The sequence below is a fragment of the Ruegeria hyattellae genome (genome assembly GCF_041537925.1).
Taxonomy (GTDB): domain Bacteria; phylum Pseudomonadota; class Alphaproteobacteria; order Rhodobacterales; family Rhodobacteraceae; genus Ruegeria_C.
The window spans coordinates 227,714-279,527 of the sequence record NZ_JBGOSH010000006.1 but is presented as its reverse complement, the minus strand read 5'-3'; the positions used below and the strand labels follow the sequence as shown (position 1 = coordinate 279,527).

General features: G+C 62.1%; 51 protein-coding genes (1 of these 51 only partly in view). 13 read left to right on the top strand and 38 right to left on the bottom strand.

Features of this window, described 5'->3' with window-relative positions; genetic code table 11:
- The 16 genes from AB1E33_RS16810 to ruvC form a co-directional block, all read right to left on the bottom strand.
- Positions 1–141: formate--tetrahydrofolate ligase (locus tag AB1E33_RS16810; RefSeq protein ID WP_372578439.1), on the bottom strand; the 141-nt coding region annotated here is incomplete at its 3' end.
- Between the two features lie 177 nt (positions 142–318).
- Positions 319–894 carry an MOSC domain-containing protein gene (locus AB1E33_RS16805; RefSeq protein ID WP_372578430.1) on the bottom strand — a complete coding sequence of 192 codons (576 nt, stop codon included), beginning with the start codon at positions 892–894 and terminating at the stop codon, positions 319–321.
- Between the two features lie 75 nt (positions 895–969).
- Positions 970–1,659 carry a hypothetical protein gene (locus tag AB1E33_RS16800; RefSeq protein ID WP_372578429.1) on the bottom strand — a complete coding sequence of 230 codons (690 nt, stop codon included), beginning with the start codon at positions 1,657–1,659 and terminating at the stop codon, positions 970–972.
- A gap of 161 nt (positions 1,660–1,820) precedes the next feature.
- Entirely contained in the window at positions 1,821–3,737 is a 1,917-nt protein-coding gene (ftsH, locus tag AB1E33_RS16795; protein ID WP_372578428.1) for an ATP-dependent zinc metalloprotease FtsH, read from the bottom strand.
- A 78-nt stretch (positions 3,738–3,815) separates the two neighbouring features.
- A complete protein-coding gene (gene tilS, locus AB1E33_RS16790; RefSeq protein ID WP_372578427.1) occupies positions 3,816–5,069 on the bottom strand; it encodes a tRNA lysidine(34) synthetase TilS in 1,254 nt (417 codons plus the stop codon).
- Positions 5,066–5,911, bottom strand: a complete 846-nt coding sequence (gene ybgF / locus AB1E33_RS16785) for a tol-pal system protein YbgF (RefSeq protein ID WP_372578426.1) — start codon at positions 5,909–5,911, stop codon at positions 5,066–5,068. The genes tilS and ybgF overlap by 4 nt, the downstream gene beginning before the upstream one ends.
- Before the next feature lie 4 nt (positions 5,912–5,915).
- Complete coding sequence (pal, locus tag AB1E33_RS16780; protein WP_372578425.1) at positions 5,916–6,431, bottom strand: peptidoglycan-associated lipoprotein Pal; 516 nt, start codon at positions 6,429–6,431, stop codon at positions 5,916–5,918.
- Positions 6,432–6,507: 76 nt separating this feature from the next.
- Positions 6,508–7,827 (bottom strand): Tol-Pal system beta propeller repeat protein TolB, encoded by a 1,320-nt coding sequence (gene tolB, locus AB1E33_RS16775; RefSeq protein WP_372578424.1) that lies wholly within the window; start codon positions 7,825–7,827, stop codon positions 6,508–6,510.
- Positions 7,824–8,945 (bottom strand): cell envelope integrity protein TolA, encoded by a 1,122-nt coding sequence (gene tolA / locus AB1E33_RS16770; protein ID WP_372578423.1) that lies wholly within the window; start codon positions 8,943–8,945, stop codon positions 7,824–7,826. The genes tolB and tolA overlap by 4 nt, the downstream gene beginning before the upstream one ends.
- A 9-nt stretch (positions 8,946–8,954) precedes the next feature.
- Complete coding sequence (tolR, locus tag AB1E33_RS16765; protein ID WP_372578422.1) at positions 8,955–9,437, bottom strand: protein TolR; 483 nt, start codon at positions 9,435–9,437, stop codon at positions 8,955–8,957.
- 3 nt (positions 9,438–9,440) lie between these two features.
- Complete coding sequence (tolQ, locus tag AB1E33_RS16760; RefSeq protein ID WP_372578421.1) at positions 9,441–10,136, bottom strand: protein TolQ; 696 nt, start codon at positions 10,134–10,136, stop codon at positions 9,441–9,443.
- A 110-nt stretch (positions 10,137–10,246) separates the two neighbouring features.
- Positions 10,247–10,630, bottom strand: a complete 384-nt coding sequence (gene ybgC, locus AB1E33_RS16755; RefSeq protein WP_372578420.1) for a tol-pal system-associated acyl-CoA thioesterase — start codon at positions 10,628–10,630, stop codon at positions 10,247–10,249.
- The gene (locus tag AB1E33_RS16750) at positions 10,627–11,250 is read right to left on the bottom strand and encodes a hypothetical protein (protein ID WP_372578419.1); all 624 of its coding nucleotides are present in this window, start codon (positions 11,248–11,250) and stop codon (positions 10,627–10,629) included. Before AB1E33_RS16750 ends, ybgC begins: the two co-directional genes overlap by 4 nt.
- A gap of 63 nt (positions 11,251–11,313) precedes the next feature.
- Entirely contained in the window at positions 11,314–12,333 is a 1,020-nt protein-coding gene (gene ruvB / locus AB1E33_RS16745; RefSeq protein ID WP_372578418.1) for a Holliday junction branch migration DNA helicase RuvB, read from the bottom strand.
- A gap of 3 nt (positions 12,334–12,336) precedes the next feature.
- Positions 12,337–13,011 carry a Holliday junction branch migration protein RuvA gene (gene ruvA / locus AB1E33_RS16740; RefSeq protein ID WP_372578417.1) on the bottom strand — a complete coding sequence of 225 codons (675 nt, stop codon included), beginning with the start codon at positions 13,009–13,011 and terminating at the stop codon, positions 12,337–12,339.
- On the bottom strand, positions 13,008–13,505 hold the full coding sequence (gene ruvC, locus AB1E33_RS16735) for a crossover junction endodeoxyribonuclease RuvC (RefSeq protein WP_372578416.1): 498 nt from the start codon (positions 13,503–13,505) through the stop codon (positions 13,008–13,010). The genes ruvA and ruvC overlap by 4 nt, the downstream gene beginning before the upstream one ends.
- A gap of 324 nt (positions 13,506–13,829) precedes the next feature.
- Between ruvC and AB1E33_RS16730 the strand changes: the two genes are divergently transcribed.
- Entirely contained in the window at positions 13,830–14,048 is a 219-nt protein-coding gene (locus AB1E33_RS16730) for a DUF1127 domain-containing protein (protein ID WP_372578415.1), read from the top strand.
- A gap of 96 nt (positions 14,049–14,144) precedes the next feature.
- Here AB1E33_RS16730 and AB1E33_RS16725 read toward each other — a convergent pair whose 3' ends face one another.
- From AB1E33_RS16725 to AB1E33_RS16710, 4 genes are all read right to left on the bottom strand, one after another.
- Positions 14,145–14,489, bottom strand: coding sequence for a hypothetical protein (locus AB1E33_RS16725; RefSeq protein ID WP_372578414.1), 345 nt, complete (start codon positions 14,487–14,489; stop codon positions 14,145–14,147).
- A 104-nt stretch (positions 14,490–14,593) separates the two neighbouring features.
- Entirely contained in the window at positions 14,594–15,466 is an 873-nt protein-coding gene (locus AB1E33_RS16720) for a 50S ribosomal protein L11 methyltransferase (protein WP_372578413.1), read from the bottom strand.
- A 70-nt stretch (positions 15,467–15,536) separates the two neighbouring features.
- Positions 15,537–16,769, bottom strand: a complete 1,233-nt coding sequence (locus AB1E33_RS16715; RefSeq protein WP_372578412.1) for an MFS transporter — start codon at positions 16,767–16,769, stop codon at positions 15,537–15,539.
- 105 nt (positions 16,770–16,874) lie between these two features.
- Positions 16,875–19,070, bottom strand: coding sequence for a primosomal protein N' (locus AB1E33_RS16710; RefSeq protein WP_372578411.1), 2,196 nt, complete (start codon positions 19,068–19,070; stop codon positions 16,875–16,877).
- A gap of 128 nt (positions 19,071–19,198) precedes the next feature.
- On the opposite strand from AB1E33_RS16710, the gene fsa reads away from it, so the two are divergent.
- From fsa to AB1E33_RS16690, 4 genes are all read left to right on the top strand, one after another.
- Positions 19,199–19,852 carry a fructose-6-phosphate aldolase gene (gene fsa / locus AB1E33_RS16705; RefSeq protein ID WP_372578410.1) on the top strand — a complete coding sequence of 218 codons (654 nt, stop codon included), beginning with the start codon at positions 19,199–19,201 and terminating at the stop codon, positions 19,850–19,852.
- A 187-nt stretch (positions 19,853–20,039) separates the two neighbouring features.
- Positions 20,040–20,783, top strand: coding sequence for a DUF484 family protein (locus AB1E33_RS16700; RefSeq protein ID WP_372578409.1), 744 nt, complete (start codon positions 20,040–20,042; stop codon positions 20,781–20,783).
- Positions 20,780–21,700 carry a tyrosine recombinase XerC gene (locus AB1E33_RS16695; RefSeq protein WP_372578408.1) on the top strand — a complete coding sequence of 307 codons (921 nt, stop codon included), beginning with the start codon at positions 20,780–20,782 and terminating at the stop codon, positions 21,698–21,700. The genes AB1E33_RS16700 and AB1E33_RS16695 overlap by 4 nt, the downstream gene beginning before the upstream one ends.
- Positions 21,701–21,769: 69 nt before the next feature.
- A complete protein-coding gene (locus AB1E33_RS16690; protein ID WP_372578407.1) occupies positions 21,770–22,471 on the top strand; it encodes a CDP-alcohol phosphatidyltransferase family protein in 702 nt (233 codons plus the stop codon).
- On the opposite strand, the gene AB1E33_RS16685 is transcribed toward AB1E33_RS16690, so the two are convergent.
- From AB1E33_RS16685 to AB1E33_RS16635, 11 genes are all read right to left on the bottom strand, one after another.
- Complete coding sequence (locus AB1E33_RS16685) at positions 22,443–23,072, bottom strand: class I SAM-dependent methyltransferase (protein ID WP_372578406.1); 630 nt, start codon at positions 23,070–23,072, stop codon at positions 22,443–22,445. The two genes, AB1E33_RS16690 and AB1E33_RS16685, sit on opposite strands and share 29 nt — an antisense overlap.
- Positions 23,069–23,527: a hypothetical protein gene (locus tag AB1E33_RS16680; protein WP_372578405.1), complete on the bottom strand. Its 459-nt coding sequence runs from the start codon at positions 23,525–23,527 to the stop codon at positions 23,069–23,071. Before AB1E33_RS16680 ends, AB1E33_RS16685 begins: the two co-directional genes overlap by 4 nt.
- A gap of 69 nt (positions 23,528–23,596) precedes the next feature.
- Complete coding sequence (locus AB1E33_RS16675) at positions 23,597–24,052, bottom strand: methylated-DNA--[protein]-cysteine S-methyltransferase (RefSeq protein ID WP_372578404.1); 456 nt, start codon at positions 24,050–24,052, stop codon at positions 23,597–23,599.
- Positions 24,053–24,143: 91 nt separating this feature from the next.
- Complete coding sequence (gene ileS / locus AB1E33_RS16670) at positions 24,144–27,059, bottom strand: isoleucine--tRNA ligase (RefSeq protein ID WP_372578403.1); 2,916 nt, start codon at positions 27,057–27,059, stop codon at positions 24,144–24,146.
- 180 nt (positions 27,060–27,239) lie between these two features.
- The gene (locus AB1E33_RS16665; protein ID WP_372578402.1) at positions 27,240–27,725 is read right to left on the bottom strand and encodes a DUF2269 family protein; all 486 of its coding nucleotides are present in this window, start codon (positions 27,723–27,725) and stop codon (positions 27,240–27,242) included.
- Positions 27,722–29,017, bottom strand: coding sequence for an SDR family oxidoreductase (locus AB1E33_RS16660; RefSeq protein WP_372578401.1), 1,296 nt, complete (start codon positions 29,015–29,017; stop codon positions 27,722–27,724). The genes AB1E33_RS16665 and AB1E33_RS16660 overlap by 4 nt, the downstream gene beginning before the upstream one ends.
- A 97-nt stretch (positions 29,018–29,114) precedes the next feature.
- Positions 29,115–30,101 (bottom strand): YcjF family protein, encoded by a 987-nt coding sequence (locus tag AB1E33_RS16655; protein WP_372578400.1) that lies wholly within the window; start codon positions 30,099–30,101, stop codon positions 29,115–29,117.
- Complete coding sequence (locus AB1E33_RS16650; RefSeq protein WP_372578399.1) at positions 30,098–30,550, bottom strand: GNAT family N-acetyltransferase; 453 nt, start codon at positions 30,548–30,550, stop codon at positions 30,098–30,100. Before AB1E33_RS16650 ends, AB1E33_RS16655 begins: the two co-directional genes overlap by 4 nt.
- Positions 30,547–31,962: a YcjX family GTP-binding protein gene (locus tag AB1E33_RS16645; RefSeq protein ID WP_372578398.1), complete on the bottom strand. Its 1,416-nt coding sequence runs from the start codon at positions 31,960–31,962 to the stop codon at positions 30,547–30,549. The genes AB1E33_RS16650 and AB1E33_RS16645 overlap by 4 nt, the downstream gene beginning before the upstream one ends.
- 130 nt (positions 31,963–32,092) lie before the next feature.
- On the bottom strand, positions 32,093–33,565 hold the full coding sequence (locus tag AB1E33_RS16640) for a flavin-containing monooxygenase (protein ID WP_372578397.1): 1,473 nt from the start codon (positions 33,563–33,565) through the stop codon (positions 32,093–32,095).
- Positions 33,566–33,652: 87 nt separating this feature from the next.
- On the bottom strand, positions 33,653–33,847 hold the full coding sequence (locus AB1E33_RS16635) for a hypothetical protein (RefSeq protein WP_372578396.1): 195 nt from the start codon (positions 33,845–33,847) through the stop codon (positions 33,653–33,655).
- A gap of 205 nt (positions 33,848–34,052) precedes the next feature.
- Here AB1E33_RS16635 and truA point away from each other — a divergent pair, with 205 nt between their 5' ends.
- Complete coding sequence (gene truA / locus AB1E33_RS16630) at positions 34,053–34,820, top strand: tRNA pseudouridine(38-40) synthase TruA (RefSeq protein ID WP_372578395.1); 768 nt, start codon at positions 34,053–34,055, stop codon at positions 34,818–34,820.
- A 6-nt stretch (positions 34,821–34,826) separates the two neighbouring features.
- Here truA and AB1E33_RS16625 read toward each other — a convergent pair whose 3' ends face one another.
- The 3 genes from AB1E33_RS16625 to AB1E33_RS16615 are packed head-to-tail and all read right to left on the bottom strand — an operon-like array spanning position 34,827 to position 37,631.
- Positions 34,827–35,714 carry a nickel/cobalt transporter gene (locus AB1E33_RS16625; protein WP_372578394.1) on the bottom strand — a complete coding sequence of 296 codons (888 nt, stop codon included), beginning with the start codon at positions 35,712–35,714 and terminating at the stop codon, positions 34,827–34,829.
- Entirely contained in the window at positions 35,699–36,349 is a 651-nt protein-coding gene (locus AB1E33_RS16620; protein WP_372578393.1) for a DUF1007 family protein, read from the bottom strand. The genes AB1E33_RS16625 and AB1E33_RS16620 overlap by 16 nt, the downstream gene beginning before the upstream one ends.
- A 46-nt stretch (positions 36,350–36,395) precedes the next feature.
- On the bottom strand, positions 36,396–37,631 hold the full coding sequence (locus AB1E33_RS16615; protein ID WP_372578392.1) for an acyl-CoA dehydrogenase family protein: 1,236 nt from the start codon (positions 37,629–37,631) through the stop codon (positions 36,396–36,398).
- Between the two features lie 120 nt (positions 37,632–37,751).
- Between AB1E33_RS16615 and AB1E33_RS16610 the strand changes: the two genes are divergently transcribed.
- Positions 37,752–38,687: a 2-hydroxyacid dehydrogenase gene (locus AB1E33_RS16610; RefSeq protein WP_372578391.1), complete on the top strand. Its 936-nt coding sequence runs from the start codon at positions 37,752–37,754 to the stop codon at positions 38,685–38,687.
- 125 nt (positions 38,688–38,812) lie between these two features.
- Here AB1E33_RS16610 and gcvH read toward each other — a convergent pair whose 3' ends face one another.
- The 3 genes from gcvH to AB1E33_RS16595 all read right to left on the bottom strand — a co-directional run bounded on the left by gcvH (position 38,813) and on the right by AB1E33_RS16595 (position 40,457).
- On the bottom strand, positions 38,813–39,172 hold the full coding sequence (gene gcvH, locus AB1E33_RS16605) for a glycine cleavage system protein GcvH (protein WP_372578390.1): 360 nt from the start codon (positions 39,170–39,172) through the stop codon (positions 38,813–38,815).
- A gap of 106 nt (positions 39,173–39,278) precedes the next feature.
- Entirely contained in the window at positions 39,279–39,635 is a 357-nt protein-coding gene (locus tag AB1E33_RS16600) for a hypothetical protein (RefSeq protein WP_372578389.1), read from the bottom strand.
- A 147-nt stretch (positions 39,636–39,782) separates the two neighbouring features.
- Positions 39,783–40,457 (bottom strand): NYN domain-containing protein, encoded by a 675-nt coding sequence (locus AB1E33_RS16595; protein WP_372578388.1) that lies wholly within the window; start codon positions 40,455–40,457, stop codon positions 39,783–39,785.
- Positions 40,458–40,719: 262 nt separating this feature from the next.
- Between AB1E33_RS16595 and AB1E33_RS16590 the strand changes: the two genes are divergently transcribed.
- Together AB1E33_RS16590 and AB1E33_RS16585 are read left to right on the top strand one after the other, a co-directional pair.
- The gene (locus AB1E33_RS16590) at positions 40,720–41,070 is read left to right on the top strand and encodes a hypothetical protein (RefSeq protein ID WP_372578387.1); all 351 of its coding nucleotides are present in this window, start codon (positions 40,720–40,722) and stop codon (positions 41,068–41,070) included.
- Between the two features lie 75 nt (positions 41,071–41,145).
- Positions 41,146–42,126, top strand: a complete 981-nt coding sequence (locus AB1E33_RS16585) for a type I glyceraldehyde-3-phosphate dehydrogenase (RefSeq protein ID WP_372578386.1) — start codon at positions 41,146–41,148, stop codon at positions 42,124–42,126.
- A gap of 6 nt (positions 42,127–42,132) precedes the next feature.
- On the opposite strand, the gene AB1E33_RS16580 is transcribed toward AB1E33_RS16585, so the two are convergent.
- On the bottom strand, positions 42,133–44,115 hold the full coding sequence (locus AB1E33_RS16580; protein ID WP_372578385.1) for a DEAD/DEAH box helicase: 1,983 nt from the start codon (positions 44,113–44,115) through the stop codon (positions 42,133–42,135).
- Positions 44,116–44,502: 387 nt separating this feature from the next.
- On the opposite strand from AB1E33_RS16580, the gene AB1E33_RS16575 reads away from it, so the two are divergent.
- The 4 genes from AB1E33_RS16575 to AB1E33_RS16560 all read left to right on the top strand — a co-directional run.
- Positions 44,503–45,087, top strand: a complete 585-nt coding sequence (locus AB1E33_RS16575) for a VOC family protein (RefSeq protein ID WP_372578384.1) — start codon at positions 44,503–44,505, stop codon at positions 45,085–45,087.
- Positions 45,088–45,272: 185 nt separating this feature from the next.
- Positions 45,273–47,078, top strand: a complete 1,806-nt coding sequence (locus AB1E33_RS16570; RefSeq protein WP_372578383.1) for an autotransporter assembly complex protein TamA — start codon at positions 45,273–45,275, stop codon at positions 47,076–47,078.
- Positions 47,075–51,502 (top strand): translocation/assembly module TamB domain-containing protein, encoded by a 4,428-nt coding sequence (locus tag AB1E33_RS16565; RefSeq protein ID WP_372578382.1) that lies wholly within the window; start codon positions 47,075–47,077, stop codon positions 51,500–51,502. Before AB1E33_RS16570 ends, AB1E33_RS16565 begins: the two co-directional genes overlap by 4 nt.
- A gap of 60 nt (positions 51,503–51,562) precedes the next feature.
- On the top strand, positions 51,563–51,814 hold the 5' portion of the coding sequence (locus tag AB1E33_RS16560) for a hypothetical protein (RefSeq protein ID WP_372578381.1). It continues 93 nt past the right edge of the window; only the first 252 of its 345 coding nucleotides appear in the window; the start codon lies at positions 51,563–51,565; the stop codon falls past the right edge of the window.

Here is a 51,814-nt window from a genome sequence, read left to right as displayed (position 1 = left end):
GATGAAATCCTGGCTCACCTTCGCCTTGTCATGGCCATAAGGCAGCAGATCATCGCTGGAAATTCCAAGCCTCTCGCCAATCTCCAGAATGGGTTTCTTCGTTGCCTCACGGGCAATCTCAATATCGGACTTGTAGCTCATTGACGACGATCCCTGCTAGAATGCAATGCATGCCGACGCATACGCTGACGGCCCTGCGACACTCCTAACGTTACGTCGCTTCGACAAAGATAGGAATTCCGACACTTTCTTGTCGCGAAGCGGCGTAGCTTGAAATGAGCTGTTTCAAATCGGAAACCGGGCGGGTTTTTCGGACCTTCAGGGCGCCCAGCCAAGTTGATCGGGCTGAAAATGTACCAGCCGATCCCCTAGCGCCAGACCGCCGGGTCGTTCGACCCAGGCAGTGATCCCGCGCCGATCCTGTGCGGCCGGTTTGAAACCGGCCCCGTGACCCGGCGACACGGTTTCGATCTCTTTTCCGGGCAGGATGCAGGGGCGATTCTCCATGTCCACGGTCAGCACCAGGCCCGATGGCCCCTGCAGCCGCGAGGACGGCGGGATATGGGTGAAATCGGGAATGCCACGGATCACCACATTGGCCCCCAGCAACGCCGGATCGAGCTGCGCCAGCCCCATGCCCTGCGCGATGGCGTCGATTTCTTCGTCGGACAGGATCGTCAATTGCCGGACATTGCGGATCTCGGTGCCCTCGGGATAGAGGTTGCGCACACGCGAGCAGGACGCCCGGTTGGTGCCGCCATGTCGTTCATCCGACAGCCCAGCAAAGCCGAGATTGAGGTGATCGACTGGCTGCGCCCGCAAAGAGCCGCCCGCTGCGACATGGCCCAGCCAGATCACTTCGCCCGCATAGCCACTTTCTTTCAGAACCGGCATCCCGAATCTCCGCTTTTTGTGCTAACGCGGGTTCAGTTTGAAGCCTCGTCCGGGTTTGGCAACAAAAAGCGCGCCTCAGGGGGTTGGGCCAAACTCCGTCCGGCCGCGCGCCCAGAGGCAAACAGCAAGAATAGCCAGCAGGACAAAACCCAGCTCCATCCATTCTTCGGCCATACCCAACCCTGTGTCGAGCGTATGACTCAGATCAATGCCCAGCGGCGCCAGTTTACGGCCTGCGCCGTCGACGGTCTTGGACACAATTGCCAGCGACAAAGCCCCGCCCGCCGCCAAAGCCCAGGTCGATCCCTGCCGCAGAGCGCGCAGCCAATCGCCCAGATTTTCTCGCAGCATGCGGATCACGACGCTCAGGATCAGCGCGATCACCATTAGCCCGATCAGCTTTTCGCCAAGTGGCGCGTCACCAGTATAAAGACGCGCTTTCAGGATGCCCTCACTAAGATAGGCCTTGTCCATATCCAGTTCGCGCGCAGCAAAAAGCAAAAACAACAGGATAAAATGCCAGCCGCGCCCCAGCGCAATGCCCGGCGCGACCCAGATCAGTGACAGCGCAGCATAACCCCACAACAGAGCCGAAGCCGTTTCGATCGGCCCACCTTCACTGGTCACCGATTTCAGCCCATGGGAAAGCCCGATGTCGAATGACAAGAATGCAGCGACGATCAGACCGGCAATCCAGAACGGCAGCAAGGTGCCACCGCCCCGTACGGGCTGAGAAAAGCTGCTGTGATCATTCAGTGTCGCCATAGTACGGGCGTCCTTCCGGATTGGGTGGGGGTTAGCAAAGTCGTCACAATCTAGGGACGGCCCATAAGCCGTGCAATGGCACGTTGACAAGAAGTTCACAAAGGTAACGAAAAAGCGACGCAGCACCAGCCGCGTCGCAAATTCTGCACCGGATGAATGGCTCAGGTTGTCGGTTCCGGCTCCATGCCCCCTTCGGGCGGTGTGGATTTGGGTTTGGTTTTTGGGATCGCAGTCACGCTGGGTGCGCTGCCCTGATCCGGTGTGTCGCCCTCGTCATCCTCCGAAGTGGGCGGTTCGCCCCGCATGACGCGCGCGATTTCTTCGCCGGTCAGGGTTTCATATTCCAGTAGCCCCTGCGCCAGACGCTCCCATTCCTCGCTCTTTTCGGTGAGGATCTTATAGGCGCGCTCATAGCCTTCCTGGGTCAGGCGTTTGACCTCTTCCTCGATCAGTTCCTTGGTATGGGCCGAGACCGAGAACCCGGCGGTGTTGCCGCTATAGCCCTCATGCGCTTCGGCATAATCGATATTGCCGACCTTGTCGGACATGCCCCAGCGCATCACCATCGCGCGAGACAATTGGCTGGCCTGCTGGATGTCACCGGCCGGACCATTCGAGACATTGTCCTCGCCATATTTGATGATTTCAGCGGCTTTGCCCGCCATGGTCATCGCCAGCTTCTGCTCACATTCCGATTTGTGCCAGTTCAGACGGTCGATCTCAGGTAACGACACGACCATGCCCAGCGCGCCGCCGCGCGGGATGATTGTCGCCTTGTAGACCGGGTCGCATTCCGGCAGCGCCAAGCCTACCACGGCATGTCCGGCCTCGTGATAAGCGGTCTTTTCCTTCTGATCGGCGGTCAGAACCATCGAGCGGCGCTCGGCCCCCATCATCACCTTGTCCTTGGCTTCCTCGAAATCTTCCATGGTGACGAAGCGGCGGCCAACGCGCGCCGCCATCAACGCGGCTTCGTTCACGAGGTTGGCCAGATCAGCGCCCGAAAACCCCGGAGAGCCGCGCGCGATGATGCGCAGGTCGACATCGGGACCCAGAGGCGTCTTGCGCGCGTGCACGTGCAGGATCTTCTCGCGGCCTTTGATGTCGGGATTGCTGACGGTCACGTTGCGGTCGAACCGGCCCGGACGCAGCAGCGCGGGGTCCAGAACGTCCTTGCGGTTGGTCGCCGCCAGAATGATCACACCTTCATTAGCCTCGAACCCGTCCATCTCGACCAGCAGCTGGTTGAGGGTTTGTTCGCGTTCATCGTTGCCACCACCGTAACCAGCGCCACGATGGCGTCCCACGGCGTCGATCTCGTCGATGAAAACGATGCAAGGAGCATTTTTCTTGGCCTGTTCGAACATGTCACGGACACGGCTCGCGCCGACACCCACGAACATCTCAACGAAATCCGAACCCGAAATGGTGAAGAACGGTACACCCGCCTCGCCTGCGATGGCACGGGCCAACAGCGTCTTACCTGTGCCCGGAGGGCCAACCAGCAGCGCGCCCTTGGGGATTTTGCCGCCCAAGCGCGAGAATTTCTGCGGGTTGCGCAGGAATTCCACGATCTCTTCCAATTCTTCCTTGGCCTCGTCGATGCCCGCAACATCGTCAAAGGTCACGCGGCCATGTTTCTCGGTCAGCATCTTGGCCTTGGATTTGCCAAAGCCCATCGCGCCACCTTTGCCGCCGCCCTGCATCCGATTCATGAAATAGACCCAGACCCCGATAAGCAGCAGGAAGGGCAAAAGCGTGATCAGGAACGACTGGAACGTCGATTGTTGCTGCTTTTCAGCACGAACCGGGATGTTCTTGTCGATCAGAAGCTTCGTGACCTCGGCATCGCCCGGCTTGATCGTGACGTAATCTTTGTTGTCGCTGGTCCGGTAGCGAATCTGTTCCCCATCCAGCGTCACCCGCGTCACCTCGCCGTCATCAACGGCGGAAACGAATTCGGAATAGGTCCGTTCCTGACTCTGAAGCGTGCCGCCAGAGCCGCTAAACAGGTTAAAAAGCGCAAGAATCAGCAAGAACAGTACGACCCAGAAGGCGATGTTGCGTGCGTTACCCAAGGAATGTCTCCTAAACTATCGGCCGTAAACCAAGGATCGGCCGGCTAGGCTACTAAAATAGAGATGATTGGGGCAGGTTCAATGCGATAAAAACGCGTTAAACAAAGCTTCTTCATCCAGTATCAGACTGAGTGCCCAGCCATTGTCGAGCCCCGCCAGCGGGGCCGAGACCAGACTATCACCAATCCAGACCGATGGCGAGGCGATCAGCGCCTCGTGCGGGCGACCGGTGGCGCGCCAATCGGGGCACTGCGCCAGCCCCGCCTCACCTAACGGACAGAGCACGGTTTGCGCCGTAACTGGGCCGAACACGCGCCAGCGCCCATCCCAAAGGGCGTCGGCTGGGACGGTATTGCTCTCAACAGCGCTGAACTCGCGGCAAATACGGATGCTGCCCTGCTGCACCAGAATGCGACAACCCGACAGGGTCGCGCCCATTCCAGCGGCGATCGCGCCCATTGCTTCTTCCACGGCGGCACGGCGGGGCGGGTATTCCTCTCCGCTGACCCAACAGACCGCGCCGATCAATAGGCGGCGGCGGATTTCTTCCGGCAACTCGGTAAGAACCTCGGCATCAGCAATGACATCGCCCATATCGGTTTCAAGCGCGATCTGCGCGGCGAACTGCGCATAACGCTCCAGCGCCTCGCGCGCCTGTGCCATATTGCGAGCCACATCGGTGAGCACAGTACCGGTGATGCCCAGCGGTGCCAGCGCGTCCAGCGCATGCCGCGCCTTCACCCGCTCGAAGCGGGTATCTTCGTTCGAGGGGTCGTCGACCCAATCTACATTCTGCCGCCGCAGATAGCAGCGCAGATCGTTACGGCTGACGCCCAGCAACGGTCGCAGCAGCGTAGCGCCACCCAGATCGCGCGCGGCGGGCATACCGGCCAGCCCTGACACGCCCGAGGACCGCGCCAGCCGCATAAGAACGGTTTCGGCCTGATCGTCGGCTGTGTGGCCAGTCAGCAGAACCGGAATGTCCTGCGCCCGCGTCCAGTCGGTCAACAAGCTGTAGCGCGCGCGTCGGGCCTGATCCTGCAAGTTGCCCTGCCCGTCCCAGCCCTGCCAGTTCAGGATGCTGTGCTCCACCCCAAGTGACGCCGCGAGTTTGGCAGCCTGTGTGGCCTCGGCCGCCGCCTCGGGGCGCAACCCATGATCAACGGTCACCGCCAGAACAGTGCAGCCAGATTCCGCAAGCGCGCGGCTGGCTAAATGCAGCAGGGCCACGGAATCACCACCACCCGACACCGCAACCCCGATCCGATCGGGCAGCGGTTTCGGCAGCCCTGCCAGCAGGGTCGCCAGAAGATCGTCGTTAAAATGAATCAATTGCAACCCAAAGCTGTCATTTCGCTATGGGCTGCCGATACCGCATCTGCGCCGGGAAATCGAGTCCCAACCTCGCCAAGTGTCAAACAAGCCTGACTATTTTGTCCCAGCCTGCCCAGCGCAGCGCCAAGTTGATAGAGCGCATCGGGCGCCGTGGCCCCTGAGGAGTCATTGGTGAAACTCGCCAGATAGGCGCGCGCGGCCTCCCGGGTATCGCCTAGACCATCCAGCGCGCGGCCGCGGCTCAGTTGCGCCTGCGCCGCCAGAGGGCTGCCGGGATAATTGGTGTTGAATGCTGTATAAAGCTCGGCCGCGCGGACATAGTCCTGCGCCTCGAGTGCTTTGGTTGCGGCATCGAAATCCGCCTGCTCGCCCACGGCCAGTTCAGTGCCACCGGTTCCGGGTTCCGCAGGTGCCGGGTCTGGCGTGGCAACCAGCGGAGTTGCCACGTCACCGCCCAGCGTCGGAGTGTCAGGCAAACTGGCAATGTCACATTCACTCTCCAGTTCGCAGAGCCGGAATTGCAGGTCGCCAATGCGGTTGGTGCCGTCCTTGACGATGCCATCGACCCGTTGGTTGAGCTGTTCGGTCAGGCGCGTGAGGCGCTGCAACTCGGACTCGATCGCATCGACCCGTTCCAGCACGGTGGACCCGCTGGTTTGCGCCTGCGGCGCACCAGTGGTGGAAAATTCGCGCTTGAGGCGCTGGATCTCGACATTCAGCACCGTCAGTTCCTGACGGATATCCGCCAAGGTCTGCTGATCCTGTGCCAGCGCGCCCGTGCCACCCAGGCCAGAGCCCACCAACATCGCTGCCGCAAAGGCAAATACGCCAAACCGCATCTCGTTATCCTGTCACATTGGCAACCAGAACCGTGACCGCACGCCGGTTCTTGGCATAGCAGGCTTCCTGGCTACAAATCTCGATTGGGCGCTCCTTGCCATAGCTCACCGTGGTGATCCGGTTGCCCGCAACCCCGCGCGAGATCAGGTATTCACGCGCCGCATTGGCCCGTCGCGCGCCTAGTGCAAGGTTGTATTCCCGCGTGCCCTGCTCATCTGCGTGACCCTCGATTCTGGCGGCATAGTCGGTGTTTTGCAAAAGCCAATCGGCCTGGCCCTGCAAGGTCGCCTTGGCTGTATCGGTCAACGTGGATTCGTTCACTGTGAACAAAACCCGGTCGCCAACGGCCTGTTGGAAATAGGCCGGCGAGCGCGGATCGCTGGGCGATCCTGGTTCGACGCTACCATTGGCGCCACCCGCGCCCCCGTCGCCGCCACTTGCCGCAAATGGAGAGGTATTGGTGCAGGCCGCTACGGCCAGCACGAGGCCCAACGCGGCCAGTTTGCTCGATACTTTCATTCCCTCAGCCTCACTTTGTTTTTTTGTTGTTCATCTTTTACCACAGCCGTCGCCGCATGTGAACGCGCAGGGGTCATCACTTCTGCAACGGCGACCAAGCCGGGTCGCTGGCCCCGTCCGGGGTACGCACCGGCCGCAGATTGCGGCCCGAGATATCGACGGAATAAAGCGTCGCACGCCCCTGTGCGCCCTGGGTTTCGCGGGTGAACATTATGACACGCCCGTTCGGCGCCCAGGTCGGCCCTTCGTCCAAGAACGAGGCTGTCAGCAGGCGTTCCTCGCTGCCATCGGTGCGCATGACACCGATATGAAACCGGCCCTGGCTTTGCTTGGTAAAGGCGATCAGATCGCCGCGTGGCGACCAGACCGGCGTGCCATAGCGCCCTTTGCCAGAACTGATCTTGCGCGGCTCGCCACCGGTGACGGGCATTAGATAAAGCTGCGGAGTGCCCGACCGATCGCTTTCAAAAACGATTTGGCTGCCATCGGGCGAGAAGCTGGGCGCGGTTTCGATCGAGGGCGCGTTGGTCAGCTGGCGGCTTTGGCCACTGTTGATATCCATCAGATAGAGGTCGGTATTACCGCCGCGCGCCAGCGAGTAGACCACGTTGCGACCATCCGGCGAAAAGCGCGGCGCAAAGCTCATGGTGCCCTCCTGGGTCGGCAGCACATTGCGCTGCACCGCACCCACGTCCAGCACATAAATGCGCGGCACGCCGCTTTCATAGCTGGTATAGAGTACCCGGTCGCCTGCGGGTGAAAAGCGCGGTGCCAATACGATCGAGGAACTGTCTGTCAGGTACTGAACATTCGCGCCGTCATAATCCATGATCGCCAGCCGCTTGCGACGCTCGTTCTTGGGCCCGCTTTCTGATACGAAGACCACGCGGCTGTCGAAGTAACCGCCCTCGCCGGTGATCCGGCTATAGACCTGATCGGCCACCTTATGCGCCATGCGCCGCCAGCCATCCACGGTGCCGGTAAATTGCAGCCCGTTGCCAAGCTCGGTGTCCGAGAACACATCCCAGACGCGGAACCGCACCGTGAGCGTGTTTCCCGAAACGCTTACTCCGCCGGTGACCAGCGCCTGTGCGTTGATGGCTTTCCAGTCAGCATATTGGATCGGGGCATCAAAGCTGGACACCTGGCTGATATAGGCGTTTGCGGGGATCTCGCGGAACAACCCGGTTCCAGTCAAGTCCGCTGCCACCACACGAGATAGCTGGGTGGCGTATTGCGCCGCCGCAGGCGTGTCGGGCACGAAATCCGGGGCCGCGAAGGGCAATGGCTCGATCACGCCCTCGGTGATCTCTATCCGGAGCGGTTTGTTCTGCGCCACCGCCGGAACGGCCAACAAGGCCGCCCCCAGGAATATGCTGGTCAGAAGTTTCATCATTTGATCCGCATCCTCTCGGGATTGAATGTCATCTCAATATCACGCCATTGGCTGAATTTCTCGACGGGCAGATTAAACCCCCGTGCCCCACAGCGAATGATTGCCCGCCGTGCGGCTTCAAAGGCCTGTCTGGCCGCGGCTTGCGATCCGCCGGAACTGTCCAGCATCCGGATCGAGCCATTGCTAGGCGTTCCGTCCTGGTTCATCGTCACTCCAACGGTCACGGTGATGCCCAGCGCATCGGTCGAGAGCGAGCCAACGTTCCAGCAATTGGACACCGCAACACGCAGCGCCTCTTTCTCACCGCTGGTCAGTGGCGGGCCGGTGGGCGCAGGGGCGGCGGGTTCTGGCGTTGTATCTTCGCCCCCGGACAGTGCCTCTGTCAGCGCGTCATTCACGGCCGTCTCGCGGTTGGGATCTTCCTGAGGCTCGGGTTCTGCCGGTTCCGCCACTTCAACCGGCTTGCGCAGATTATCAGGCCGAGCAGGCGGGCGTGGCGAGCGTTGCGGTGCAATATCAGCGGATTCCTCGGCTTCGGTCACGATCCGGTCGGTCGCTTCCTCCTGTGCGGTGGCTTCCTGTTCCTCGCGCGGCTCATCGGCGCCTTCTTCGGCAACGACAGGAGGCGTGTCCACCTCATCCGGCGTTGCATCCGGCGGCGGCGGGGCAACTGGCTGCGGCGCGACCCGGTCGGCGGGGCGCGAGGGCGCGACCTCACCCGGTGGGGCGGGCAGAACGGCGACCTCGGGCTCAGGCGTGTCCAGTGTGGGCGTTTCTTCGATCACTTCGGGCTCTGGGGTCTCGACAACCGCTTCGGGCACCGGTTCCGGCTCGGGTTCGGGAACCACCTCAGGCGGGGTCTGCTCCGGCTCGGGCGTTTCCGGCTCGGGCAGTGCTGCCACCTCCTCCTCCGCTTCGGGCGTCTGGGGGGTCTCGGTTTGCGTGGTGATTTCAGGCGCCTCGTTGGGGGCGGTCATGGCGGCAAATTGTTCACCGCTTATGATCGCAACCTCCTGCACCTCAAAGGGCAGCGGTTCCGAGCGGAAGGCACCCCCAAAGAGCGCCACGCCGATTAGCGCGACATGTGCCACTGCCGAGATCTTGGTGCCGGTCTGCAAACCGCTGCCTCACTCTCCGCTCTCATCCAATGTCGGCCCACCGGTATCGGTCACAAGCCCCACATTCGAAAATCCCCCAGCATTCAGCGCGCCCATTACCTGCATCACCTGCTCATAGGCGATAGACCCGTCGGCGCGCAGGAAGACCTGATCGCTGCTGCGTTCCGCCGCGATGGCGCGCAGCCGCGAGATTAGCTCGGCGCGCGGGACATCGGTGGTCTGGATCTGCACCGCGCCCTCGGCGGTGATGGTAACGGTCAGCGGCTCCTCACTGTCGGAGGGCAACGCGCTGGCCGCGGTTTTGGGCAATTCTACCGGCACACCAACAGTCAGCAACGGCGCAGCCACCATGAAAATGATCAGCAGCACCAGCATCACGTCGACAAAAGGCGTGACGTTGATCTCGGACATCGGCTGCGCACGTCCGCCGCGACGGCGCCCGCGACGACGACCATTGCCGCCCCCACCACTCTGCTGGACCGACGCACCCATGGCTCAGCTATCCAACTGGCGCGACAGGATGGTGGCGAACTCGTCGGCAAACGCCTCATAGCCGCCAACGATCCGGTCACTATCCGCGCTCAGCTTATTGTAGAAGATCACCGCCGGGATCGCGGCCAGCAGGCCCAGACCGGTGGCCAGCAGCGCCTCGGCAATGCCGGGTGCCACAACGGCGAGGTTGGTGTTCTGCTGCTCGGCGATCTCGATAAAGGCGTTCATGATGCCCCAGACCGTGCCGAACAGGCCGATGAACGGTGCGGTGGAACCGACCGTTGCCAGGATCGACAGGCCCTTTTGCAACCCTTCGGCCTCTTTTGCGATGGCCACATCCATCGATCGGTCGATCCGCGCCTGCGCGCCGGCGATCATCCCGCCATCGTTGCGATGTGATCGTCGCCATTCGATCATGCCGGCGGCAAATATCTTTTCCGAACTGCCATCGGGCTGCGGTCCGATCTTTTCGAACAGCCCGTCCAACGGTTCGCCCGACCAGAAGGACCGGTCGAACGTGCCCGCCTCGCGGCGCGCCGTGCGATAGGTGATGAGTTTCTGAAAGATGATCGACCACGACCAGAACGAGGCCACGATCAGCATCAGCATGACAAGTTTGACGGTAAAAGTGGCACGGGCAAAAAGCCCCCACAGTGAGAAATCAATCTCCTGCGCCAGAACCAGCGTTTCTGTTTCCATGAACCTGCTCTTTTTTGCCTGCGTGCCGGTTTTTTTCGGCCTTTGTTTCGCAGAACGCTATCGCAGATCGGGGCTGATTGCCAACAGAACCAGCCCAATGCGCAGTATTGTTACAACAATGCGCGAATCTCTGCCGGAAGGCGGACGGGTTTTCCATCATCATTCATGCAGACGGCGGTGACCGTGGCGCGGAAAACCTCGGTATCGCCGCGCCTGACCCGTTGCGACATGGTCAGCCGCACGCCCGAAAGATTGCTCATCTCGGTTTCGACGATCAACTCGTCGTCGAAACGGGCGGCGGCCAGATACTCGGCTTCGATCTTGCGCACGACCCAGACAATGCCTGCATCACGCATGGCGTTCTGGTCATTGCCCAGATTGCGCACCCAGTCCGAGCGCGCGCGCTCTATATAGCGCAGGTAATTGGCGTGATAGACGATCCCGCCCATGTCGGTGTCTTCGTAATAGACGCGGATCGGGAAAGTATGGGTCACTGTGGCGGCTCCATCCGGGCAAAGAGCCTCAGCGCATGCGCGGCATCCTGCGCCGATCCCGGCAGGACCGGATCATAAGCGGCACGGATCAGGTTGGCGATTTCAGGCCGCAGGATGGTGGTGTCTGCGGCGACGGCCAGAGGCGATTGCCTGCGGAAGGCCGTGTCGGACCAGAGCAAGATCGTCTGCACCACCTGACTGAGTGCCAATGTCTCGGCAGGCACTTTCGACAACTCCGTATCCATGCGCAGAAAGACAAAGGCTGCACGGATCGCGCCATCCTCTTCGAACCGGAAAACCCGATACTGGTTGGCATCGGCGCCTTTCAGGCGACTAACCAACGGCTCCAGATCGGGGATCAGCCGGTCCAGATCGGGCACCTCGAGCAATTCGGCCCAGTCGCGGAAGAAAAAGACCATGCAATTGGCGCCAAGCTCGGGGTCGGTTTCGGCCATCTTGTGCCCGGCCAGCGTCACCACGGCCTCGAACGCACCTTTGACCACCGACAGCGTCTGATCTTCGACCCCAAAGACAATCGGTACGATGGGCCTCCCCCAGCGGGCAAAGGCAAACTCACCACCGCTGCGGGTAAATAGCGCTTCGATCTCGTCAGGTGTCACACCCGGCCCCTTCTGATTGCGGAACAGTTGCCGCCGGAGGAATAGAATTTCCCACCCGCGGCTTCAACCAAAGAGATCGCTTTGCCGCTTGGGCATCGGCAGGCCCAGATGTGTCCAGGCTTTCTGCGCCAGCATCCGTCCGCGCGGCGTGCGCTGGATCAGGCCCTGTTGCAGCAGGTAAGGCTCGATCACCTCTTCCAGCGAATCCCGACTCTCGCTGAGCGCCGCCGACAGGGTCTCAATACCAACAGGCCCACCCGCGTAGTTGTCGGCAATCAGCTTGAGATAGCGCCGGTCGGCCCCGTCGAGGCCCAGATTGTCGACGCCGAGCCGGGTCAGCGAACTATCGGCCAGATCGAGCGTAATGTGCCCGTCGCCTTCGACCACCGCGAAATCGACCACCCGGCGCAGCAGGCGGCCCGCAATCCGGGGCGTGCCGCGAGAACGCCGCGCGATCTCGCGCGCGCCTGCGTCATCGGCGGGTGCGCCCAGCTTGCGAGCGTTGCGAGTGACGATCTCGTGCAGTTCATCGACGGTGTAGAATTGCAGCCGCGTGGGGATGCCGAACCGGTCGCGTAACGGCGTGGTCAGAAGCCCCATGCGCGTTGTGGCCCCCACCAGGGTAAAGGGCTGCAACTCAATCCGCACGGTACGCGCGGCGGGGCCCTCACCGATCACCAAATCGAGCTCGAAATCTTCCATCGCGGGATAGAGCACCTCTTCCACTGCCGGGTTCAGGCGGTGGATCTCATCGATGAAAAGCACATCGCGCGCTTCGAGATTGGTGAGGATCGCTGCCAGATCACCGGCCTTGGCAAGAACCGGCCCCGAGGTCATGCGGAAACTGACGCCCAACTCGCGTGCCATGATCTGCGCCAGCGTGGTTTTGCCCAGGCCGGGCGGGCCGTGAAACAGCGTGTGATCCATCGCTTCGCCGCGCTGTCGGGCCGACTGGATGAAGACCCGCAGATTGGCCCGCGCCTCGGCCTGACCGATGAACTCGTTCAGGCCCTGCGGGCGCAGGGCGCGATCATTGTCTTCGGGCAAGGGCTCTGGGCGTATGGTGGGGTCGGCGTCGATCATCACCTAGCCTTTCGGTGCCAGAAGCTGCAGCGCCGCCCGGATCAGGTCTGACGTTTCAGCCTCGGGGCTAGAGCCCGCCGCTTCGGCCACTGCTGCTGCCGCGTCGCCCGGACCATAGCCCAGATTGGCCAGCGCCGAGAGCGCGTCAGCCTGCGCCGTTGCATTGCGCTTGGGCGGTTTTGCCCCCGCGGGCTTGAGCGCGGGCTCCGCGGGTTCAACCACCTCCAGCGCCGGACCGTCCGTGGCCTCGGCAATGGTACCGCCCATCGCCATGACACCCGGTGCCTTGTCCTTCAAATCCAGCACCACACGCTGCGCGGTTTTGGGGCCAACGCCTTTGGCCGCCTTGACCGAGGCCCAGTCGCCCAGCGCAATCGCCCGGCTGACACCATCGGGACCCAGCGTGCCCAGAATGGCCAATGAGACCTTGGCCCCGATACCCTGCACCGAACACAGCAGCCGGTGCCATTCCTTTTCCACCAGCGACATGAATCCATAAAGCTGCATCAGATCTTCGCGCACGACCATATCGGTATAGAGCGAGACCGCCTCACCCACACCCGGCAGCGCGGCCAGTGTACGATCGGAGCAATAGACGATATAGCCGACGCCGCGCACGTCGATCAGAATGTGATCGGGCGCGCGGTAATCCAGCCGTCCGGTGAGCTTGCCGATCATGTCCCCACCTCACGCAGTTGCAACGCGGGCCTGCCGCCGTAATGGGCATGACACATGGCGATGGCCAGCGCGTCCGCGGCATCCGGCCCGGCAGGTTCGCATCCCGGCAATTGCAGCTTGACCATATAAAGGACCTGCTCCTTTTCGGCATGCCCTGCACCCACCACCGTCTTTTTCACCCGGTTTGGCGCATATTCCCCGATAGACAGTCCTGCCTGCGCCAGCGACAGCAGCGCAACACCACGCGCCTGGCCCAGTTTCAGCGTGCCGGCGCCGTCCTTGTTCACGAAGGTCTGCTCGATCGCGGCATGATCGGGCGCATAAAGCGAGATCACGTCGACCAGCTGTTCATGCAGCGACAAAAGCCGCGCGCCCAGATCTTCACCCGAGGATTTGCATACGCCGTTTGCGATATGGCCCAACCGGCTGCCATGCGATTCGATGACGCCCCATCCCATGGTTCTCAACCCCGGATCAATGCCCAGTATGCGCATGTTTTGTCCCGGCCCGCCCTGCTCTTATGACTTTTTTGACGCAGTAGCACGAAACGCGAACATTTTCCAAGCGAATTGCTCTGGCACCTAAAAACGACAGCACCTGTTCCAGCCACGACACAGGGGTTGAAAACGACACGCTGTGGCGCAGAAAACGACATGTTTATTAAGGAGAATTCACCAATGTTTCAGCGGTTTTTCAATGTGTTACTGGTATGCAGAATTTGCATATGACACATGCAAAAAATGTCTCTTGCGGCGCAAAAAGGGGCACCCTAGATGCGCCTTGTAAGGAAACTGTAACACGCACAAAAGGATCAGGATATGGCTGCACTGGACACCACCCGCACCACCTTTGGCTCATACGGCCTTGTTGGCCGTATCGGCGCAACGTTCAACGCTTGGGTAAGCGCAATGGTCGAATGGAACGACGCCCGCGTCACCCGCAACGCTCTGGCGGTTCTGACCGACCGCGAGCTGGACGATATCGGCATGTGCCGCGGCGACATCGACGCAGTCGCACATAGCGGGCGCGCCTTCTGAGCGCATTGCATCCCTTCTCCCCGGTTGGGATGAACACAGAAAACGCCGCGTGATACACATCACGCGGCGTTTTTTTGTACCAAATACGCTAGCAGGTCAGCGCAGAACCGGTCCGATCTGTTCCGAGATCACCTGGCTGAGCGGGTCGATCTGCATCACCCAGGCCCCAGCCTTCTCGACAGCGGTTCCGTTCCTCAGACGATCAAGGCGATCATCATAAGTCGTAGCCCCGAGATTTGCGAGGATGAACCCTTTGAACAGAAAAAATGCCCCGATAAACAGAAACAGACTGCGCGGTGAAATCGCGAACCGCATACGCCGAGGTTTCACAACAACCAGACCATCCGGGCGCATGCGCGCTGTATACCCGCGCGCCATCGCCTGATGTTTCTTGTTCAGACGCGCGACGCGCCTATCAAACTCCATGTGGCAATCGACCATCGAAGCCTCCATCACTCTTCCCCCACCAAAGTGATGATCAAGCTACGGCTGAATTGTGACGAAACAAGGGCACTTCGTTCAAATGCCTTTATAACCCGGTCAAATCATGGCTTTTTCTGGACAAGGAGCGTTGTCCATTCACCAATCTCATCTCTGCGCATCAGATTGGTTCCGTTCTGGGAATAAACCCGAACCACGTCAGGCGCCTGTTCGTTGAGAATTCCAGAGAGAATCGCATAGCCGCCGGGGCGCAGATGGGTGGAAATCTCCGGTGCAAGCGCGATCAGCGGGCCTTTCAGGATATTGGCGAATATCAGGTCATAAGGCGCGTTCGAAGTTAGCTCGCCATGATCGAACCCCGCGGCCTCGACGCAGCGGACCCTACCCTCCATGCCGTTGGCCCGCAGGTTGGCTTCGGCCACATCGACCGCGACCTGATCAATATCGCTGGCCAGCATCGTGCCGTCCCAGACCCGCGCCGCAGCCATCGCCAGCACGGCGGTGCCGCAGCCGATATCAGCGACCTTGCCTGCCTCGAATCCCTCACCGATCAGCCCGTCAAGCGCCCGCAGACAGCCCAGCGTGGTGCCGTGATGGCCGGTACCAAACGCCATCGCTGCTTCGATCAGCAGCGGGATCGCGCCCTCGGGCACCTTGTCGGCATCATGCGAGCCATAGACAAAGAAATGCCCCGCTTCGACGGGTGCCAGTTCGCGGCGCACATGGGCCACCCAGTCGGTTTCGGGCAGCTCCGAGACAACAAAAGGCTTCGCTCCAAAGGCCGTCGCCAATAGAGCCAGCCCAGCCTGATCCGGCGTTTCGATGAAATAGCCCCCGACCTCCCACAGGCCCGAACCATCCTCGACCTCGAAGACTCCAACACCGGTGGGCTCGGGCTGTAGGCGCTCCAGCGCCTCGCCCAGCGCATCGGCGGCGGGTTTCCCCTCGAGGGTGGTCAGGGCGGTGAATGTGGGCATAGGGCTCTCCTGATCTTCGCCTCAGCGCCTAGGCTTGCGTACGGGCGAGGTCAAGTGGTCTGGGTGGCTCTTATTCGGCGGCGGCGGGCACCGGACGCGAGAACACGGTTTCGTTGCCAGGTTCTGGATCGCGCGGGATCAGCAGCGACAGCGTCAGCGACACCATCGCCATCATCGCGGCCAGTACAAAGACTGCGCCTGGCGACACCACCCAGAGCAACCCCAGCAGCGCGGGCAGGAACACAGCCGCGATATGGTTGATCGTGAAGGCGACGGCGGCGGTGGGCGCGATATCGGCGGGATCGGCAATCTTCTGGAAATAGGTCTTGAGCGCGAAGGCCAGCGCAAAAAGGATATGGTCGATCACATAGAGCGTCGCCGCCAGCACCACGCCCCATCCGAACCAGTAGATCCCACTATAGGCGGCAAACACGATGGCCAGCCCGGCATATTCGAAGATCAGCGTGCGGCGCTCTCCGAACCGGGCAACGGCACGGCCCAGCATGGGCGCAACGCTCATGTTGATCAGCAGGTTGATCATATAGAGACCGGTCAGTTCATGGACATCGAAGCCGAACCGCTCGACCATCATGAAGCCAGCGAAAACGATGAATATCTGCCGCCGCGCACCGGCCATGAACTGCAAGGCATAATACAGCCAATAGCGGCGGCGCAGGATAATCTTCTTGGTCTGTGGCGTGGGGGCGTCAAATTGCGGGAAGGCGAACAGTGCAAAGAGGGCCAGCGCCACCGTGACACCGCCGGTCAGCATAAAGACCAGATCATAAGACAGGTCGAACCGTTCCCAGGTCAGCACGATCAGTCCGTAGACCACCAGAGTCGAGGCAGATCCGGCGGCCACCAGCCAGCCCAACATCTGCGGGGCGCGGTCTTTCGGCAGCCATTGCAATTGCAGCGACTGGTTAACAGTTTCGTAGTAGTGAAAGCCGATCGAGCTGAAGAAGGTCACGAACAGCAACCCGCCCAGCGACGGGAACCAGGCGGTTACCGCCGTGGCCACGCCCAGCATGATCAGCGAGATCATTGCCAGCACCTGCTCGCGGACAAAGATGATCACCGCGATCACGCCGACGGCCAGAAACCCCGGAATTTCGCGCACGGTATGAAGCAAACCAATGTCTGCGCCATCAAAATTGGCCACCTCGATGACGAAATTGTTCAGCAGCGCGCTCCAACCGTTGAAGGCGATAGGCATGGTCAGCGCCATAAGAAACAGCAGCGCAATGGGGCGCCGCCAGAACGGCAAATCGCGCGCTTGATCAAGGGGCAAGGGTCTGAACATGATGCGTGCTTACGCCCATTCCGAGAGTTTGACGAGCGCAAAGGCGCGCAGCCGCTCTGCAAAGACGCACAAGCCGGTATCCCGTATAATCAGCGGGCCCATGGGTCAGTAAAAGCTCTGCGGGTCAACATCTACACTGAGGCGCAAATCGCCCTTCAGGCGCAGCGGCGCGATCCAGCGTGATATCGCCTCTTGCAGCGCAGCCCCCTTGGGCGCCTTGACCAGCAACCGGACGCGGTGACGCCCCCGGATGCGCGCAATGGGCGCCGGGGCCGGGCCAAAGACCTGCGCTCCGATCTGACGGATTGCCATATCGTTGCGGGCCATCGCATTGCCAAGGTCAAACACCTGTCCTGCATCGGTGCCAGACAGGACGATCCCCGCCATGCGGCCAAAGGGGGGCACGCCCGCCGCCTGTCGCTCAGCCGCTTCGGCTTTCCAGAACCCGGTCTCATCACCGGACAAAATCGCGCGGATCACCGGATGTTCGGGCTGAAAACTCTGCAACAGGGCGGTGCCGGGCCGCTCGGCACGCCCGGCGCGCCCGGCCACCTGCCGCATCAGTTGGAAGGTCCGTTCCGCCGCGCGCAGATCGGAGCCCTGAAGCCCCAGATCGGCGTCGATCACGCCTACCAGCGTCAGATTGGGAAAGTTATGCCCCTTGGCGACCAATTGCGTGCCGATGACGATATCCGCGTCCCCCTCGGCGATCTCCTCGATCTTGGCCTTCAACGCACGGGCCGATCCGAACATGTCCGAGCTTAAAACCGCGATCTTTGCATCGGGAAAGGTGGCCTCGGCCTCTTCTGCAAGCCGCTCGATTCCGGGCCCCACCGGGGCCAGCCGGTCTTCGGCCTTGCACGAAGGGCAGATTTCGGGGATCGGCTTTGTCTCGCCGCATTGATGGCACATCAGCCGTTTCAGGAACCGGTGCTCGACCATGCGCGCGTCGCAGTGATCGCAGCCGATCTGCTGGCCGCAAGCCCGGCAGAGCGTCACTGGCGCATAGCCGCGCCGGTTGATGAAAAGCAGCGATTGTTCGCCCTTGCCCAACCGGTCCGTCACCGTCTGGCGCAAGCTGGGCGATATCCAGCTTGCCGCCGGCATCTTCTCGGTCCGCATGTCGATGGCGCGCATCTCGGGCAACACGGCTGCCCCGAACCGCGCTGTCAGCTCCAAACGGTCATATTTGCCCGCTTCGGCATTGGCCCAGCTTTCCAGCGAGGGCGTGGCACTGGCCAGCACCACCCGCGCCCCACAGATCGCGGCGCGCAGCACCGCCATATCGCGCGCATTATAAAGCACGCCATCTTCCTGTTTGTACGAGGTATCATGTTCCTCATCGACGATGATCAGCCCGAGGTTTCGGAACGGCAGGAACAGCGCCGAACGCGCACCAACCACAAGCTGCGCTTCGCCCTGCCCAACCATCCGCCAGATACGGCGGCGCTCGGTCATCGTCGCGCCGGAATGCCATTCGGCAGGGCGCGCGCCGAACCGCGCCTCGACCCGGGTCAGGAACTCGGCGGTTAGCGCGATCTCGGGCAGCAGGACCAGCGCTTGTCGGCCCATTCGCAGGGCTTCGGCCACTGCCTCCAGATAGACCTCGGTCTTGCCCGAGCCGGTCACGCCCTTCAGCAGCGTGGTCCCGTAGCGCCCCGACCTGATGGCGGCGCGCAAGGCGTCTGCCCCCACCTGCTGATCCTCGGTCAGGACCTTACCGGGCAGATCGGGATCGAGATGGGGAAAGGGCAGGTCACGGGGGCTGTCCTCTTCCCGCACTGCGCCCTGCTTGGCGAGCCCTTTGACCACCGACGGGGTCACGCCTGCCATCTCGGCCAGTTCCTTGAGCGTGAAGGCCAGCCCGCCATAGTCGCGCAGCGCCTCCAGCACCCGCGTTCGCGCCTTGGTCATGCGGTCGGGGGTGGTGTCGCCCAGACGGTAGATCTTGCGCATCGAGGGTGGTTCACCCAGCCCTGGCGCGCGGGTGGCAAGCCGGAGCATAGCTGACATCGGGGTCAGCGTGTAATCGGCGGCGCGGCCCAGAAAGCTCTGCATTTCCGCCCGCATCGGCGCCACATCCAGCACCCGGATCACCGAGCGGATCTTCGATCGGTCGTAATCGCCGCGCCCCGGCCCCCAGACCACACCCAGAACCTTGCGCGGCCCCAGTGGCACCTCGACAAACGCGCCTTGAAAACATCCCCCCTCGGGGGCCTTGTAATCCAGCAGCCGGTCCAGCGGCTGCGCGGTCAGAACCGCAACCAGATCACCTTCGTCAAAATAGCCGGGATCGTCCAAGAAATGGCCTCATCGGGGCAGAAAACATGTTTGCGCTAACGAAAGTCCTGATTCAGGGGGTTTCCGCACGGGTCCCTATGAGGTAAAGCCAAGCCGATCCCGCGCCAACCCATCAAAGGACCGCCGCCATGAAATTCTTTGTAGACACTGCCGAAATCGATGCAATTGCCGAACTGAACGATCTGGGCATGGTCGATGGAGTGACCACCAACCCGTCGCTGATCCTGAAATCGGGTCGCGACATTCTGGAAGTGACCAAGGAAATCTGCGACCTGATCGGCGGGCCGGTCTCGGCCGAGGTTGTCGCCACCGAAGCCGACGACATGATCGCCGAAGGCCGCAAGCTGGCCAAGATCGCGCCCAATATCGCAGTGAAAGTACCGCTGACCTGGGCCGGTCTGAAAACCTGCAAAACGCTTACCGACGAAGGCCACATGGTCAATGTGACGCTTTGTTTTTCGGCCAATCAGGCGCTGATCGCGGCAAAGGCGGGCGCGACCTTCATCTCGCCCTTCATCGGTCGGCTGGACGACATCAACATGGACGGCATGGACCTGATCGCCGATATTCGCGAGATCTATGACAATTACGGGTTCGAAACCCAGATCCTCGCCGCTTCGATCCGGACCGTGAACCACGTCACCGAAAGCGCCCGCATCGGGGCCGACGTGATCACCGCGCCTCCGGGCGTGATCAAGAAGCTGGCCGACCACCCGCTGACAGAAAAAGGGCTTGAGGCCTTCCTGGCGGACTGGGCCAAGACCGGTCAGAAGATCCTCTGAATCGCGGTAAGCGCAAAAGCGAGGGAGCGCCCCGGCGCTCCTTTTTTTGTGCCCATGTGCCGGGCTGTGGCACAAAAACGTCGATCAAAACGCACAACCACCAGATTTAGTGGTTTTCTGCGGATTTTGGGCGCGCAAATCGAAATTCCTGTGTTATATGTTTTTCCAAGATAAAAACGAGGCACAAATGAGCAGTAGCCCGAAAGTAAACGAAGACTCCAAGATCAGTGCCAGCCCCGAGCTGGAGGAATCCTTGCGCGACGCGATCCTCGCCAAGCCGGACGCCATCCTCGACGACACGGACGTGATGCGCGCGCTGGTCGCCGCGAACGAACGCGCGATGGGTGGTAATATCGTCGACCTGCGTGGCATCGCAATGGAGCGACTCGAGACACGGCTGGACCGGCTTGAGGACACCCACCGATCGGTCATTGCGGCGGCTTACGAGAATCTCGCCGGCACCAATCAGGTCCACCGCGCCATTCTGCGGATGCTGGACCCGATGACGTTTGAGACCTTCCTGGCCGATCTGGGCGGCGAAGTGGCGGACATCCTGCGGGTCGATACGATCACGCTGGTGCTGGAAACCGCGCAGGACAAGGACGACCCCGCCGTCAAGCGGCTGGGCGAAGTACTGACCGTTGCCGAGCCGGGCTTCATCGACCGTTATCTGCCAACCGCCCGCGATGGCAGCGCCCGTCAGGTGACGCTGCGCCAGATGCAGCAGGGCTCGGCGCAGGTCTATGGGCATTCCGCCGGACGGATCCGGTCCGAGGCCTGCCTGCGGCTTGATTTCGGCTCGGGCCGGTTGCCGGGCATGCTGGCCATGGGCGCCGAAGACGCCCATCAGTTCACACCGCAGCAGGGCACCGATCTGCTGGCGTTTTTCGCAGGCGTATTCGAAAGGGCGATGCGCCACTGGCTGTCGTGAGCCTGATCTCGCCCGCCTGCCGCGACGCGCTTCAGCACTGGCTGGACGCGCAAAAGGCGCTGGCGGGCAGTGCCGAAAACACCATCACCGCCTATAACAGCGATGTCGCCGATTTCCTGTCCTTCATGACCCTGCACAAGGGCGAGCCACAGGGGCTTGGCGCGCTGGAACGGATCACCGTATCGGACATGCGCGCCTGGATGGCGCAGGCGCGCAAAGACGGGATTACCGCGCGGTCGCTGGCCCGCAAGCTTTCGGCGGTCAAGACCTTTTATCGCTGGCTGGCCGAACGCGAAGGGTTCGAACCTACCGCCGTTTTGTCCGCACGCGCGCCTAAGTTCCAAAAGAAACTGCCACGACCACTGGCCGAGGACGCCGCCCGCGCCATGATCGAAACGGTCGAGCTGCAATCAACCACCAACTGGGTCGCCGCGCGCGATGTAGCGGTTGTCACCCTGCTTTACGGCTGCGGCCTGCGTATCTCCGAGGCGCTGGGCCTGAAAGGGGCGGACGCACCGCTGCCAGCCACGCTGCGGATTACCGGCAAAGGCGGCAAGGAACGGGTTGTGCCGGTGATCGACGCCGCCCGCGACGCGGTCGCAACCTATTTACGCCTGTCCCCCAACCCTTTGGAGGCAGACGCCCCGCTGTTTCGCGGCGTGCGCGGCGGCGCGCTCAATCCCGGCGCGATCCAAGGCGCGATGGCCCGCGCCCGCGCGCAGCTTGGCCTGCCCGCCTCGGCCACCCCTCATGCGATGCGACACAGCTTTGCCACCCATCTGCTGGCGGCGGGTGGCGACCTGCGCTCGATCCAGGAACTGCTTGGCCATGCCTCGCTTTCCACCACGCAGGCCTACACGGCGGTCGACACTGCGCGGCTGATGGAAGTTTATGAACGCACCCACCCAAAAGCATGAGCCCGAATCACACCGAAATTCCCCGATCAGGGGTTTGCAGTTCCGCACGAATTCCGTCATGACAGCCCAATGACATCCAGAAAGCGCGCAATCGGCGTTCATCTTTTCACGGCCACCGGAGCTGTTTTCGCGATGCTGTCCATGTTAGCGGCAGTGGACTCGAAATGGGATCTGATGTTCCTCTGGCTCGTTGTGGCCTTCATCGTTGACGGAATCGATGGTCCGCTGGCGCGGCATTATCACGTTAAGAAGAACGCACCCGAATTCGACGGCGTTCTGCTGGACTTGATCATCGATTATCTCACTTACGTGTTCATCCCGGCCTTTGCGTTGTTCAAATCCGGGTTGATGAATGGCTGGACCGGCTGGTTCGCCATCATCGTCATCACCTTCACCAGCGCGCTTTATTTTGCAGACACGCGGATGAAGACAAAGGACAATTCCTTTTCCGGATTTCCCGGCTGCTGGAACATGGTCGTTCTGGTGATCTTTGCGCTCGAGCCGAATTTCTGGGTCAGCCTCTGCCTGGTCAGCGCGCTGGCGGTGGCCATGTTCCTGCCGCTCAAGTTCATTCACCCGGTGCGGACCGAACGCTGGCGCCCGCTTAGCTTGTCGATGGCATTGGCCTGGACATTCTTTGCCGGCTGGGCGGCCTGGGTCGATTTCCACCCCGAAAGCTGGGCGCATTGGGGGCTTGTGGTAACCAGCCTCTACCTGATCTTCGCGGGCATCGCGCAGCAGATCATTCCCGCAGAAACACCAGCCACGTAAAGATCACGCCGCTGCGCCGGTTCTCCGGCTGCACTGCTTCGACCCAGCTGCGCCGCTCCAGCCTGAGGTTATGCGCCTCTGCCTCAGCGATGGTCTTGTCCACTTCCGCCGGAAAGGCCGGGCGCGCGGGGTCCGACGGCCCCTCGCGCAGGGACAGGATCAGTCGCCCACCCGGCCCGGTGAGTCCCGCAAGCGCCGTCATCGATGCCGCCCGTTGCGCGGGCGGCACATGGTGCCACACCGCGTTAACCAGAACGAGGTCGAACCCGAAGCCCTGAGCACTGGCCCGTGTCAGATCCGGCAACCCGTCATCAAGCCATGAGATATCAGCAGAGCCGTGCAGGTCCCGCGCCGCCTGCCGCAAGCTGTCGACCGGTTCCGCCGCCCAGACCTGATGTCCCTGCCCGGCAAACCATGCCGCGTCGCGACCGGTTCCCGCGCCCACATCCAGAACCCGCGCCGGACCGGTGGGCAGAAATCTCGCAACCGGCTGCAGGATGGTGGCCGTATTCAGCGCCTCAAGCCGTTGGGTCAGGGTATCCGTGGCCGCATCATAGGCTGCCAGAATCTCGGCGACCGAAGCGTCGCCCCCGGGTTTCACAGAACGTCCTGTATCTCGAATTCGGTCCCATTGAATCCAAAGCTCTCGCCCGCTTCCAGCCCGGCCATGGCCTTGTAGATCGGGCTGGCGGTCGAGACACCCATATAGATAGTGCCATTCACCTCGAACCGGGTGGTGGAGACGCAGACGATGAAGTTGCGATCCTTGAACGAGACGATGGCACCGGGACCGACAGTACCGGTCGGGCTGAAATCGGTGTTCTCGATCACGTCGATCTTGGCGTGATGGGTCTGTACCGGCGTATCGAAAGCGGCGGCCAGATCGGCATTCTCGCGCGAGGCCGCCAGGTCGTCCTTGTCATGCGCCTCACGTTCGTCCAGCCGCGAATCCGCCATGAACGCCTCGTAATGAGCGATGGCGTCGGCCAGTTCGGCCTCTTCGAGCGACATCAGCTTTGCCACAACGGCCTGTTTCAAGGCGGCTCGATCCGTCATTTTAGTCATTCCTTTTCAATTCTGCTGCGCAGGGTGCCAGAGGACCCGCCGCCAACGCATTGATCTGTCTCAAATAAGCAATCCGGCCGCCCCTTCGTGGCGCAACAGCGCTACCTTTGTCTCGACGCCCCCCTTGCCGGAGAAGCCGGTCAGCCCCTTTGCCCCCATCACGCGGTGGCAGGGTATGATCACCGGGATCGGGTTGCCGCCGCAGGCCTGCCCAATGGCCTGTGCGGGCACGCCAAGATCGCTGGCGATCTCGCCGTAGGTCCGGGTATAGCCAAAGGGAATGTCCCGCATCGCAGCACATACGGATTGCTGAAGGGCGGAACCGTCGACACGCAGCGGCAGATCGAACGCTTCCAACTCGCCCCTGTCATAGGCGCGCATCTGCGATACGGCCTCCTGCAGCACAGGGGTTTCGTCGCCTCTGGCAACTCCGTCCCAGACCACCGAAGTAATTTCCCCGGCCTCCTCCTCGATACCCAATGTACCAAACTGCGTTTCGACTGCGATCATATTCATGATCGCAGCCTGACAGACCCGGACGGTTGGCCGCAAGCGTAATCCTGTTGCAGGGTGGGGAAAGCCGCCTGCAGGCGCCTAGAACCCGAGCTTACCCCGGCAGCGCCTCGTTGCAGCGCCCGCAAACACCGGTATGGGCATGGCGGCCCACATCCGGCAGGATCTTCCAGCAGCGCTGGCACTTGGCGCCGTCGGCCTTTTCGAAGACCACGCCAACGCCCTCGATCTCGGGCACACGGAAGGCCTCGGCCGGGGCAGGATCGCCGGTGACGGTCAGACCCGAAGTGATGCACATGTCGTCCACGTCGAATGTCGCCAGTAGCGCGCGGGTTTCGGCGTCTTCCACGTGCACGATCGGCGCGGCCTCAAGGCTGGAGCCGATCACCTTGTCCTGACGCTGCACCTCCAGCGCGGCGGTCACCGCGCGGCGAACGCGGCGGATTTTGGCCATGCCGGCCTCAAGCTCCGGGGTGCGCCAGTCGGCGGGCGTGTCGGGGAAGTCGACCAGATGGACCGAACTGTCCTCGCCCGGAAAGCGTTCCAGCCAGACCTCTTCCATTGTGAAGACCAGTACCGGCGCCAGCCAGGCGGTCAGGCGGTGGAACAGGATGTCCAGCACGGTGCGAGCGGCGCGGCGGCGCAGGCTGTCGCCGTCGCAATAGAGCGCGTCTTTCCGTACGTCGAAGTAAAACGACGACAGGTCCACCGTGGCGAAGGTGAAAACTGCGCTGAACACACCCTGAAAATCAAACGCCGCATAGCCCTTGCGTACCTGCTCATCCAAATCGGCCAGACGGCTAAGCACCCAGCGTTCCAGACGCGGCATGTCGGCTGGATCGACCCGATCTGCCTCAGAGAAATCCGCCAGCGAGCCCAGCATGAACCGCATCGTATTGCGCAACCGGCGATAGCTGTCAGCGGTCCCTTTCAGGATTTCCGGCCCGATCCGCTGGTCGGCGGTATAGTCTGTCTGGGCCACCCACAAGCGCAGGATGTCGGCTCCGTATTGCTTGATGACTTCTTCCGGCACGATGGTGTTGCCCAGCGATTTGGACATCTTGTTGCCCTTGGCGTCCAGCGTGAAGCCATGGGTGACCACGTTGCGGTACGGCGCACGGCCCTTTGTGCCACAAGCCTGCAGCATTGAGGAATGGAACCAACCGCGGTGCTGGTCTGTACCTTCCATATAGACGTCAGCGATGCCATCCTCGGTCCCGTCGTCGCGGTCACGCAGAACAAAGGCATGGGTTGAGCCGCTGTCGAACCACACGTCCAGCACGTCGAACACCTGATCGTAATCGTCTGGATTGGCGATGCCGTCCAGCACCTGCGCCTTGAAGCCGTCGGTGTACCAGATATCTGCGCCGTCCTTCTCGAACGCCGCCTTGACGCGGGCGTTCAGCTCTTCGTTGCGGAGCAGGTAATCAGCGTCGATCGGCAGAGCGCCCTTCTTGGTGAAGCAGGTCAGCGGCACACCCCAGGCGCGCTGGCGGGACAGAACCCAATCCGGGCGCGCCTCGATCATCGAGTGCAGACGGTTGCGGCCGGTCTGCGGCGTCCATTTCACCAACTCGTCGATCGAGCGCAGGGCGCGGGTGCGGATTGTGTCACCCATCTCGCCCATACCATCGTCCAGCTTGCGGTCGACGGAAGCAAACCACTGCGGTGTGTTGCGATAGATGATCGGCGCTTTCGAGCGCCATGAATGCGGATAGCTGTGCTTGATCTTGCCACGCGCCAGCAGCCCGCCGACCTCGACCAGCTTGTCGATCACCGCCTTGTTGGCATCGCCCTCGCCGCCCTTGCGGGACAGAATGTAGGTGCCGCCAAAGAACGGCAGATCGGCGCGGAAAGAGCCATCGTCCATCACGTTATAGGTGATGACCTGCTCCAGCATGCCCAGATCGCGGTAGAGCTCGAATTCCTCCATACCATGCGACGGTGCGCAGTGGACAAAGCCGGTGCCTTCGGTGTCGGTCACAAACTCTGCGGCACGGAAATCGCGGATATCATCCCATTCGCCATTGCCACCTTCGGCCCCGGCCAGCGGGTGTTCCAGGCCAGCGCCTTCCAGTTCATCCGCGGTCACGTCACGGACACGAGTCCACTGGTCATCGTTCAGGCGTGCACGGCCCAGCACGTCGGCGGCCAGATTGTCGGCCAGCAGGTATTTGTCACCAACACTGGCCCAGCATTCGTCCGGCGCACCGGTGATCTCGTACAGACCGTAAGAGATGTCCTTGCCGTAAACGACCGCCTTGTTCGAAGGCATCGTCCACGGCGTCGTGGTCCAGATCACCACATAGGCGTCATCCAAATCACCTGCATTGACGACCTTGAACTTCACCCAGATGGTGAAGCTTTCCTTGTCGTGATACTCAACCTCGGCCTCGGCAAGCGCGGTTTTCTCGATGGGCGACCACATCACCGGTTTGGAGCCCTGATAGAGCGTGCCGTTCATCAGGAACTTCATGAACTCATCGGCGATCACGGCCTCGGCGTGATAATCCATGGTGATATAGGGATCGACCCAGTTGCCGGTGATGCCCAGACGCTTGAATTCTTCGCGCTGGATATCGATCCAGCCCTCGGCGAACTTGCGGCATTCCTGACGGAAATCGACGACGTTCACCTCGTCCTTGTTCTTGCCCTTCTTGCGGTACTGTTCCTCGATCTTCCATTCGATCGGCAGGCCGTGGCAGTCCCAGCCGGGCACATAGCGCGCGTCATGGCCCATCATCTGGTGCGAACGCACGATCATGTCCTTGATGGTCTTGTTCAGCGCGTGACCGATATGCAGGTGACCGTTGGCGTAGGGGGGGCCATCGTGCAGGGTAAAGGGCGTGCGGCCCTCTTTTTCGCGCAGGCGATCATAGACACCGATTGTCTCCCAGCGTTCCAGCCATGTGGGCTCGCGCTTGGGCAGGCCCGCGCGCATCGGGAAATCGGTCTTGGGCAGGTTCAGCGTATCTTTGTAGTCGGGCGTGTGGGTCGTGTCGGCGCACATAGGTGGCGTCCTTGTCGATGGCATATGGATCGGATGTTCGGTCGGTGCGAGGTCTCAAACACCTTTGCCCGGCGTCTCGGAAGATCAGAGCGCCGGGGTTGTAATTCGAATAATGATGGCCTTCAGGCAGGACATGGCCGCCTTATATGGCGGGTTCCGACCGGGGTAAAGCGGTCACGTTCACTTCCAGAGCGGGATGTCGGGCCGGGCCAGCATCAGCCATATGATTGCAAGCACCGCAAGGAACGCCGGAACGCCGCAAAGAAACCAGATGCGATAGAGCCGGTCAAAAGCCGTTGGCAAAGGCGCGTCCTGCGCTGCGGCGGCACCTGCGAGGTCGCGCAGGCGTAGCTGGATCCAGACAACGGGCAGCCAGAACGCTCCGGTGAACACATAAAGACCGATCGAGAGCAGAAGCCAGCCTTCGGTCAGGTCCCATCCCAGTTGCCGCGCCAGCAATACGCCGGTCACCGGCTGCGCGATCACGGCGGTAGTGGTGAAGATCAGGTCCGCGATCACCACCCACCCCGCCACCTGGGCGATCACTGTAGGGATGCGGCTGCGCACCGCCATGAGCATGAAAAAGGCGATCCCGGCCCCGGTTCCAAGCAGGACGCAGGTCCCGATCACATGCAACCAGCGCAAAATCAGATCGGGCTCGATCATCGGTCCTCCAACAGAACATAAAGCACGACAGACAGCATCGCGGCAGGCAGGATTTTTATCAGAGGGCCAAGCGGGTCTGCCCAAAGTTCCGGCACGACAAATGTTGCGACCAAAAGATAGGCGCCCGAGACCAAGACCTGTCCGAGACAGGTCCGTGCCGCCCAGCGCCGCAGCAAAAGCCCCGCGCCCAGAGCTAGATCGATAAAGGACCATAGCAGAACCGACGCGACTGCAAGCGATGAGCCCCAGCCGGCCTGACGCAAAACATCGGCAGCTGCATCGGCGTGCAACAGGCCGATCAGCCCCGAGAGGCACCAGAACACGCAAAGAACAGTCAGAATCAACGGCATCAGCAACGAAAGTCGCGCCGCCTGACGCTCGGCCCGGGTGCAGTCTTGGCTGGCATAGACCTTGGGCAGTGACCGGATGCGACCACCGGTTGCCGCATAGGGGCCCGGATCCCCGGTAACCCCGTCGCTTAACACGGCCAATGCCGTTCCCCGCAGCGGCGAGCGCCAGCCCAGATGCCCCAGCAGATCCGCGCCGCGAGACAGCCCATTGGTCAGCCAACCGGGTGATTCGATCACGTATCGGGCGCCCCCAAAGCCCAACCACTCACGTGTCAGCGCCACGACCTCGGCAAGATCGCGCGGAGCTTCTTCGACCAGATCGTAGCACCCCGGCCGCAAACGCCCGTCGGTTGCCTCACCGATCACCCGGCATAGGTCCGGCAGGCCGACGCACTGGATTGGCGCCCGCCCAAGCGCGAGGGGTTGCAGGATCGGCACAGCAGCCAACATCCGCAGCAGGGCGGTTCCGCCAAAAGCGCTCTGCCCGATCACAAGACCGGGCCGCAACAGGTGCAGCGATACGCCCGAGCGGCGCAGCGCTGCATCCCCGCGCGCCTTGCTTTGCATGAACACGGTTGATGCATCTTTGTCTGCTCCCACAGCCGAAACCTGGATCACAGCGATGTTCCGCGCGGCGCAGGCGAAACCCAAAGCCGCAATGGCAAGGTGGTGCACGGTTTCCAGATCATCCCCGCCGCCATCTTGCAACGCGCCAGCGCAATTCACGACGACATCGACATCCGACAGCAGATCGGACCAAAGGCCCGCGTCAGTCAGCGCCCTCAGTTCGGCAACCCTGACCGGAATGCCTGGCAGGACCCGCGCCGCCACGCGCGGGTTGCGGACAAGACCGGTGACCCGAAAGCCTTTCTGTTTCAGAGCTCTGACAACGGCACTGCCAATGAAACCGTAGGCCCCCAGTACCAGAACATGAGCTGTCAATTCGTCACCTCGGATCAGACAAATCGTTGCGCCACCCTACAGCCGCGCGGGCCAATGGGAACCTGAAGAAGCCCTGCCGCGACATCGGGGCGCAAGATCAGGTCCGGGAAAAGACGCTGCTGAGCGCGCGCTTCACGATACCGCGGACCGAGGGTTTGTGGCGGTCGGAGAAGGGCAGCGGTCGGCAAACCTCCATAGCGGCCACACCAACGCGGGCGCTGAGGGCACCATTGACCAGCCCCTCGCCGAAGCGGCGCGACAGTTTGCTGAGCAGCGAACCGCCCAGCAACGGCTCGAGCAGGTCATCGCCCACGGCCACCGCGCCGGTGGCCACCAGATGGGTAAAGACCGCACGAGTCAGCCGCCAGCTGCCCAGAAGCCCGGCGCGCGCGCCATAGATCTCGGCAATGCGGCGGATCATGCGCAACGATGCCGCCAGCGCGGTGATGACATCGGCAAGCGCCAGCGGCACCAGCGCGGTGACAGTCGCCACCTGACGGGCGGCGTTTTCGACCTCGCGGCTGGCGGCGGCGTCAAGAGGGGCCAGCACCTCATCCTCGATCAGGTGCATCATCGCATCCGCATCGAATTGATCCGCCTTACGCTCGCCCAGGCGCTGTAGGCCCCAGGTTGTGTCCTCGCGCCCTTTGTAGAGCCGCTCGATCTGGTCAGTGACCGCGCGCGCCTGGCTCAGGTCATGTTCGGCCAGGGCCTGCACCGCCGCGTGGCGCAGCCCGTCGACACGGCGCAACCGGCCCAGTGCGGCCAATTCGCGGATCACCAGGGTCGCGCCGACAAGGACAAAGGCCCCCAGCAGGCCGGAGACCGCCCAGCCCAGCACCGGCACCCGCGCCAGCAATCCGTTCACGAAATCCCACGTCGCGATCGAGACCATCGCGCCGACCACGGCCAGAAGCAGGCCCCAGAACCAGCGCGACAGGCGTGAGGTCGGTCGCGCTGCCACCTGCGCCGCCAGCTGCATGGCGCGTCCGGCCCCGGCATCGGGAACGGGCGGCGCATCGGTGACGCTGGGCGCGGGGGTGCCCTCCTCTTCGAGGTCGATCAGAACCGGGCCTTTTGTCATGTCGGCGATACCTCTCTGGACCAGGTGAACTTGATATCGGGCAGGTTTTCATCATTGCCGCTTCCATCGCTGCGGGCGACTTCGACAAACCCCTTGCGCAAATAGAACCGTGCCGCACCGGGATTGGCCTGAAACACATACAACTCAAGCCGGTCGCTTTGCGCCTTGGCCTGCGACAGCAGACGCGTGCCGATACCCTGCCCGCGCAGGCCGCGCGACAGGTAAAGTGAATGGATCTGCGCGCGATCGCGGGCAAGAAACCCTTCGACCTGGCCGTCCAGTTCGGCCACCGTCACCCAGTTGCGGTCGATCATCGTGCCGCAGAAACCGATGGTTTCCGCCGCACTGCGCAGTTCGGGCATCCAGTCATTGTCGCGCGTGAAACCGTGCAGGATATCGCCAATTCGCCCGGCATCGGTGGGTCGCGCCTTTCGCAACAGCACATTCACAGCCGGTCTCCGATCAGGAACTGCACCGCCCGGTCCAACCGGATAGAGGGCGGCCCCTCGTTCGGTCTGAGCGTCAGGCGCGCAGGCGCAAAACTCATCACCTCATAGTCGCCAGACAACCACTCACTGGCCCCATCCCGTGCCGGTCCCAGCAGATGCGAGGGGTCTTCGGGCAGGTCACCGGGGTAAAAGGCGGCCTGTTTGCCGCTCTCCAGTAACCGGCCCCGCACGCAAGGAAGTCCACGGCCTTGGTGGTCGCGCATCTCTTCGGTCGTCACCCGCAGCGAGGCCAGGGACAGCGCCGCCGTCTCGCTGCCCGCGAAACGGGCGCGGTCACGCGCGTCCCGGGTCATCGCCTCGATAATCGCGGTCAGGCGACTGTGCTGGCTGTGATGCAGATGGTCTGCCTTGGTGGCCGCAAACAGGATCTTTTCGACCCGTTTGCCAAGTAACAGGCGCGACAGCCAGGCGTTGCGGCCGGGTCGGAAGGCCGAGAGGATATCCCCCATCCCGCGCCTCAGATCCTCGACCGCGCGCGGGCCGCGATGGATCGCACCCAGCGCGTCAACCAGCACGACCTGCCGGTCGATCCGGGCGAAATGGTTGCGGAAAAACGGTTTGACCACTTGCGATTTATAGGCCTCGAACCGCCGCTCCATCTCGCGATGCAGCGACTTGCGCAGCGCAGGCCCGTCGACCGGCAATGGTGCGAAGGTCAGCACCGGTGAGCCTTCAAGGTCGCCGGGCAACAGAAACCGGCCCGGAGTACAGTCGTAATGGCCCTGATCGCGTGCGGCCATAAGGTAGTCGGAAAAAACACGTGCCAGAGCCTGCGCGGTGGGTTCGTCATGCTCTGCGTCTGTTTCAATTCCCTGCAGATGCGCAAGGAAACCCGCCGCGCAATCGCGCGTTCTGATACGGTTCAGAACCTCCTGAGACCAGTCGGCGTAAGATTTCTCTAGCAGTGCCAGATCCAGCAGCCACTCACCGGGATAATCGACAATGTCGACATGTACGGTGCGTGGTCCCGACAGCCCCGACAATAACCCCGATGGCCGCACTCTGAGCGACAGCCGCAGTTCCGACACTGCCCGCGTGCTGTCGGGCCAACGCGGCGCGTCCGAGGTCAGCGCGGCCAGATGGGTCTCATAATCGAAACGGGGCACGGTATCATCAGGTTGTGGCTGCAGATAGGCGGCCTCGATCCGCCCCTCCTGCGCCGCGGCAAGCCCAGTCATCCGCGCCCGGTCCAGCAGGTTGGCCACCAGCGAGGTAATGAACACCGTTTTGCCTGAACGCGCCAAACCGGTCACGCCCAGCCGGATCACCGGTTCGAACAGCGCTTCCGAGACCGCATCCCCGGCATTTTCGACGCCGCGCACCAAAGTGTCGGCAATTGAAGATAGAACCAAACCGCTGCCTCTGACTGTTCGAGGTCAAGATAGGTGGCAATCGCGAACTTTGCGAGGCTCGGTTTCGTACAAAGTGACAGGCAAGGGCCGGGTCAATGCCCCAACCATCGGATCAATCCTTGTCGGCACCTCAGTCACCCTGCGGGTCTGAGAAGACAAAGTCCTGTGGGACGAGTCGTTTGGTCCGGCGGTGGTATTCCCTGCCGGACCCGGGCCAGTTATTGGTGATGCGCCCGCCATCCTTGTACCAGCTTGTCTCGATCTCGTCCCAGACCGACTGCGTCAGACGGGTCTGCATTTCCGCGTCGAAACGGGTTGCGACGTCTTCGCGGACCTCTGCGGTTTTGGTCGAGGCTTGCTGAACGAGCTGCACAATATAGCCAATCTGCGCCTCCATCATGTAGATGACAGATGAATGCCCGGTATTTGTGTTGGGACCGTAGAGCATATGCAGGTTCGGAAACCCCGGCACCGCAATGCCCAGATAGGCCCGCGCGCCGTCTTTCCAGACATCACGCAGCGATTTGTCATCGCGTCCGGTCACGTCGATGGACTGGATGAACGGATTGGTCTGAAAGCCGGTGCCGTAGATGATGAAATCATGCGCGCGTGACATTCCGCTCTTGTCGGTGATCCCATTGGCCGAGATATAGCCGATGCCTTCGGTCACCACCTCGACATTGTCGCGGGCCAGCGCCGGAAACAACGTATCCGAGATCAGGATACGTTTGGCCCCGAGCGGATAGTCGGGTGTTAGCTTTGCCCGCAGTTCGGGATCAGAGACCGCCTTGTAGAGATTGCGCCGAAACAGGCTCCGGCCCAACATCTGATGCGGTCTGGACCCGGCGATAATCGGAAAGACCACATATTCAGTGCGCAGCCATTGGCCCAAGCGATACAGCCGGGCGAGCGGCGGCACATAGCGCGAGACCCACTTTTCAAACGCCGTATAGGGCCGGTTGCCCTTTGGCATAACCCAGTTCGGCGTGCGCTGATAGACGGTCGCCATTGCGGCCTGTTCGGCCACATGCGGAATGAATTGCAAGGCGCTGGCCGCATTCCCCACGACGGCAACGTTTTTGCCCTTCAGGTCAGCACCGTCCGGCCAGCTCGTCGAGTGGAACTGCTGCCCTTTGAAATCATCCTGCCCATTTATCTTCGGGATGCTGGGATGATGCAACTGTCCCAGAGCGCAGATGAAGTGCCGGCATTCGATCCGGTCGCCTTTGTCGGTGATGACGGTCCAGCGGCCCTTCGCTTCGTCGAATCTGGCGGTTTTGGCTTCCTGACCAAAGCGGATATGCGGGTAAAGGCCGAAATCTCCGGCGCATTTCTTCTGATAGTCGAAGATTTGGCTCTGCTTCGACCATTTGTGCTGCCAGTCCGGATTGGGTGCGAAGGAATAACTGTAGAAGAACGACGGCACGTCGCATTCGGCGCCGGGATAGGTATTGTCGCGCCAGGTGCCACCCACCTCATCCGCTTTTTCGAGGATGAGAAAGCTGTTCAGACCCGCCTCTTTCAGCTTGTGACCAAGCCCTATGCCGCCAAACCCGGCCCCGACGATTACGATGTCGACGCTTTCCATATCTGCTTTCCTCATTTCATCGCACCTTACTTGCGCATGCTTGTTGGCCCGGAGGGTCCTGATCCTCGTGAAGTGCAAACCCCTCTCATCGCCCCGCGCTTTTTAGTCAGAAAAACGGCGTGTGACATCTGCATCTTCTTCGGAATTTTCTCTTGCATCTGTCTCTTTAAACATGGGCACAGAGACTCCCGATAATGCCGTGGCGTCAATATGACGAGACCCCACTGAAAACCCGCGCGATCCGGCCTCGGTTCGATCATCGCTCAGCAATTGCCGGGTTTCCGCGATCTCCGCCATGAACGATTCGCGCCCAGGGTCGGAAGCTTGTGAGGGCTCGAATACTCGACCGGATCACGGCCTCGGACAAGCAATATGCCATCAAGGGTCTTCGAGGTGAACCGGCCCAAATATGCCAGATCACCCGGATTGGGTCGCCTCCGACTGCAGAACGGCGCGCCTTGCCCGCTGGACATCATTGCCTCGGTTGGGTACCTGCGCGGCCATGCCACGTTATGCGTTGAAAGTCGAGTACCAGGGCGCGCCCTTTGCCGGGTGGCAGCGCCAGAAGGATCAGCCTTCGGTGCAGGGTGCGATCGAGGCGGCTTTGGCCCGTCTGGAACCGGGGGTGCATACGATTGCCGCAGCGGGCCGCACCGATGCAGGCGTGCATGCCCTGGGTCAGGTGGCGCATTGCGATCTGGTCAAGGAGTGGGACCCGTTCCGGCTCTCCGAGGCGCTGAACCATCATCTGAAGCCCGACCCCGTGGCCATTGTCGCAGCGGTACAGGTAGACGGTGACTGGCACGCGCGGTTCTCGGCCATCGAACGGTGCTATCTGTTTCGCATCCTGATGCGCCGTGCGCCCGCCACCCATGAGGCGGGACAGGTCTGGCGGGTCAACCAACAGCTTGATGTGGCGGCCATGCAGCGGGCGGCGGACCTCTTGCTGGGTCGGCATGATTTCACCACTTTCCGCTCTTCGATCTGTCAGGCGGCAAGCCCGGTCAAGACACTGGATGAATTGCGCATCGAGCCGGTCACGGGCTTCTCTGGCCCCGAGATGCATTTCCACGTCCGCGCCCGCAGCTTCCTGCACAATCAGGTGCGCAGCTTTGTCGGCACGCTGGAGCGTGTTGGTGCGGGGGCCTGTACACCAGAGGATGTGCGCAACGCGCTGGAGGCCCGCGACCGTGCCGCTTGCGGTCCGGTCTGTCCACCGCAGGGACTTTATCTGGCGCAGGTCCGTTATCCCGAGCCGGTCTTCGACTGACCAACCTCAGAGCGCGCGCATCATCAGACCACCCGCCACCATAGCCACCACCAGCCCTGCCATCAGTTCGACCAGCGGCAACACCCGCGCCGCCTGCTGGAACGCATTGGCAGATCCGGCAATGCCGCCGCGCATGCCCGTGGCAGCCAGACCGACCGCGATGGTGACACTTGCTGTGCCCAGCGCCATGGCGAAGGCTCCGGCGATACCGGCCCCGCCAATCCCCATCTGCCAGGTGATCAGCAACACAAACAGAGCGCCGGTGCAGGGCCGGATCGCGATACTTGCGATCAGCGCCAACGCCTCACGCGGGGTCGAGACCTGATCGATCTCGCCCAGATCGGGGCCGTGTTTGTGGCCACAGCTTTCGCAGGTGTCGTGGTCATGCGCATGCGTGTCGCGTTGACGCATCAGCCGCCGCACCCCGCGCCAGACCAGCCAGAGTCCGACCAACGCAATCGCTCCGTAACTGAGCGGCGCCATGACATCCTCGGTCACGCCGACCAGACGCTCGCGCGTCATGTCGAACAGGAAAACCCCGGCATAGACGATCGCCACCGCCGTCACCGCCTGCCCCAAGCTGGCCAGCAACGAGATCACGCTCAACCGCAGCCACGGCACCTTTCGGCCCAGCCCGTAGCCCCCGATCAACACCTTGCCATGCCCCGGCCCGACTGCATGAAAGAACCCATAGGCAAAGCACAGCCCCATCAGCAGCCAGAGCGCACCCTCATGTCCGGCTCTCAATCCGCGCAACGCGCCCGCGATCTGGTTCTGGAAGGCGCGCTGCTCACCTGCGGCCCAGACCGAAAGCTGATCGAAGCCGCCCCCGGCCCAGAGCCACAGCAGCAAAGCGGCGGCGACACCAACCGGCAGGATCAGGAGTTTGGACATGTGATCCGAATCTCGGTGGCGAATTCCGCGCCGATCATCGGAATGTCGTTCTCTTCCAGATCGGCATTGGCATCCAAGGTCAGCAAAAAGGCCTGCATATCGCGCAACTTCTGGTCGATATCGGGGTCAACGCGGTCGGTCATGCAGGTATTGCCCCCCGAAACGCGCACCGGAAGCGTAAGGTCATAACTAGTGTAGAAGCTTTCGTCATACGCCCTGAGCGACAGCGTCTCGCCCAGCATGGCCGGCTGCCCTGTCACTTCGCGCAGATGGGAGGTTACGATACGCCCGTCGCGCAACTCTGCCGTGGGTTCCAGCGGGCCGGAGAGTTTCAGCGCCTGCCCACCAAGCCGCACATCCAGATCGCCGGTGAACCCGGGCACCCAGTTCATGTCGAACCCGGTCAGACGCCTGCTCTCTTCCGGAGTCAGATTGTTGTCGGCATCCTGGTCCAGCTGCAATTCCTCGAGGATCAGCAGCGAGTAGAAATCGTCATAGGCCCAGGTGACGCGCACATGGATCAGCCGGTTCTGATCATCAAAGATCACCTCCAACCCGGTATCCACGAATACATGCGGATGCGCGGTCAGACCGACCGGCAAAAGGCACAGGGCAAGAGGCAACGCGCGTTTCATGCGCAGAAGATAGGACGCGCCCTGCGGCTGTGCAACGCAAGGATGCTCAAACCTTCTCCTGGGTGTATTTCCGCAGTTCGGTCCGCGCGACCTGCCGCCGATGCACTGCGTCCGGGCCATCGGCCAGACGCAGCGTCCGAACATGGGTCCAGGCAGTGGCCAGCGGCGTGTCCTGACTGATGCCCTGCGCGCCGAACATCTGCGCCGCCTCGTCGATCACTTTGAGCGCCACCCGCGGCGCGATCACCTTGATCTGCGAGATCCAAGGGGCCGCAGCCCGCGCATCGCCCTGATCCATGTACCATGCTGCCTTGAGGCACAGCAGGCGTGCCATCTCGATCTCCATCCGGCATTCGGCGATGATGTCGTAGTTCGCGCCAAGCTGGGCCAACCGCTTGCCAAACGCCTCGCGCTGCAGCGCGCGTCTGCACATCTGTTCCAGCGCGGTTTCCGCCTGTCCGATGGCGCGCATGCAATGGTGGATGCGGCCCGGCCCCAGGCGACCTTGAGCAATCTCGAACCCGCGCCCCTCGCCCAAAAGGATGTTTTCGACAGGAACCCGCACATCGGTGAAACGGATATGCATATGCCCGTGCGGCGCGTCGTCATGGCCATAGACCTGCATCGGACGCAGAACCTCGATACCGGGGGTGTCGGCGGGCACCACGATCATCGAATGGCGCTGATGTTTGGGCACCTCGTCATCGCCGGTGCGTACCATCACGATATAGACCCGGCAGCGCGGGTCGCCCGCACCCGAGGCCCACCATTTCTCGCCATTGAGTACATATTCCGCCCCATCCCGCAGGCAGGACATCGAGATATTAGTGGCATCGGACGAGGCCACATCCGGCTCTGTCATCAGATAGGCCGAACGGATCTCGCCTTCCAGCAGCGGCGCCAGCCATTCGGCCTTCATGGCGTCGGTGCCGTAACGCTCGAACACTTCCATATTGCCGGTATCGGGCGCCGAACAGTTGAACACTTCGGCCCCCAGCGGGGTCTTGCCCATCTCTTCGGCAAAATAGGCATATTCAACCGTTGTCAGACCGAATCCCCGCTCGCTATCGGTCAGCCAGAAATTCCACAGCCCGGCTGCCTTGGCTTTGGCCTTCAACCCTTCGAGGATCTCGGCTTGCCGGTCGGTGTATTGCCAGCGGTCGCCCTTGGCCACTTCGCCTTGATATTCATCTTCCAGCGGCATGACTTCGTCGCGAATCATCGCGCTGACACGGTCCAGAAGCGCGCGGTGTTCGTCCCGCATCCCAAAGCTCATTGTCATGACATTTCTCCTGTGCCCGAATTGCCGGGCTTTACCTTTGATCCGAGGATGACTTAGCTGGGCGGCAGATGTCCAGTTGGTTGACGAAACGTCATCCCACCAAAAAAAGGAGGCACGCCCATGGCGCTGTTGATCAATGTCGGCCACGGCGGATGGATGACGGATGCGGAAATCGCCGAAACCGTGCGCGCGCATGATCCGGGCGCGGATGTGCGGCCGCTGGCCGAGCCGGGCGATCTGAGCGACGTGACGATGCTGGCCGTGTCGAAGCTGAACCCGGACTTGCCAAGCCGGCTGCCTAATCTGAAACTGGTGCAGAAACTTGGCGCGGGCGTGGAAACCATCGTCCGCCACCCGGCCCTGCCCGATCACGTCCGGGTCACCCGACTGAAACCCGAAGCCCCTGCGCGCGAAATCGCCGAGTGGTTTCTGACCTATATCCTGAACGCGCAGCGTCAGGGGGACCGCTATCGACGCCAGCAGGTGCAGGCGGACTGGTCTCCGACAGCCCCACTCGTGACGTCTGAAACGGTGGTGGGCGTCCTGGGACTGGGCCACATCGGCGGCCATACTGCACGACTGCTGGGGCAACTCGGCTTTCAGGTCCATGGCTGGAGCCGGTCGCCGAAATCGCTGCCCGATGTGACCTGCCACCACGGTCAATACGCCCTGCCAGCCATGTTGGGGGGCTGCGATCATGTCTGCGCCATCCTGCCCAGCACGCCCGAAACGACCGGGTTCTTCGATGCGCAAAGGCTCGCCGCGATGAAACCGGGCAGTCAGTTGCTGAATGCCGGTCGTGGTGACCTGATCGACGAGACCGCGCTGCTGCAGGCACTGGACGGCGGAACGCCCGGCCACGCGGTGCTGGATGTGGTCAGCCAGGAACCGCTGCCCGCTGACAACCCGCTCTGGCAGCACTCCAGTGTCACCATTACTCCGCATGTATCGGGTTGGCACCTCGGGGATGCCCTGAAAGATGTGGCAGAAAACCTGCGCCGCCTGATCGCGGGTGAGGCGCTGTTGCACGAGGTCGACCGCGCGCGCGGCTATTGAGATCAGAGCGACCCCCGCCGCTAGCGCCAATGCCTGTCCGCAAGGACAGGTCAGCAAAAAAAGCGGCGGGCCTATGGCCCGCCTCATTCTGGAAACAGCCCGGTCAGTCTCCGCAGCGCGCCCGGTCAGCCAATGAATTTGTTATAGCCGGCCTCGTCCATGTAATCATCCATCGGCGACATGTCAGACACCTTGATCTTGAAGAACCACCCCGCGCCGGTCGCGTCCTCGTTGACCTTGCCGGGTTCGTCGGCAAGCGCCTCGTTCACCTCCACAACCTCGCCATCCAGAGGCGCGAGGATATCCGACGCGGCCTTGACGCTTTCAATCACCACGATCTCGTCATCCTTGGCCACCTCGGTGCCAATCTCGGGCAGTTCGACAAAGACGATGTCACCCAGCTGTTCAGCGGCATGAGCGGTAATACCCACCGTCACCACATCATCCTCGACGATCAGCCATTCATGTTCTTCGGTATATTTCATGTGGTTTTCCCTTGACCTATCGCGTGTTGCCCCAACCGGCAGCGCCAAGCCTATGGCGCAGCGCGCCACCGGCGCAAGACCTCACTGCCGCACATCTCACGTAAGTTCAGGGCACAAGCAACCACCTGCCATCAGCCTGCCGACACATGCGGCTACGAATCTGAACCGGCTGTTCGGCCCCTTTGGGATGCGCGATCTGGCGCAGGAACCCGCAATTGTCGCGCATCTCCTGCAAGGTGACCGAGCCCCTGGAGTTGGTCGCCGGATTGTTCCAGGCCACCGTCTTGCCGACCTGCGGCACGCCATTCACCACCAGTTGCCCCATCGCCTGCTGCATCAGTTGAAAATCCTCGGGCGACAACCCGCTTTCGGCGATGATGCGGGATAGCGGTTTGGCCTGCGACTGGGCAGCGAGCCCGACCAGGGCAAAACTCAGACATAACGTCAGGAAGATCTGTTTCATGGCATGCTCTTGGATAAAATGCGTTGCCGACATGCTGTCACGGTCCGTCAGCGTCGTCCAGAGCGCAATCGGAAAACCTAAAAAACGGTTCTCAGGCCAAATTGCGCTTTAAAACAGCGGTGTAGAACATGGGCCATGAGATGAATATCAGGACCCATTCCCTGGCACCGCATTGGCGGTTGCTTTTCGGTTTTCTGCCACCCCAAGGTCCAGCCACAGACGCCCTGACTTGTAACCGCCCCGGATCAGGTGACCCGGCTTTATGATTTCGGGATGATCATCGACCCAGTCCCGGTACCGGTCATTTGTCACAACCGGCCCGCCCAGATCCCGTGCAGCTGTCAGGATGTAAGGATCGGCAGGCACGCCTTTGGGCACCACCATCACCCGCTCTTCCTTCAGGCCCAGCATCCGGCCCAGATGGGCGTCATGCCGGTATGTTCCCGAGATCAGGTATCCGGCATTCGCATCGAACATCACACCGGGCGCGTATCCCAGCCTCGTCAGGTGATCGACTACCTCGCGCACCGTTTCGATCTGAGGTGTCCCATCCTTCCAGTACATGACGTTCGAGCCATCGAGGATGATCCAGTTTTTCGACCTGCCGCGCGCCGGTTTCGTCCGCGGCCCTTTGCTGCGTGGGGCTTTTGCGGGCGGGGCATCGTCGCGTCCGGACCAGCGCGCAATCATCAGGTGGTCGTGCAGCAGGATCAAAATACCCGCCACGGCGCAAGGACCAGCAAGCAGAAGAAGGCTGGACCAAGCCGGCAGTATCAGCGCCACAACGACGCCGATCAGGCACAAAATAACGAACAAGAACATCACAAACATAAAGCAAACGCGCAATCTGACCCAAGCCGACCGGCACAGCGCAGCACGCCAGCCGTCTCAGCATATTTCACATGGCGTCAGTGGTCTCAAGATTCAATCTGTGGATGAACTCTACCAAATGACATCATGCCTTGAGTGAATTCGTCCCCGTGCCTTTTGAGACGCGACTTTCACGCATCGGGTTGCAAGGGCTTCACAGCAGGGTAAAAATTTGCTGTGGTTCACGCAGATACCGCATCCATGGAGATGACTTATGAAGATTCGCGCAGCCCTGTTGGTCGCACCCGTACTGCTTGGCCTTGGCGCTTGCGGCGATCAATTTGCACTGCCGGGTGGCCAGAACGCCTATCCCAGCAAGAATGTCTCGGTCATGAGCCGGACATGGGCCGTGCGGCAGGTGTCTGATGCGCCGGTTGTCTATCGGGCGACGCGCGACATGAACAACCTCAACCCGTTCGGCCCGCCCGCGCGGCCGCGCCCGGTGCAGGCCAGCGCCGCGATCAGCCAGGCGACGGGATGCCGGGTTCTGGGCAACACGATGTATGAAAACATCTCGGGCCAGTTCTTTGCCCAGGTGCAGTGCCCCGCCGCCCCGGCCTCGTAAGCGCCTAACCGGCTAAATTGTATCAATATTGCGGCTGTCGTTGAGCTATCCGCCAAGCGCTGGCATATCTGCGGCATGAGACTCGCGATCAACGGATTTGGCCGGATCGGCCGCACCATACTGCGTCAGATACTGGCCTTGCCGCAAGGCGCAGGCATCGAATTGCTTTGCGTCAACGACATCGCGCCCCTGCAGACCTGCGGCTATTTGTTCCAATATGACAGCACCTTCGGCCCCTACCCGGGCCGCGTCGAAACTGCGCCTGACGCGCTTGTCGTGGACGGGCTGCATATTCCCTTCACTCATAACGACGATCTGAGCCGGATCGATCTGAACGGCGTTGACGTTCTGCTGGATTGCACCGGCATTGCCCGCACGTCCGATGTGGCGCGCCGGGGGTTGCAGGCGGGCTCGCGCAAAGTGTTGATCTCAGGGCCGTCGCCCGGCGCCGAACTCACTGTGGTTCTGGGTGCAAACGAGGATCAGTTAGGTGAAGCGCAGATCGTATCAAACGCGTCCTGCACCACCAACGGATTGGCGCCGCTGGTCAAGATGATCCACCAGATCGCCGGGATCGAGACGGCGCACATGACGACGATTCATTGCTACACCAATAGCCAGCCCATGGTGGACGCGCCGCGCGGCGACTTGGCGCGGTCGCGTGCCGGGGCGCTGTCGATGGTGCCCACCACCACAAGCGCCACGCATCTGGTGAACGAGGTTCTGCCGGAACTGGCCGGGCGCATCAGCGGCGCGGCTGTCCGAGTGCCCTCCGCCAGCGTGTCGGCCGTGGATCTTGTGGTGCAGCTGTCACGCGACTGCGACGAGGACAGCTTTGTCGATACCCTGCGCGCCGCGATAGAGGCGTCGCCTATCCTTGGCTGGACCGACCTGCCGCTGGTCTCGTCCGATCTGCGCGCCCGACCCGAATCGCTGGTGATCGCAGGCCCCGAGACCCGGATGACCGGAGCGCGTCAGCTGCGCGTCTTTGGCTGGTACGACAATGAATGGGGCTTTTCGGCGCGGATGCTGGATGTGGCCAGGCTGATGGCCTGACCACCGCTACCTCTTCTTATTGCCGCCCTTGCGTTTGGGCGCCCCCATGCCACCGGGTTTGCCTGCAGCCGCCCGACGCGCGCGGTTCTTCTTGCTCGACGGCTTTCCAACGGGAGGCTTGGGCCCGCGCTGACCATCACCTTTGCCGTCAGGACGTTTCGGTCCGGGGCCCGACGGTTTGCGCGGCTTCACGGGTTCCACCACAACCGCCTCGGAGGACTGCGCCGCTGCTGGTTTTGGTCCTTTCCGGTGCGCGGGTTTCGCGCCCGGTTTGGGCTTTTTCATACGCGGGTTAGGGTCGTCATTCCAATCCACCGGCACGGTGGTGCCCGGCGTATTGCCTTTGGCCTGTGGCCCGGCATCGCGCGGCTTGTGGGCAGCGGGGGCTGAGGGTTTGTCGTGACGCGGACCGCGATCCAGCTTCGGCGGAGTTGCAAGACGGGTCAGCGCCGCGCCACCTTCCAGTACCATCTCGGAGCCTATGGCCGCCAGAAAGCCCTGAACCGCACTTTCGCGCATTTCGATCAGCGATTCCTTGGGCTGGATGCGGATGGCGCCGACATCCTCGCGCGAGATGTTGCCCCGCTTGCATAGCATCGGCAGCAACCGCCGCGGCTCGGCACCCACGGCGCGCCCGCCCTCCAGCGCGAACCAAACGCTGGGGCCAAACGGCGCGCGCGGCTTTGGTGCTTCACTGATGTCTGAAAGTTCCTCGGGTGCTGAGTGTCGCTCGCGATAGAGCCTGAGATAGGCCGCCGCGATCTGTTCGGTGGTGAAGGCCTGGGTCAGCGTCGTGACCATGTCCCGATCCGAGTCCGCGACCGGCGTTTGCCAGTCCGGACTGGCCAGCATCCGCTCTTCATCCTGGGCCGAGACCGCTTCGGCGGACGGCGCTTCTGCCCATTCCGCCGTCAGTTTCGCCCAGCCCAGCAGGCGCTGCGCCTTTTTCTGCGCGACAGGCGGCACAATCAGGGCGCTGACACCCTTGCGCCCGGCCCGGCCCGTCCGGCCCGAGCGGTGCAGCAGTGTTTCCTGGTTGCTGGGCAGTTCCGCGTGGATCACCAGATCGAGGTTCGGCAGGTCGATTCCGCGCGCGGCAACATCGGTGGCCACGCAGACCCGCGCGCGTCCGTCACGCATCGACTGCAGGGCATGGGTGCGCTCGGTCTGCGACAGTTCTCCGGACAGGGCCACGACCGAGAATCCACGGTTCGACAGGCGCGTGGTCAACCGGTTGACCATCGCTCGGGTGTTGCAGAAGACGATTGCGTTGGGCGCCTCGTAATAACGCAGCACATTTATGATCGCGTTCTCGCCATCGCGCGCCGACACTTTCAGCGCGCGATAGTCGATATCTGCGTGCTGGCTGGCCCCGCTGGTAGTGGCGATGCGCAGCGCATCCTTCTGATAGCTCTTTGCCAGCTTGGCGATGGCCGGGGGGACGGTAGCCGAGAACAGCAGCGTCTGGCGCTCTGCCGGGGCGTTTTCCAGGATGAACTCCAGATCCTCGCGAAAGCCCAGATCCAGCATCTCGTCGGCTTCGTCGAGCACTACGGCACGCAGCGCGCTCAGGTCGATCGAGCCGCGCATGATGTGGTCGCGCAAACGCCCCGGCGTGGCAACAACGATGTGGCTGCCGCGTGTTAGCGCGCGGCGTTCGTCGCGCATGTCCATCCCGCCCACGGTCGAGGTCACGATGGCGCGCGTATTTTCATAGAGCCAGCCAAGTTCCCGCTTGACCTGCAAAGCAAGCTCGCGCGTCGGTGCGATCACCAGGGCCAGCGGCGCATCCGCCCGTTCGAACACGTCACTCTCGCCAAGAATCCCCGGTGCAATGGCCAGGCCAAAGCCAAGGGTCTTGCCCGACCCGGTCTGGGCCGAGACCAGCAGGTCCTGACCGATGGTTTCGGGGGCCGTCACCGCCTCTTGCACGGCAGTGAGGGAAGTGTATCCACGCGCGTCCAGCGCCTCAGCGAGTGTCTTCTTCACAGCCGGTCCATCTTCTTGTTGTTACCTGATCTGGAGGCGCGAGATTGCTATACCGGCCAACAAAGAGGCGCGTGTAGACCTTTGGTTGCGGCATGTACAGGGCACTCTTTACCGTAACTCAGGTGACGCGCAGGCAAAAAGGGCGTTTAGGGGCCTGATTTCAGGCGGTTTGCCGCCGGGCTGCGCGTCAGACGCATGGCGGCTATGCCGCCTCGAGCCAGACTCTAGTATGCGTTGCCGACTGCAAAATCGACGCTCATAGCTCCCGCGAACAACACTGCCATCGTGCGGCGGTTTCGCACCGCCGGAAAATAACCGCGGCTGGCGCGGCGGAGTGCACCATCCTAATGTGGGCTATCCGTTTCGCCATGCAGGACACGCCCTCTCATGATCGCCATTACCGGCCTCAGCCACATCTCGGTCAATGTCGACGACATTGATGCCGCCCTTGCCTATTACCAGTCCCTTCTGGGGGCCGAGCCGCTGCAGATCTTTCCGAATTTCCGCAACGAGGGCTTTGCCAGAAGCGCCGGGTTTGGCGACAGCTGGGATCAGACCGATGTCTCGATCGCGTTCATGGAGCTGCCCAGCAATGCGCTCACGCTGGAACTGATGCAGTATCACAGCCCCGAGGGACAAGTGCTGGATCACGATCTGTCGCCAACGGATCGCCGCCGCGTGGCGCATATCGCGCTCAAGGTCACGGGTATCGATGCTGCCTTTGCGCATGTGCGGGCGCAGCCCGGCACGCGCATGATCTCGAATGCGCCCGACTATCGCCCGGAACGGATCAGCCCAATGACACCCTCCGATTTCCGTTTTTTTGATCCTGCGGCTGAGGCGGATGCAGCCCAGAAACAAGCGACAGCCGAGATCGTGAGCAACATCCGGTTTTTCTATTTCGTCGACCGTTACGGCATTCAGTGGGAGTGCGAGGAAGGACATCACGATATCGGCGATCCGACCGGGTGAATGCCATGCTGAGCACCTGGTGCCACCATTTCGTGGGGTGCCGGGCACAAAATACGGACAGAATCCAGCAGCAGGCACAAAATACGTTTCCGATACAGGCCCGGCATGTGATAACTGGTCACAAGCACGGTGCCTGTGAAAACGGCAAACCGTCGGCATTGAGTTGAGGCAATTCGGAGCGGACCATGACAGGTCTCGGCAAGTGGAAAGCGGTTATCCTCGGCTGCGTGGTGACCTGTGTGACACTGTCACCTGCGGCACTCTGGTCGCTGGAGAGCTCGCTGTCGGCCCCCGGCGCCTCAGAGGACCTGCGCGAAAAGCTTGAAGAGGGCTCGTCGGTGCTGAACGCCGAGACGCGCGGCCTCGACACGCCTCTGGAACTGCTGTCGGCAGCGCTGGCGGATTACCGGACGCTGGTGCAGATCCTTTATGATGCGGGATATTTCAGCCCGGTGGTGAACATCCGCCTCGACGGACAGGAGGCGGCGGATATCGACCCGTTGAACACCCCCGGTGCGATCAAGTCGGTTAATATCTCGGTCAAGACCGGACCTTCCTTCACTTTTGGCACGGCGGAAATCGCGCCGCTGGCGCGGGACACTGAACTGCCGACCGATTTCGCCCCCGGTCGCCCGGCCAGCACCGGCACCATTCAGGGCGCCGCCACCGCCGCTGTGCAAGGCTGGCGCGATGTCGGACACGCCAAGGCCGCGATCGGCGGGCAGAAGATCACCGCTCGCCACACCCAGGCTCGTCTGGACGCGCAGATCGACGTGGCCGAGGGGCAGCAACTGACCTTCGGCACGCTCCATATCAAGGGAGATACCCGCGTCCGGCCCGAATCGATCTATCGGATCGCGGGCTTTCCGACCGGCGAGGTCTATTCCCCCGCCCAGGTCCAGCAGGTCGGAACCCGGCTGCGCCGTACCGGCACGTTCAGCAGCGTCCGGGTCACCGAATATGAGACCGCAAACCCCGATGGCAGCCTCGATTTCGACGCCACTTTCGAGGACATGCCGCCAAGACGGCTGAGTTTCGGGGCCGAGATCTCGTCGAACCAGGGCATGGACCTGAGTTTTGCCTGGTATCACCGAAACGTGTTCCGCCGCGCTGCAAGGTTCAAGTTCGAAGCCGCTCTGCGCAATATCGGCGGCGACGAGGATATCGACGGACGTGTCGGCATGCGGCTGGACATGCCCGACCGGCTGGGTCCGGATGACAGCATGTTTTACCTGGCCCAATGGGAACGGCGCAACCGCGAGCATTATGACATCTCGACCCTGCTTCTGGGTGTCGGGGCGCGGCGGGTGTTCTCGCCGGTACTGTTTGCCGAGGCCTATCTGGCCGCCAGCGATGCCAAGTCAGATGACGCGTTCGGCGATGACCGCCCGTTCCGGTATGTGCTGCTGCCGATCCGGGCCGAATGGGACCGCCGCGACAACAAGGTCAACCCGACACGCGGCTTCTTTCTTGACGGGCGGTTCACGCCATTGCTGGGAATTTCCGGCACCAAATCCGCCGCCCAGCTCTATGCTGATGGCCGCACCTATTTTGATGTCGCGTCAAATGGCAATTTGGTGCTGGCGGGACGGGTCCAATGGGGCTCGGTCGGTGGCCCGGCATTGCCCGGGATTTCCCCGGAATACCTATTCTTTTCCGGCGGCGCAGGCACCGTGCGGGGCCAGCCCTATGAAAGCCTTGGCATTCCCGTGGGGGACGAGGTCGCGGGCGGAAAGTCGTTTCTGGGCCTGTCTGCCGAGATACGCGGGCGGGTCACCGAAAGCATCTCGCTGGTGGGGTTTTATGACTACGGCATGGTCGGCGCCGATGCCATCGTGACCGGTGACTCAGAAAGTCACTCTGGCGCCGGGCTTGGCCTGCGGTATGATCTGGGAGGGTTCGGCCCGCTGCGGGTCGACCTTGCCATGCCGGTCAGCGGAGATACCGGTGACGGGCTGCAATTCTATATCGGGATCGGACAGGCGTTTTGATCAGGCCAGCCACATATGCAATCGCGGTCACGATCTGCCTTACTCAGATTCCCGGCCCAGCAACGGCCCAGGAAGAGTCCGGTGGCATGCTGGTCGATTTCCTTGAGGATACGCTGTCCGGCGACGGCCGACATCTGAAAGTGGTCGGGCTGGAGGGCGCGCTGAGTTCGCGCGCCACAATTGAGGAAATCACCGTCTCGGATGATGACGGCGTCTGGCTGACGATCAAGAACGCGGAACTGGACTGGAACCGGCTTGGCCTGCTGCGGGGGCGGTTTTCGGTCAACACGCTGTCCGCAGAAGAGATCGACATCGCGCGCGCGCCCGAGCCGATTGAGCAGGACACGCCACCGCCCGATCCGGGCGCCTCGAGTTTTCAGGTGCCGGAGCTGCCGGTGTCCGTCAATATCGGCGAGTTGCGAGTCGACAAGCTGAGCCTGGGCGAACCGCTGATCGGACGCGCAGCGGTGCTGGAGGTCAAGGGCGACCTGTCGCTGGCCGATGGCACGCTTGACACGCATCTGGATGTGACCCGGCAGGACCGCCCCGGCGACAGCATCAAGCTGGCCGCCGGTTACGCCAATTCAAGCACCCAGATCACGCTGGACTTACAGGTGATCGAGGATGCCGGCGGGATCATTTCTACCGCGCTGAAATTGCCCGACGCGCCGCCCCTGCTGCTGAGTGCCAAGGGTGAAGGGCCAGTGGATGACTTCACCGCCGATATCGGCCTGACCAGCGACGACACAGAGCGGGTCAAGGGTCAGGTCCGGCTGCGGGGTGTGCCGACCCCGGATGCCGAGGATGAGACCAGCATCGCCTTTTCGGCGGATGTCGGCGGCGATCTGACACCGTTCCTGCAATCCCGCTTCGATCCGTTTTTCGGAACCGATACGCGGCTGGTCGTCGATGGCCGCAGCGACCCTGATGGCGCGCTGTCTATTTCTGAACTGGACCTGACCTCGCAAGCGTTGCGGCTTGAAGGCGAGGTGGAACGCAGCGCCGAAGGTCTGTTGGAAAAATTGGCCATTCAGGGCCGCATTACCCCGCCCGGCGGCGATACGGTCGTGCTGCCGGTGGCCGATCCGGTCACCGAACTGAAAAGGGCGGAGTTTTCGCTGCTGCTGGATGCGGCAAACGGCGATAGCTGGTATCTCAACCTGAGCGCCAAGTCACTCGCGACGCCGGACATGTCGCTGGACCAGCTGAAGCTCGGTGCCCAGGGTACGCTGGACCAGTCCGGCACCAAGGAATTGAGCGGCGATCTGCAGGCCGCCCTGGACGGGTTGAGCTTCAGCGATGCGGCGCTGGCACAGGCAGCGGGCGACACGATCACGCTGGATGGATTCTTTGACCTGCTTGGCGATGGCGAGCTGAAACTGTCAGAGTTCGACCTGCGCAGCGGAGATGTCACGGCGCAGGCGGATGTGGACATCAAGGGGCTGAACAGTGGCTTCGAGATGGATGGCACCGTTAAGCTGGACGCAGCGGACCTGTCTCGGTTTTCCGGCGTGGCGGGGCGTGATCTGGCCGGGTCGCTCAAGGCCGATCTGAACGGTACCGGCGCACCGCTGGGCGGCAGCTTCGACTTCGTCCTGAGCGCCGATGGCACCGGCCTGAAAAGCGGGATGGACGAGATCGACCCGCTGCTGAATGGGCCGGTTTCCATCTCCCTCGACGCGCTGCGCGACACCGAGGGGATAACGGTCCGGCAAGTCACGCTGAAGGGCGAGACACTGTCGGTGGACGCCGCTGCGACACTGACCGGATCAGAGGGTGACTTCAGCGGCGACGGGCGCGCCACCGTGGCCGCAGAGGACCTTTCGCTGTTCTCGAAACTGGCCCAACGCGATCTGGCCGGGGCGCTAAATGCCGAAATCAAAGGCAGCGGGGCGATCAAGGACAAGCATTTCGACATTCAGATGAGTGCGAAAGGGCGAGACCTGAAAAGCGGAATGGCACAGGTCGATCCGCTGCTGACTGGCGACACAAGCATCCAACTGGACGCAAAGAATGACAGCGAGGGCCTGACCCTGCGCGACTTCAAGGTCAATGGCCGCAGCTTCTCGGCTGAGGCCACGGGTATGGCGACCGGGATCGACAGCGGGGAGTATGCCGTCTCGGAGGCGGATGTGAGCCTTTCCGCCAAAGACCTGTCGATCTTTTCCGACCTGGCGGGCCGGGAGCTGGCCGGGACCTTGACGGCAGCGCTCAAGGGCAGCGGAGCGCTCAAAGATCGCAGTATTGACATTCAGGCCCAGGCCTCGGGCAGCGATCTGAAAAGCGGCATGGCGCAGATCGACCCGCTGATTGCAGGCGATGTGAAGATCACTATCGACGCCGCCAACGCCGATGACACGCTGACCATCCGCGATTTCGATCTGGCGGCCGACACACTCAAGGCCAGCGGTGCAATCACCGTGTCGGGGATCGAAGCGCAGCAGATCGGCGCCAAAGGCAACATCAAGGCCAGCGCCTCGGACCTGTCGGTCTTTTCCGATCTGGCGCAGCGCGATCTGGGCGGGTCGGTGGCGCTGAAACTGGACGGCTCAGGCGCGGTGAGCGATCAGACCTTCGACATCCAGCTTGACCTGCACGGGCAAAACCTGCGCAGCGGGATCGAACAGCTGGACAAGCTGATCACCGGGCGCACCACGCTGAAGGCAGACGCGGCAAATACCTCTGAGGGTCTGGACATCCGTAGTTTCGACCTCAACGCCACTGCGATTTCAGCCCAGGCCAGCGGCACTTTGCAGCAGGCCGGTGGCAATCTGAAATTCACGGCCACACTGGATGACGTGGGCCGGATCACCACGCTGACCAAGGGACAGATGAAGCTTGACGGGGACGTGTCGCGCACCGGATCGGGCTTTGATGGCGTTGTTCAATTGAACGGTCCGGATTCGTCTTTTGCCAAGCTCGACGGTTCGGCCGAACTGAACGGCAATGCCGATTTTGACTTTGAGGCCAAGCTCGACCGGGTCGAGCGGCTGGTGCCCGACTTCCCCGGCTCGCTATCGGCCAGCGGCAACGCGCGCCGCGACGACGGCGTCTGGACCATCGATGGCAAGGCCACCGGTCCGGCAGATGTCTCGACAACGCTCAGCGGTACCTTTGACGAGGCGACGGGCAGCGCCGACATGGCCGCCAAGGGGCAGATCAATATCGGCATCGCCAACACTTTCATCTCACCCAACCAGATCGACGGCACCGCGCAATTCGATCTCGCGCTTAAGGGCCAACCCGCGCTTGACGCGCTGAGCGGCACCATTTCGACCAACGGCGCGGCGCTGGCCATCCCCGGCGCGCGCCAGACGCTGACCGGTATCAATGGCACAGTGACAATGGCCAACAGCGCCGCAACCATTGCGATGAACGCGGCTATCCGCTCCGGCGGCAACATTCAGGTCAGCGGCCCGATTCAGCTGACACCGCCGCTGAACACCGATATCAGTATCGCGCTCAACCAGTTGGTTCTGACCGACAACCTGCTTTATGACACGCTGTTAAATGGGCAGATCGCCATCACCGGCGCGCTGGCGGGCAACAGTTCCATCGGCGGGCGGATTGATGTCGGCGAGACCAATATCAACCTCAATGCCGCCACAGGATCAGCCAGTGCCGCCCCGATTCCCGACATCACCCATGTGGGCGAATCCAGAGCGGTCTACCAAACGCTGCGACATGCCGGGCTGATCAGGGAGGACGACGGCGAAGATCGTAGCAATTCGACGACTGCGCTGAATATCGACATCTTGGTTCCCAACAAGATGTTCGTACGCGGGCGCGGGCTGAGCGCGGAACTGGGCGGCGCGATCAATATTGGTGGGACTACCGCTTCGGTCTCGCCCTCCGGCCAGATCGAGCTGATCCGAGGCAATCTTGACCTGCTCGGGCGGCGGCTGGATCTGACAAAGGGGATCATCGCCCTGCAAGGCAATCTGAACCCCTATATCGAATTCGAATCGACCACCACTACATCGGACGGTCAAGCGACACTTGAGATCTCGGGCCCGATAGATCTGCCCGAAGTCAAGGTCTATTCCGATCCCGAACGCCCCCCAGAAGAGGCGCTGGCGATGCTGCTCTTCGGCAACCGCTTTTCGCAACTGTCGCCCTTGGTGCTGGCGCAAATGGCGACCTCGCTGGCGCAACTGAGCGGCGCAGGCGGCGACGCGACCAAGGGTTTGCGTGAAAGCACCGGGCTGAGCAATGTCGATGTCGGAGCCGAAGAAAGCGGTGCCGGGCGGTTTGGTGCGGGGGCGTATCTGAGCGATGAGCTTTATACCGATTTCACGGTCAATACCGAAGGTGAGACCGAGGTGAACCTGAATCTGGATGTGACCGACAGCATCACGCTGAAGGGCAGCGTCGACAATACCGGCAGCACCGGGATAGGCGTGTTCTTCGAACGCGACTATTGAATGGTGGACCGTGATATCGACCTGTAGCGCGATACCATAAACAGAAGGGAAGAGGCCAGGATGACGACACCGGAAATGCGAAACTCCACAGGCAGGATCACCCTGCTGCTGACCACCACAGCTGCGATCCTGCTCACATCCGCATGCTCCATGCAGCCGCTCAAGAATCCTTCGACGAAGCCTGTCAATTGCGCTACGGCGGAAGGTGATCTGCGCGCTTTGAATTCGGAACAGAAATATGCGCAGAGCCAGGAGCTTATCTCGGCCACCGCGATCACGCCCGCAGGCGCGCTGCTCGGGATTGCGACAGAC

Coding starts and splice junctions, on each gene's coding strand:
- AB1E33_RS16665 (WP_372578402.1), bottom strand. CDS start 27,725: ATGATCGAGCCCGATCTGATTTTGCGCTGGTTGCATGTGATCGGGACC.
- AB1E33_RS16730 (WP_372578415.1), top strand. CDS start 13,830: ATGGCTGCACTGGACACCACCCGCACCACCTTTGGCTCATACGGCCTT.
- gcvH (WP_372578390.1), bottom strand. CDS start 39,172: ATGAAATATACCGAAGAACATGAATGGCTGATCGTCGAGGATGATGTG.
- AB1E33_RS16725 (WP_372578414.1), bottom strand. CDS start 14,489: ATGGTCGATTGCCACATGGAGTTTGATAGGCGCGTCGCGCGTCTGAAC.
- AB1E33_RS16585 (WP_372578386.1), top strand. CDS start 41,146: ATGAGACTCGCGATCAACGGATTTGGCCGGATCGGCCGCACCATACTG.
- fsa (WP_372578410.1), top strand. CDS start 19,199: ATGAAATTCTTTGTAGACACTGCCGAAATCGATGCAATTGCCGAACTG.
- AB1E33_RS16600 (WP_372578389.1), bottom strand. CDS start 39,635: ATGAAACAGATCTTCCTGACGTTATGTCTGAGTTTTGCCCTGGTCGGG.
- AB1E33_RS16720 (WP_372578413.1), bottom strand. CDS start 15,466: ATGCCCACATTCACCGCCCTGACCACCCTCGAGGGGAAACCCGCCGCC.
- AB1E33_RS16570 (WP_372578383.1), top strand. CDS start 45,273: ATGACAGGTCTCGGCAAGTGGAAAGCGGTTATCCTCGGCTGCGTGGTG.
- AB1E33_RS16700 (WP_372578409.1), top strand. CDS start 20,040: ATGAGCAGTAGCCCGAAAGTAAACGAAGACTCCAAGATCAGTGCCAGC.
- tolR (WP_372578422.1), bottom strand. CDS start 9,437: ATGGGTGCGTCGGTCCAGCAGAGTGGTGGGGGCGGCAATGGTCGTCGT.
- truA (WP_372578395.1), top strand. CDS start 34,053: ATGCCACGTTATGCGTTGAAAGTCGAGTACCAGGGCGCGCCCTTTGCC.
- AB1E33_RS16615 (WP_372578392.1), bottom strand. CDS start 37,631: ATGACAATGAGCTTTGGGATGCGGGACGAACACCGCGCGCTTCTGGAC.
- tolB (WP_372578424.1), bottom strand. CDS start 7,827: ATGATGAAACTTCTGACCAGCATATTCCTGGGGGCGGCCTTGTTGGCC.
- AB1E33_RS16620 (WP_372578393.1), bottom strand. CDS start 36,349: ATGAAACGCGCGTTGCCTCTTGCCCTGTGCCTTTTGCCGGTCGGTCTG.
- AB1E33_RS16610 (WP_372578391.1), top strand. CDS start 37,752: ATGGCGCTGTTGATCAATGTCGGCCACGGCGGATGGATGACGGATGCG.
- AB1E33_RS16690 (WP_372578407.1), top strand. CDS start 21,770: ATGACATCCAGAAAGCGCGCAATCGGCGTTCATCTTTTCACGGCCACC.
- ruvB (WP_372578418.1), bottom strand. CDS start 12,333: ATGATCGACGCCGACCCCACCATACGCCCAGAGCCCTTGCCCGAAGAC.
- AB1E33_RS16675 (WP_372578404.1), bottom strand. CDS start 24,052: ATGAATATGATCGCAGTCGAAACGCAGTTTGGTACATTGGGTATCGAG.
- ybgF (WP_372578426.1), bottom strand. CDS start 5,911: ATGCGGTTTGGCGTATTTGCCTTTGCGGCAGCGATGTTGGTGGGCTCT.
- AB1E33_RS16575 (WP_372578384.1), top strand. CDS start 44,503: ATGATCGCCATTACCGGCCTCAGCCACATCTCGGTCAATGTCGACGAC.
- ileS (WP_372578403.1), bottom strand. CDS start 27,059: ATGTGCGCCGACACGACCCACACGCCCGACTACAAAGATACGCTGAAC.
- pal (WP_372578425.1), bottom strand. CDS start 6,431: ATGAAAGTATCGAGCAAACTGGCCGCGTTGGGCCTCGTGCTGGCCGTA.
- AB1E33_RS16805 (WP_372578430.1), bottom strand. CDS start 894: ATGCCGGTTCTGAAAGAAAGTGGCTATGCGGGCGAAGTGATCTGGCTG.
- AB1E33_RS16655 (WP_372578400.1), bottom strand. CDS start 30,101: ATGACAAAAGGCCCGGTTCTGATCGACCTCGAAGAGGAGGGCACCCCC.
- AB1E33_RS16800 (WP_372578429.1), bottom strand. CDS start 1,659: ATGGCGACACTGAATGATCACAGCAGCTTTTCTCAGCCCGTACGGGGC.
- AB1E33_RS16715 (WP_372578412.1), bottom strand. CDS start 16,769: ATGTTCAGACCCTTGCCCCTTGATCAAGCGCGCGATTTGCCGTTCTGG.
- ruvA (WP_372578417.1), bottom strand. CDS start 13,011: ATGATCGGCAAGCTCACCGGACGGCTGGATTACCGCGCGCCCGATCAC.
- AB1E33_RS16680 (WP_372578405.1), bottom strand. CDS start 23,527: ATGACGGATCGAGCCGCCTTGAAACAGGCCGTTGTGGCAAAGCTGATG.
- tolQ (WP_372578421.1), bottom strand. CDS start 10,136: ATGGAAACAGAAACGCTGGTTCTGGCGCAGGAGATTGATTTCTCACTG.
- AB1E33_RS16640 (WP_372578397.1), bottom strand. CDS start 33,565: ATGAGGAAAGCAGATATGGAAAGCGTCGACATCGTAATCGTCGGGGCC.
- AB1E33_RS16625 (WP_372578394.1), bottom strand. CDS start 35,714: ATGTCCAAACTCCTGATCCTGCCGGTTGGTGTCGCCGCCGCTTTGCTG.
- AB1E33_RS16635 (WP_372578396.1), bottom strand. CDS start 33,847: ATGGCGGAGATCGCGGAAACCCGGCAATTGCTGAGCGATGATCGAACC.
- ruvC (WP_372578416.1), bottom strand. CDS start 13,505: ATGCGCATACTGGGCATTGATCCGGGGTTGAGAACCATGGGATGGGGC.
- AB1E33_RS16595 (WP_372578388.1), bottom strand. CDS start 40,457: ATGTTCTTGTTCGTTATTTTGTGCCTGATCGGCGTCGTTGTGGCGCTG.
- AB1E33_RS16590 (WP_372578387.1), top strand. CDS start 40,720: ATGAAGATTCGCGCAGCCCTGTTGGTCGCACCCGTACTGCTTGGCCTT.